Here is a 57,671-nt window from a genome sequence, read left to right on the forward strand (position 1 = left end):
GTCTGTTTACACCAAACATGATAACAGATTTGCCGTTTACGAAAAATTCACCATCTTCAATTTTAGTTTCCCTAAAACCAACCTTTGTACTTCTCGATTCCAGTACTTGTCCTTCTTCATTTTTTAAATTAAATACTAAGGTGTATAAGTTTGGTTGCTCTGCACTCCATTTTTTAGGGTTTTCAACTAAGGCTTGCATAAGTGCAAAGTTGGGCTTGCCGCGTTGTTGAAATTTCTCATTATAAATTTTATCTACAGGAATGGTTAGCGGCTGTTTCAATACTTCAGCGTTGTTTTCGTCAAATAGTTTGGCTTCTAAAGTATAATTGCTGAAATCGGAATCTTCAAAAACTTTAATTCTAGGACGGATTTTTAAAGTGGCATTTTCATAATGATCGTCTAAATCTGTTTGTACAAAAAAGTCATACAACTGAACTTTAGGAGCCGATGTTAAATACACATCTCTATGTATACCACTTAAGCGCCAGTGGTCTTGGTCTTCAAGGTAAACGCCGTCGCTCCAGCGAAACGCTTTAACCGCTAAAGTATTTGTGCCAGATTGTAAATACGGGGTAACATCGAAGTGGGTTGGGAGCATGCTATCTTCACTATAGCCTAGTAGTTTGCCATTTACCCAAACGTAATAGGCAGAACTTACGCCACCAAACGTTAGGGTGATTTGTGTGCCTTTCCAATTATCCGGAACTTCTAAAGTAGTTCGATAGCATCCCGTAGGATTATCGTCGTTTGGTACTAAAGGTGGGTTTACAGGTACAAAAGGGTATATGGTGTTTGTATAGATGGCTGTTCCGTAGCCGTGAAGTTCCCAATTGGCTGGAACTGGAATGGTATTCCATGAGGAGTCATCAAATGTTGGTTCCTGAAAATTGTTTGGAACGCCTTCTGGCACAGGAGCCCAATAAAATTTCCAATCACCATTTAACAATTTATAGCGACCAGAACTGTTTTTATCATTTTTTAAGGCTAACGATTCGTTTGGGTACGAGTATGAAGTCGCTTTACTTGGCAATCTGTTAATTCCTGAAACTTGAGGGTCTTGCCATGGATAAACTTCATTAGAACCTTTTTTGAGTACTTGAGAAAAAGAATGAATTGAAATAAATAACAAAGTAAAATACAAACTTGAATACTTCATGTTTTTGTGTTTAATTTTTCTTCGAAATTACAAATCGTATTATTTTTTAGTGGATGAAGTTGTCGCTAATATGGGGTTAAAATGTTGTATCAGATAAAATTTAGTTTTTTCTAGTTTTTTAATCTGTGTCAATTGTTATTATGTTACCTGCATTGGCGTGTTTTTTTATGTATTCTGTTGGGCTCATGCCATATTGTTTGGCAAAACATTTTCCAAAATATTTTTGGTTGTTAAATCCTGTCATATAAGCAATTTCAGATAGGTATAGGTCGTTATTTTTTAATAATTGAGCTGCACGTTTTAACCTAATGGTTTTAATGAAATTTACTGGGGTGTCATTTAAGATGGCTTGTACTTTTCGGTATAAATTTGCTCTACTCATGCCGACCTCTGAAGCCAAATATTCAACACTTAACAGATTGTCATCCATTGAGTCTTCAATAATTTTAACCAGTTTTTTGATGAACTTTTCATCGTTGGAATCAACATGGATCTCTGATGGTTCAGCGGTTATTACTTTGCTGTATTTCTCTTTGAGTTCTTTTCTTGTTAACAAGGTGTTTTTTACTTTCCATTTTACAAATTCTAAACTAAATGGTTTTTCAATATAATCGGCAGCACCTAAGCTTAAACATTCAATTTTAGTTTCTTGTGCACCTTTAGCGGTCAACATAAAAATAGGAATGTCGCTGGTTTCTGGGTTTGCCTTAACTCTTTTAAGCATAGAAACCCCATCTTCAATGGGCATTAAAATATCACTAATAATTAATTGTGGTTTTTCTTTTACTATAAGGTCGTAACCTTCTTCCCCATTAGATGCTTCAAGTACATAAAAGCTATTTGTTAGTTCTTCTTTTATCATAGTTCTTACTTCTACATTGTCTTCAACCAATAGAATTGATGGTTTAGAATTTTTATTCGTATCATTTATGGTATTAAGTGTTGATATTTCTTCAATAAAAGAGAATTCAGAGTTTTCAATGATGCTTTTTGTAGTTTTGTTGTCTTTTTCACTTATTTCTTTTTTCTTGTATTGAGATTTTTCAACTGGAATGAAAAATATAAATTCTGTGTATTTGTTTTCTTCACTCTCCACTGTAATTGTCCCATGGTGTCGTTCTACTAATTTTTGTACTAATTCCATTCCTATACCTGTACCAGGAACTTGATTGGTTGGAAGTTTGGTGGATTGATAATATCTATCAAAAATAAACTCTAAATCTTTTTGGGGAATTCCAATGCCGGAATCTCGAACAGAGCATTTAACATAAGTGCCGCTTTTTAGCTTTACTTTTTTTAATGCTATTTCGTCACTGGATACTTTGTCTACAGCAATTGTAATATGTCCTTTTTCGGGTGTAAATTTAAAAGCATTTGATAACAGGTTGAACAATATTTTTTCAATTATTTCAACATCGTACCAAGCTTCCAACGATTTTTCGCAAGAAACAAATTCATACCTTATTTGGTGCATTTTGGCAAAATCGTTAAAAGCATTTTTTATTTTCTTTATATCGGTAATGATATTATTTTTAGAAACTTGAATTTTAAATTCACCAACATCAAATTTCCTAATATCCATGATCTGATTAATCAATCGATTCATGCGTAAGGAATTATTGTAAATACGCTGTGCTGTTAGTGGGCTTAAAGTAAATTTACGGTCTTTTACAATTTTTTCAATGGTTCCTAATATTAGGGTTAATGGTGTTCTTAATTCATGAGAAATATCAGTAAAGAAAATCATTTTCATTTTGTTGTGTTCATTGTCTTTTTCTCTGCTAATAGTTTCTTTAACCAAGTTCTTTTTTAATCTGTACCATCTTCTAATTAAAAGAAAACTTGTGTAAATTATTATAAAAAACAAGACCCAATATCCTAAAATGGCCCATTTACTTTTCCAAATTGGGGGATTTATTTGAAATGAAAGCTTAGTTGGTGTTTCGTTCCATACACCATCACTGTTGGAGCTTTTTACCATAAATATATATGTGCCAGGAGGTAAATCGTTATAGTTGGCATTTCGGTTTGATGCATTGGTGTAAATCCAAAAGTCATTTAACCCTTCCAATTTATAAGCATATTGATTTTTGCTGGGTGATGTTAAATCTAGTGAGGAAAAACTAACCACAATATTATTTTGATTATACGGAAGTGCTATGGTAGTTTCAGAATTAACATTCAGGCTATTTATAGTATTCTCTTTATTGCTGGCATTACTATTTTTAGATGGCCCTAATGTGTAGAAATCTGTAATGACGGTTGAAGGGATTATTTTTTGTTGAGAAAACAAATTAGTTTTTATTGTATAAAAGCCGTTATTAGAACCAAAATACAAGTTTAAATTATTTTCAGTACTGGCACTGGAGTTGAATATGAATTTACTCGTTTCTATGCCATCCTCAACTCCAAAAAAGTTGAACTTTTCCGTTGTTGCCTCAAACCTTATCAATCCTTGTTCTGTACTCATCCAGAGATTGCCTTTTCTGTCTTCTTGTATGGCGGCAATCACTTTTTTAGCAATAAGTTTATTAGATTTTTCAAAATTCATAAAGCTATTTGTAGATTCAATATACTTGTTTAAGCCACCACCACGGGTTCCAATCCATATATTCTTATTACTATCTTCGTGAATGGACAATATGGCATTAGATGTTAATCCGCCCTCTTTCCTTGGCAAAAATTGTTCATAGCTCTCGTTGTTAAAATCTACCCTAAAAAGGCCCTCTCCTCGGGTACCAATCCATAGGATGTTTTTTGAAGACAGCTTTAATACGGAAGTATGACTTTCATCAAGTATTTCGATAAGCTTCTTTTTAAATGGTGATATATTATTTTCTGTGTTAATTATGTCTATTCCTTTTCCCCAAATACCAATGCAGATTTCATTTTTATTAATAACCTCAATATCATATACACTACGGTTGTAAGATTTAATTTCAGTTAATTTTAAATCTTGTTTGCCCAGTTCGAAATTTTCAGACTCATAAAAGATGGTGTCGCTTGCGATTAATAGTTTAGTTTTGTTGTAGTTAAAGGAAATTCTATCTACGTTATTAATGGGTAGCTCAATTTTGGAGGCAACATTTTTGTTTAAATTATATTTAAACAAGCCATTATCCATTCCCATTAAAAGAATATTGTCATTGTAGTTTAAAATGCTATTGGTTTCAGCATTTATAACATTTTTTTCAGAATTAACATTTACATAGTCAAAAATTGATGTTCTTCCCAAATGTTTGTATATACCTTTTAAAGACCCAATCCATAAATTGTTATAGGAGTCAAATACCAATGAATTAATCTTTTCATTTGATAGGTAGTCTTCATTTGAATTAAATCTATAGGATTTATTTGTTCTAGTACCTTTTATTAATCCATGTGTTGACCCAATCCAAAGGTCATTATTTTTGTCTATTGCAACGGCAGTAAAGGTGGTGTTTTCCGAGGTGTCTATAATTCCTGTATATTGTTCTAGGAATTCTAATTTATAATCGGCTTTATTGTAACCTAAAATATAAACGTGTTTGTTTGTTAAAGCTAAAAATTGATTGTTATTAAATGGCTTTATTGCTATAACAGGTTCGTTAAAATTGGTTTTTATATATTTTTTGTTGGCATCAAATACAAATATACCTTTAGGTGTGCCCAACCAATGTCGATTAAAATTATCTTGAAAAAACGAATTTATTTGTCTATCAAATTTTACAATATTGGAACTTAAATAGTTGAAATGGGAATCTAATTTAATTTTATCAATATCTTCATTTGGTTCAATTAGAATTAAACCTGTGTTTCTTGCATTGGACCAAATGTTATCATTTTTATCTTTCTGTAAAACTACTGATGTAACGTTTTTATAAAACCCCTTGAATTTATTTTCTTTTCTGTTAAAGAAAATTAGAAAGCTTTCACAGCCAATCCAAAGGTTATTGTATTTGTCTTCAACAATTGAGTTTATACTGTTGTTTGGTATTGAATTTGGATCAAAAACATCATATTGGTATTGCAACAAATTATTACCATCGTACCTAAAAAGCCCATTATTTGTGCCTATCCATAGATAGCCTATACTGTCTTCAAAAAGAACGTTTACGTTTTGATTAAAAGGCGTTCCATTAATATTTAACTTGTTAAACTTTTCAATACTAGTTTGACAAAAAACAAAGTGCAGCCCAAAACAAAGTATGAAAATTACTGAATGAATAATTTTTTTAATTAGTTTGTTGGATAAGGCTAACATCTTGCTTCTGTTGTTTTAAGTCTAGTTGTGTACACAATGTCACTTTTTTTTAGCACATATGCAAATTTATAAGAATCAATATGTTGCGCTTGTTGAGTATAAATGTTGCAAATTATTTTAAAAACGCTGCTTAATGTGTGTTGCAACATAATCCACCATTATTTGAGATTAATTATTGGACTACTAGGCTTAATTTAGCTCATGCACTTTTACTAACGGTGCGCTATAAAAAAATAATTAAATAATTAAACTTATGAAACGAAACCAACTTATTTTGTTGTTGTTGCTGTTAAGTATTTTTTCAGTAACTGCGCAAAATACAATCAGCGGAATTGTTACCGATGCATCTAACATCCCATTACCGGGTGTAAATGTAATTGTAAAAGGCACTACCCAAGGTGTGTCTACAGATTTTGACGGGAACTTTATTATTCAAGCATCTTCTAAGGATGTTTTAGAATTTTCTTATGTGGGGTTTATAACTCAAAGTGTTACAGTAGGAGCTAATGCTACAATAAATGTATCCTTGCAAGAAGATGTAGCCCAACTTAATGAGGTTGTGGTTATTGGTTATGGAACTTCCAATAAGAAAACATTGGTGTCGGCAGTATCTTCTATTAAATCTGATGTTTTAGAAAACCAGCCAGTTGCCAGGGTCGATCAAGCTTTACAAGGTAGAGCAGCGGGTGTTGAGGTAACTTCTAATAATGGAGCGCCAGGGAATGGTGCTACTATTAGAATTAGAGGGAACAGCTCTATTAATGGTAACAACAACCCACTTTTTGTTGTAGACGGATTTATTACAGGAACAGGTTTTAACCTAAATAACATCAATATTAATGATATTGAGTCTGTGGAAATTCTTAAGGATGCAACAGCATTGGCTATTTATGGAACAAGAGGTGCCTCTGGGGTAATTTTAATTACAACCAAAACAGGTAAGCGTTCAGTAGTAGGTAAACCTACTATTCGAGTTAATTCTAGTGTTACAACAGAAATGTTGGCTAATAAAATCAACATATTGGGTGGACAGGATTATGTGGATTATTTAAATGAAGCAGGACAATTTGTGCCTGGTCCAAATATAGATTTCAATGGAACTATGTTACCTGTTGGATTAACTGATACATCATTACCCTTACGCTACGACGATCCTGGTTCTGTGCCAACTACCGATTGGATTGATGAAGTTACTCAAATGGGAACCATTTATAATACAGACGTTTCCATTACTGGTAATACAGAGAATGCTAATTATTATTCATCCATAAGTTATTTTAACCAAGAAGGGATTGTAAAGGGTTCAGGGTTAGAAAGGGTAACTTTAAGAAATAACTTAGATGTAAAGGTGACCGACAGATTTAATATGGGGCTACGTTTAAATTTGAGTTCTTTTAGAAAAGAAAATAATAAAACAAGTTTTGGGCAAATTGTTAGCAGCGTTTTACCAATAAGAGCCATCTATGACGAAGAAGGTAACTTCACAGGAACAAACCCAATTAGTGGTACTTTACAGAGGAATCCCGTTGCCGATATTCAATTAAGGGAAGATCATGATTTAGTGACAAACATAATAAGTAATGCCTATTTTGAATATGAACTAATAGATGATTTAAAAATTAAAACAAATATCGGAGCCACTTTAAATTATTTTAAAGGCAATCAATATCAACCAGGATTATTACCCGAAAGAATCCTTAACAATAATGTTGGAGGATTTGGTAGAGTAAGAACAAATCAGTCGAAAGATATTTTAAGTGAAACAACCGTTAACTATAGTAAAGATTTTGGTAATCATGCCTTAAAAATATTGGGAGGCTTTTCAGCCCAAAAAATAACTTCAGAGGGTACAGATGCTTCTGCCGAAGGGTTTCCTAATGATGTTGTAAAATATAATAATTTATCGTTGGGTTCCGATCCAGAAACGTACCAGGTAGGAACGGGTTACAACCAACGTACTTTAACTTCATTGTTTGGGCGTTTAACATATTCATATGATGATAGATATGTTTTAACCTTGGTAGGTAGACGAGATGGGTCTTCTGTTTTTGAAGCTGGAAATAAGTATTCATTTTTCCCATCAGCGGGTGTAGCTTGGAATATAGATGAAGAGTCCTTTATGGAAAATGTTGATGCCATAAATAGATTTAAAATTAGAGCTAGTTATGGAGAAGTTGGAGAGCAAGGTGTGGCGGCGTACAATTCATTTGATTTATTTAATCCACAATTCAATTATTTTAATGAAACATTGGTGCCAGCGGTTATCCTTGCTGCTCCTGGATCAACCAACTTGCAATGGGAAACTACAGAACAATTGGATCTTGGTTTGGAAATAGGGTTATTTAACAATAGGGTTTCATTTGAGGCTGGGTATTACAAAAAGACCACAAAAGATTTGTTGCTTTTCAGGGATTTACCAAATACTGCAGGTAATAGAGTGTTGGAAAACGTGGGTAGTGTTGAGAACAAAGGGTTTGAATTTTTGTTAAATACAATAAATATTGATAAAAACGATTTTAAATGGAATACCACCTTAACCGTATCTACCAATAAAAGTAAAGTCTTGGACCTAGGTGATGAAGAATTTATAAATATTCAGTCTACTGGAAATCAAGGAGGACCTTCTGCAAGATTAATGGTAGGGCAACCGATGCCCGTATTTTTTGTTGCTGAATATCTTGGAACGTATAAAGACCCTCAAGAAATTATCGACGATCAAGCTATTGGCAGATCATTCTTAGGAAGTCCACGATATAGAGATGTGAATGAAGATGGTGTAATTAATCAAGACGATTATAGCGTAGCAGGAAGCCCTCAACCAGATTTTTATGGTGGTATTAGAAACACATTTACTTATAAAAACCTAAGTTTAGATATTTTCTTCCAAGGTTCTTATGGTGGCGAGATATTCAATACGGTTACCCAAAGGTCAATTTTTGGTCGTGGCGATGAAAATATAGACCCAAGAGTTCTTAATCGATGGATTGAAGGGGTAAACGAAACCTCAGATATACCAAGAGCGGGAACATCAGCAAGTTTGTTCAACCCAAATAGCACCTTAAATATTGAAGACGCTTCGTTTTTAAGATTAAAAACAGCAACATTAAATTACAGTATCCCAGTAAAACAAGCTGGTATTGATAATACATTTAAATCTTTAAATGTGTTTGTAACAGGTAGAAACCTATGGTTGTTGTCGGACTTTCAATTAGGTGACCCTGAAGTAAATAGTTTTACAGCAGGAAGTGGGTTTGGTTCGGTATCTCAAGGTTTTGCCGGTGGGGCCTATCCATATGCGACAAGTATTAGTTTAGGAGTAAAAATGGAATTTTAATTTAAAAAATATTAGCAATGAAAAATTTAATAACAAAAATAAGCTTATTGCTGTTTGGAGTTCTTTTACTTACGGGATGTGGCGATAAGTTTTTAGAAGAGGATTTACGGGATCAAATAGCTACCGATAATTTCTTTAACAACGACCAAGAGGCATTGCTTGCTGCAAATGGTTTGTATAGAATTTTGCACAGGGGTTCTCTTTATAGAACAAGGGGCTTGGACAATTATTATGTGAATGGTGCAGATGAAGTTGGACCAAGCAGAAATGTAAATAGGGAAATTACTAACTATTTGATAGCCGAAGGTGTAGCCGACGGGAATGCTCAATGGGCCAGTTTGTATGAAATAGTTAGAAACTCCTCTCTTTTTATATCAAATATTGATGGCAATGAAAACTTAAGTGAAGAAGTTAAAGACCAAACCTTAGGTGAATGTTTGTTCATCAGGGCATTGGCTTATTTTCATTTAACTAATTTATGGGGAGATGTACCCTATTTTAGAGAACTTTTACCGCTTGATGAATTGGGTTCTCTTGAAAGGTTTTCAAAAGATGTAATAAGAACCGATATGAAGAATGATTTGGCCAGGGCTAAAGAGCTTTTACCTTCTTCATATTCGGGTGGCGATTTAGGAAGAGCATCAAAATGGGCAGCAGCTGCATTAAAAGCAAAATTTCATTTATTTGACAAAGAATGGACGTTAGCAAAAAGTGAATGTGATGATATTATTGATAATTCGCCACATCGCCTATTGGATGATTTTGCTGCAGTTTTTGACCAAACAGATCCTGCAAACCAATACAATGATGAACAAATATTTGCTATTGACTTTACTACGGATGGCGTTTTTGGGGAGAGTAATACCAGTAGAACAGATGATTACAACCCTCGTTTAAGAGATGAGCCAAGTAATAGGAATAACAGACCAGGGGGAGCAGGAACACCAACAAGGTGGCAGTTATTGCAGGCAGATTTACAAGCTATTGATCAGGATATGAGTGGTTTTGGTTGGGCAATACCTTTGCCAGAATTAGCCAACCAGAATAATTGGGACCCAGACGATTTAAGATATGATGTTACAGTAGTAACAGAATATTTAGGGTATCAATTGAAATTCCCATATTTTAGAAAAAATTGGAATTTAAATAATACCTCTCCCAGAGGTAACCACAACGAAAACTATATTGTTTTTAGGCTTGCCGATATTTATCTAATGGCTGCTGAAGCGGAAAATGAATTAAATGGACCAGACAATGCTTATCCTTATGTAAACAAAGTTAGGGAACGTGCCTTTGAGCCAGACAAACCTTGGAGTGGTATGTCGCAAACCGAGTTTAGAGAGGCTATGTACGATGAGCGCAAATATGAACTTTGTACAGAAGGTTATCGTAGAATGGACTTAATTAGATGGGGAATTTTACTTGACGTTGTTTCTACGGTACAGCATAGGTCATTTAATAATCCAGCAGACAACATTAAACCGCATCATGTTTTATTACCTATTCCTCAGGATGAGATTTTGTTAAATCCAAACCTTTTAAATACAGATCCCACTAATAATGGGTATCGTTAGAATTTAGTTTTGTTTGAGTTGGTGGGTTTTAAGCAGGGTTTTAGACTCTAAAGCCCTGTTTAAATTAAAAATAAATGTAATGAATAAATTTCCTAATCTTATTGTACTATACTTTTTACTTGCTTTGTCTGTTGGATGCAAAAAGTCTTTAAATATAAATGGCGAGTTAAAAGAAAAAACAGAATTAAATTCTGAGAATATAAAGCCTAATATAATATACATCTTAGCAGACGATTTAGGTTATGGAGACTTAGGGGTTTATGGCCAAACCAAGTTTAAAACACCTAATATTGATAAATTGGCATCAGAGGGAATGTTGTTTACACAACATTATTCTGGAAGTACAGTTTGTGCGCCTTCCCGTTCTGCATTATTAACAGGAATGCATACAGGTCATACTGTTGTTAGGGGTAATAAAGAAGTTCAGCCAGAAGGTCAATTTCCTATACCAGACAATACGTATACATTAGCTGAGGCCATGAAGAAAGCTGGCTATGTAACTGGTGCTTTTGGTAAATGGGGTCTTGGTTTTCCAGGTTCAGAAGGCGATCCAGTTAACCAAGGGTTTGATATTTTTTATGGTTATAATTGCCAACGTTTGGGACACCATTATTATCCAGATCATCTTTGGTCTAATAGAGATTCTATCGTGATTCCTGAAAATATCGGTTTAGATAAAGGGGTATATGCTCCAAATTTGATTCACCAAAAAACAATCGAGTTTATTGAGAAAAATAAAAGCAAGCCGTTTTTTGCCTATGTGGCATCCATTATACCACATGCTGAATTGGTTGCTCCAGATTCCTTAATGCAGAAATACAGAAACAAATATTTGCCTGAAAAGGAATTTGATGGTGTAGAGTTTGGTGAAGCTTATGGCGATGGACACTATTTGTCTCAAAAAGAGTCACATGCAGCATTTGTGGCAATGATTGATTTGTTGGACCAACAGGTTGGAGAGATTATGGATAAAGTTGAAGAGTTAGGGATTTCAGACAATACAATCGTCATATTTACATCCGATAATGGCCCGCACCGAGAAGGTGGTGCCGATCCGGATTATTTTAATAGCTATGGTCCATTAAAAGGGACTAAAAGAGACTTATATGAAGGAGGTATTCGTGTGCCTATGATGGTTAAATGGCCAAATAAAATAGAGGCAGGGAGCAAATCGGATCATATTTCTGCTTTTTGGGATGTGTTTCCTACATTTTCTGATATTGCGGGCGTCAATACCCCAGATAATTTGGATGGTATTTCATTTTTGCCAACACTTAAGGGAGATACTAAAAATCAAAAACAGCATGAATACCTCTATTGGGAATTCCATGAAAAAGGCGGAAGACAAGCTGTTAGAAAAGGCAATTGGAAAGCAGTTAAATACAATGTACTTAAGAATCCTGATGCAACTGTAGAACTTTATGATCTATCCAACGATATTGGTGAAACCAATAATGTGGCAGATGCCCATCCAGAAATTGTTGAGCATATGGAGGCTATTTTACAGGAAGCCAGAACCCCTTCAGATGTATTTACATTTAGTCAGGAAACATTTCTCAATAGTAATTAATTAAATAAAGCAAGTATGAAGGGCATTAATAAATTAGGTTGTAAAAACATTGCAGTACTTGCTGCTTTATTTATCACTTTTAGTTTTAGAGGAATAGATAATTTAGTATTGCATTGCCCGCAAACAGACGTTAGTAAAGTTGGATTAAAATGCTATAGGGGGAATCTTAAAGATGTATTTGGAGATGTTAAACAGGCTCAAATTAGCAATAGTATAAGCACAACTGCCCATGTAGAAAATCTTTTAGAGGGTTTTAAAACTTTAGGCGTAAATGGTATTAGAATTACTATTTTTCCTGAGGGTGAAAATCCGAATGAAGAAATTTTCGACTACCTGTATACCCGTGCTAAATCTAAAGGCTTTAAGATTATGGCAAATCCAGCGCTGTGGGATGGTGCTGTTCGTATTGCAAATAAAGTACTGCATGGTACACGAATAGATTTTAACAATCAAAAAGACATTGGACCAAATTCTACTTTAGGGAATGATGAGGCAACTAATATCGTTATCAAAAGAATAAAGGCGTTTGCAAATAAATATAAGGTAGATTTAATAACACCATTTAATGAAGATGGTGCGCCTGGTTCAAAGTGGTCTGTGGAGCAGATGAATAAAATTTATAGAGAACTGCATAATAATATTAACGGGGCAGAACTAATGGGGCCATGTACTTGGGGTATCCCGGGAGGTACTAAAGTTTTAAGGGAAACAAATATTTTACAATACATTTCAATAGCTTCTACACATAATTTGGGATTTAACCATAAAGCTTGGAGTGATTTTCAAAATTTAGCTGGCGATTTGCCTGTATGGGATTCAGAAGTTAATTATACCGTTAAATTTTCAGGTAAGGACACCCGTATTGACGCCGCTTTAAAAGTTGGGGTAGATGGACTGGTGTTATATGATAGTTGGAAATATATTTCCCTAAAAGATGGTAGTATAAATAAGGCTGGCAATAATGTTAAGGCCAAAATATTGGCTCAATAGTTTTAACACATAATGCAGCAAATTTCCTTCCTGGATTGATGGGTAAATAGATGCGTTTTACATGAATCGAGAATACCATCAAACGTGCTTATAATCATTTCTCAATAACAATTAATTTAAAGAATATTGCTATGAACCAAAATTTTAAGTTACAATCAACATTATTAATGTCTTTATTTTTAATATTAGTTGCTTGTAGTGGAAGTACAATAGACGATTCTAATGTAGCAAATCCAGAACCAGAACCTGATAAAACGGCTCAAAGCATTATCACCTTTAATAATCCAGGGCAGGAAATAGATGTGTTTTTTTATGATGTTAAGCAAGGAAATAAAAATTTAGAGAATGCAGACGAAGCCAATGAGATATTTAATATTGACGACGCTAACGGTTTAAGAATTCCCATTCGGGGAGAAAATAAAATTCCAGCACATCCTAGTGCTGGGGTTGTTGCAGAAGATATGTACGATGATGTTTTGCAGTCAATAGCTTTAGCGAAGCAGGCAAGAGGAGGTAAAGAACTAAAAATATTTGCCAGTAAAAAGTTAGATGATCAAACATCTTTTCCAGACTGGGTTAAAGATGCTAATGGTATCATTCCTAAGCAATATGCTATCTTAATTGCAGATTTTATTGAGTTCATGAAATCTAAAGAGGTAACAATCGATTATCTGGGAATAGATAATGAATTTATTTATAACGAAGGTAATATAACCCCTCAAAAATATTCAGAAACAATAGCTGAACTAAGAACTCAGGCAATAAATAAAGGGTTTGCAATGCCTTTGTTGGTAGGTTATGAAGATTATGGGCCAAATAAGAGAAATTGGGTAAAAACCTTAATGGATAATGGTTGGGGTGATACAATGGATATTTATGGCACGCATTATTATCCGCAATGGCGACCTAAGACTAAATTAATAGCAGATTTAGCGTTGATTGGAAACCGTCCATTTTGGTCTACAGAACCACATTGGGACAGTAAAGCAGATAAAAACGATTTTGACGAAGCAGAAGCGGGCATGGTGGCCTTTTGGGAACAAATAGATGTTGGTATGACAGGTTTTATGTGGTGGAATTATTCCATAGGAAATAATGTAAGGGGCAAATTAATGCGAGCTACATCAGCACCTATGTTAGGCGCTAAGCCAATAAAAATTACCGATATTGATGGCGAAAGTATAGAAACATTAGGTAAGCTTCAAACCAGAGCGTTTATTGAAAGTAAAACCATTACTGTTTTTGCAGTTAATATGAACAACACAGAACATTTAGATTATACATTTAAAATGGATAATGGAGACATTACTGGAAAAGTAACTAGCTTACAATGGACAGAAACTTCTTCTATAGATGGAACAAAAAGAATGCTTGAAGTGGAAGGGGAAAACAATAATATATTTTCGTTAACACTTCCTAAAAGATCTATAACGCGGTTTACATTAATTATAAAATAATACTAAAAAAGTAGTATACTCATTAATAAAGTAAGGGTACAATTTTTCATCTTTCTAAGATGGTTGTTTTCTACCACATTCTTAAAATCTTTAGTGGTTCACAAAAATGGATAGAATCATAAAAGAGGTATTAGCTGTAGTAGCAACTTGGCAAGATGTGGCCAAAGAAATAGGTGTTCCCAATAAGACAACAATTGATGTCAAAAGCGTTTAATATCTAATCTAAACAATAGAAATTAGAAGATTTGTAACCTTTGTAGAAGAATAATTGCACATTTTCGTAAATAGAATTGGTATAGGAAATGAAGAAAAATCTAAATTTTTTTACTGTATTTTGTAAGCACCCCTTAAAGCCGAACTACTTAAAAGTAGAATAATAATTTTAAACTTGAACATTATTTTGATACCTCGATGGCTCTGGCTCGGGGTAGTTCATTTGTTTTTGTTTTAAGGTGTCACTAAGGATCCAAGATTTCTTAGAAAGAACTCATCTTGACTTTTTTAACCAATTGGAAAAAGTCAAGATGAGTTCAAAGTGAAATGTATTATTTTATCCTTAATTTTTATCTACTACTATACGTTCTTCTCTGTTAGCCAATTCCCAAGCGGTATAGAAAATTAAACGGGATCTGGTTTCTAAAAGGTCGTAATGTATTTTGTCTGGTGTGTCTGATGGTCTGTGATAATCATCGTGAGTACCATTAAAGTAGAAAATCACAGGAATATTGTTTTTAGCAAAATTATAATGATCAGATCGGTAATAAAAGCGGTTAGGATCGTTGTCTGAATTATAGGTATAGTCAAACGTCATGTTAATATACTTTTTATTAACTGCTTCCGAAATGTTGTGTAGTTCGGTACTTAACTTATCCGAACCTATAAGGTATAGGTAGTTTTCATTGTTTTCATGCTTTTTATCAACTCTTCCAATCATATCAATATTAAGATTTGCCACTGTATTGGCTAATGGAAATACAGGATCTACGTCTGTATAGTAACGTGATCCAAACAAACCAATTTCTTCACCGGTAACATGTAAAAACAAAATAGAGCGTTTAGGGCCATGACCCTTTTCGACTGCTTTTTGAAATGCTTCGGCTATCTCTAAAATAGCTACTGTGCCAGATCCGTCATCATCTGCACCATTATTAATGTCTCCATTTCCGGATATGCCAATATGATCCAGATGGGCAGAAATAACAATAATTTCATTGGGTTTCTCTGAACCTTTAATATAGGCCAGCACATTTTCTGAAGCTTTGGCTTTACCGTTAAAATAGGAGGCTGGTATTTCCTGGAAATAATCACCTTCGGCAATAGGTGATTGAATTCCTGTATTTACATAATGCTCTTTAATAAAATTGATTGCCTTTTTTTGACCGGGTTCACCAGTTTTTCTGCCTTCAAAATCATCAGAAGCATACGTGTACAACATTGTTTTTAGCTCGTCTGCTGTAATACTTTTAGCATAATCGGACGGGTCAACAGTGGCGGTTCCGTTGCTTTTACTTTGTGACGTTCCGCAAGCAATGATTATAAATGCTGCGCAAAAAAGAAATAATAGTTTTTTCATGTGCATGTATTATTTAAATAAGGTCAATACTTGTGAATATTGCATAATCTTACCAATTATGCCACAATATTATAACCTTTAGAGTGCGATATTACAAAAATGATTTTATTGTAAAGGTATGTTAAGCTTATTTTAACAGATCGTTGATTTCGTCGATAACCACCCTATGTTCTTGGTTTGCCAGTTGCCATGCGGTTGCAAAAATTAGTTTGGTACGCCTTTCTAATAAGGAATAATCAATTTTATCGGGTGTGTCTGTTACTTCGTGGTAGTCGTCGTGTTCGCCATTAAAATAAAAGATAACCGGTATGTTTTGTCTGGCAAAGTTGTAGTGGTCAGAACGTGAATAATAATGGTTTTTTTCATCAATAGCATTATACCTATAATCCAGGTTTATTTTAAAATAGCTATTATTAACTTTTTCAGAAATATAATGAAGTTCTTTACTTAGTCTGTCGGCACCTATTAAATAGATATAATCTTTATTATCTTGATGCAGGTCGTCCACCCTTCCAATCATATCAATATTAAGATTGGTTACCGTATTTTCTAGTGGGAAAACGGGATGTTGCGTATAATAGGCAGATCCTCTTTTTCCAATTTCTTCGGCAGTTAGGTGAAGAAATAAAATGCTTCGTTTTGGACCATGGCCATCTTTTTTAGCTTGTTTAAACGCTTGGGCCATTTCCATTAGTGCTACCGTTCCAGAACCGTCATCATCAGCACCGTTATTTACTTGTCCACTATCAGATACACCAAGATGGTCTAAATGGGCCGATAAAATAATAACCTCTTCTGGTTTTTCTGTACCTTCAATAAAAGCCAGGACATTTTCGGAGGCATTAATATCATGGGAAAAGAAGCTTTTAGGGATAATTTGATAATAGTCAGAAACTCCTGGAGGTGATTTTATATGTTCGCTTTTGTAATAGGAGCGTATAAAATTAGCTGCCAGTTTTTGCCCTTTTTCACCTACTTCACGTCCTTCAAATTCATCAGAAGAAAAGGTATAAAGGTGTTCTTTTAATTCTTCGGAAGTAATGGTGTTAGCATATCTTATAACCTGTGTCGAATCGACTAATTGAATACTGTTCTTAAGGTTATTAATTTTTGTGGTGTATCTAGTTGTGGCACATGTGCCAATTAACGCAAATGCCGAGAGGATGCAAAAGGTTTTCATGTGTGTTAAATTTAATTCATGTCACATGAAACGTACAATCAATCATTCTCTGGGGCAGGAAAACTCAATGTGTCTGTTTCATCAAAATAGCAGGTCAAAGATATGTAAAAAAAATAACACAATAGTAAGAACAAGTAGTAAAGTTATTCGCCTATTTCAAGTTCATCCATGTCTATTTCTTCTAAGTCCTTAAGTGCCTCTTCTTTAGATTGGCTTTCTTTTGCTTCTAGAGCTTTGGTTTCGGCTACTTCTATTGTAGTAAACATTGCCTTATATATTGAAATGGAGATAGCAATGATGGTTAAAAGAAATGTGAATTGAATAATTTTTTTAACATGACCACTTTTTTTAGATAAATAGAAGGCTACTAGTCCAAATGCTAGTGCAGCAATAGCAGGGAAAATTGCCAAGTTAGAAACGGGCAATACGGATAGAATAATGGCCAGAAAGGACGCAATGATAGCCAAAATAGTCGTTATTTTTTTCACACGTTTAAATTTTAGTAATTAATTGATTTTATTGTAATTATAAAATTAAGAACGTGTGCAACCACTCCTTACACTCGTTCTCTCATTAAAAATTTTAAACATTTCCTTTTGTGAAGTAATTTTTAAAATTTCTTAATGCTCGTTTCATCTGTTAATATTTATTGTTTTTTAGTGGTCAGATGCGATGCCTAATTATCATATACTCACGTGTTCTTATTTTGAAAATAGGAGTTCGTGAATCTTCGATTTCGGTTGGGTTTATAACTTTATGTTAATGGGCATTTCATACGTTTAAATTATTATATGTTTTTAGTTTAATAGACCTGTTGCCGATTTAATCTTTAATTCGCCATTGCCTACTGGAATTTTGAACTTACCGTAAACAGGGATTTTATTACCATCGGCAGTAAGCCATAAAAAATTATTGTTTTTACCTTGTAAAACGTCAGTTTGATCAGATCCTATAGCTAATTTATAGCATTCTTTTTCTCCAATAGCAGTATCAATAACCTCGTTACCTAGATAGGTGATTTGGCCTTTCATCTCTTTTCTGTCAAAGATGATGGTGAATGTTTTACGTTCGCCTATGTCCATACCGTCATAATCTAAAAGTCTAATGTTATAAAGTGTAGATACAATATCTTTTGTACCTGTATTTATTGAAACCGTTTTATTTTCATCTACTTTATTTTTTTTGGTTTGAACAGATTTAACGGTGTTGGTCTTATGGCTAAAAGTGTATTTCATTGCCTTGTAATAACTTCCTTCATTAATATCTCTTTTATACAGGTATGGTGTAAGTGTATTAGGGTTTACATAACTTTCGTAAAGATCCCTTATTTTAAAAAAGTTATCCCATTTACTATACGTTACAGCAGTACATTTAAGTCGTAATAAAGTTGCTTTCGATGTTTTTAGTTCGCTGGTCTCCATGGTAACTTCTGCTAAATTTGTAAGTATTCCAGACATATTGTAGGCAGCTGTATAGATGAGTTTTTCTCCGGGTGCTATGGCATCGTTTTGCGCCTTTAAAGACAAAGAAAAACAAGCAACTACAAGTAAGAAAATGTATTTCATAAAAGATTTGTTTTAAGCTATAATGCGTATAGATATCATTTTTTGTGCCGAAAATACAATGCTTAATACTATTATGCTAATTTTTTTTTACAACATAAAATACATAAGTGCTACTGACATTTATCATAGTTTTGAAAGTGACACCGTGCTATATTTACTGGTAAATCTATTTTATAAAGAGATGAAAACGATATTGTTACCTACAGATTTTTCTAAGAATTCATTAAATGCCATTTATTACGCCATGGAGCTGTTTGAAAATGAAGTGTGTAATTTTTATGTTCTTAATGTTCAAAAGGCGTCTTCGTTTATAACGGACGATATGTTGGTAGTCTCATCGTCGGCGACTATTTATAATACGATAGTAGATGCAGCAAAGAAATCTATAGCCAATATTATCTCAAAAGTAAAAAAGCGTTATAATAATAAGAAGCACAGTTTCCATTCTATTGTAGACTACGATAATTTTATAGATTCAATTAATCAAATTTCGGATAAATATGATATTGATTTAATTGTTATGGGAACCAAAGGTGCTTCTGGGTTGGAAAAAGTAATTTTTGGGAGCAATACCGTTAGGGTAATACAACGGTGTAAAGTACCTGTTTTAGCAATTCCCAATGGTTGTAAGTTTAATGGTTTTGAACGCATTGCTTTTATTGCAGATGCGCCTATGAAGTATAGAGTCAAAGATTTTACACCGTTGAGTAACTTTATGTTACGCCATCAATCTACGTTAGACGTGCTACAGGTAATTAATGATAAGAACACCAATAGCGATAGGCAGCAATGTACTAACTTTTTTGAAGAACATTTTAGCAATGTAACTTATAGTGAACTGACTATTGGAGAGCGGGATATGTATAATATTATCCATGATTTTATGGTCACTAATGCAGTAAGTTTACTAGCCATGGTAGATAAAAAACATTCCTTTTTAGAACGCCTGTTTACCACTCATACCGTTGAAGCCTTTGCTTTTAAAGTGGATATTCCGTTTTTGGTGATGAAACATTCTACACATTAAATAATGAAGAAATGTAATAATAGGGTAAGTAGAGCAGGTGTTTTTATAAGCACTATGTTATTCTCTTAACCCTTTACTTTGCAGACCTTTATTTCCAATTTGAGCCATATGGTTTTCTAGAGCTTTGTTGTAATCCGTTCTTTGTAGATGTGCAGGTCGAATCCGGGAGTGGGAACGACCTTGAGGTTGAACAAATCTTTCAGACCATAGCGCGCAATGTATTCAATATTATTTTCAGGATTTAATCTTACTACAATGGATGCGGCTGTTTCTTGACAAAATAAGTGCCTGCCCAACAATCTTTTAGTTTTATAATTCTAACGGTCTTTAGAATATCGATCATCCACACATCCTCTTCAATAGTTTTAATTAATTTGTTTTCTAAGTTTTGGTTCATTCAGGGGGAGATAGATTTTAAGGTTTTAATGCTTTTTAGGTGTTAATTCATGGTTTTGCTAATAGGAAGCGTTTTTTCCTCGAACTTCGTTCAATTTCATTGTCATCGAAATAGCTTTGCTATCTAACCATTCATTATATTCTTCAATGGCTTTTAACCTTAAATCGTTATTTAAATAACCTTCTTCCACCATTTGAGTTGAACTTGCAACTTTAGACCAAATACCAACTTTCGATTTAAAATCGATTCTATGTTTTTCATAATGTTCGTCTGCATTTAATTTTTCGATTTCATTTAATCCAATTTCTTTCATAAGATATGGTAAATCTTCTGTTATGTTATTATTCATTCCAGCATCATTTCTCCATTTTAAAAATATTTTGTAAAACTCTCTCATACTTTTCGGAGGTATTGGATTCCACTCCAAATTATGATGATTGTAATCAAGTATGGAAATTTTTCCGTTGGGTTTTAGTAAAGATTTCATTTTTAATAAAGCTTCTTTTGGATTGCTTAACCATTGGAAAGTCCTCGCAGAGACAATCAAATCAAATTTTTCGTCGGTTTCAAAATTAAACAGGTCGGAGTGTATAAGTTTTAAATTTTCTATTTTATTAAATGTTTTTGTTCCTATTTTAATAAAAGTTTCCGTATTATCTATTCCAACAACTTTCCCAGAAATGCCAATAAAATTTGCTATATCTTTTGAAATCGAGCCGGTCCCACATCCCACATCTAACACTATCATGTCTTTTTTAAGTAAAGGTTCAAGAGTTCTATAATCTACTTTTAAGCTTCTGTTGTCAAATAGTTTTGCGGTTGTTTTCCCATCTCTTTCGATGTGTTTGTTTTTTTTCATATTGCTACTTTCTTTATTGCCATAAAGGTTAATCGTTACGTTAAAGAGATTAAAAAATATTGGGTGTAATGTGCTAAAATACGGGGTTATATTATAACCATTCAATACGGCTAATCTTGTACCTTCTATCTATGCAATTGTCATTTACGTTAAAAAATTCAATATCACGATTAAAGAACTTGTCTAAAATTTTGACAGATTTTCCATTGTTCGTATTAACATTGGCCGTAATAATTTCTAAATTGAGAGTGCCGAATCCGTAATCGATCAAACCCTTTGCTATTTCGGTTCCGAATCCATTACCCCAAAATTGTTCCCTTAACCTATATCCAATTTCATCTTCATTTTTATCATTTTTTAGATACGCAGCGATACCCAGAAAAGGAATTCCGTCTTTGGAGTCTACAGCCCAAACCTTTGTTTCTGAATTACCTTCTGATTTTAAATATTTTTGAAAATGAGCATTACAAGTTTTTCTATCCATCGTATCTCTTGGAATCGGATTCATAACATTTGGATTGCTCATCATGTCGTAAAATGCCTCCTTATCATCTAATTTCAATGGACGAATAAAGAGTCTTTTCGTTTCAAATATTATTGGGATATGATTATTGATCATGACTGCTCAAGGAATATGCTTTATTGTATTAAATTTACTTTCAAAGATACTTCTTTATGTAAAATATTTCTGAGTTTTTTAAGGCTTTATAAGGTGTTGCACCAATAATCGAGGATAGAGGTTTTTTGTTCTACAAAGCTTAAACATTCTTATAAATTAGGTCATATCAGGGTTTTGAAAGCGAATAATTTTTAAACTTAAGCTTTAACTGTTAACTTTATAACATTATAGTTCCAACCAAACCTTAAATAAACGTGAAATACAGGCTTTGTATATTGTTTTTAATGTATTTTAGTTTTCCTTTCCTGTATGGACAAACTCCAACGATTGATAGTTTACAGCAAGCATTACGAAAAGCAGATTCTGATTCCTTAAGGATACGGATCCTAAAAAATATTTCTTGGGAGTACTTAAACAATAGGTCCAATGTTTCTATGGCCGAGATTTATATTGATAGCATTTACAATCTAAGCCGTCAGGCAAATATTGAATGGGGAGAGCTACTGGCAAGGTACCAATATGGTGTTTTAGAGCGACAAAAAGGTAATTATGAAGAGGCATTAGAGCATTTTGATGCTTATATGAAGTTTTCGGATGCTCATAACGATCCGATTCAGGTAGCTAATGGAGCGTACCAAAAAGCAATTATTTATGACTACCGAGGCCAGTACGAAAAAAGTTTAGAGATTTATTATCGTATCCTTAAAGTCTATGAGGATGCCAATGACGAATACAGTGCAGCAAACATCTTAAACAGTCTGGGTGAGATCCTTAAAAAGTCCAATCGAATTGAGGAAGCACTGGAAAATTACAATCAAGCTTTAAAGATATTTATCAAATTAGATGCTAAAGCCGATATGGCTAATTGTTATTTTAATATTGGTGCAACCTATCGTTTACAGGAACGATATGATGAAGCATTGGACTATTTAAATAAGGCTCTTGAACTGGATACAGATGTTAACAGTATATGGGGCATGGCTTACGATTATGAGGCTATTGGTGAAGTTTATAATTTACAGGGCGATTACCAAGATGCTTTAGAGGTACACCTAAAGGCGCTTGAATTAAGGGAGGGGCTACAGCAAAAGAGAGAGTTATCTGCTATTTATACACAGGTTGGTATTGATTATTTAAAGCTTAAAAATTATGAAGCAGCAAAGAATAATCTAACCAAGGCATTGGAACTTGCAGAAAATGTGGGATCAGTAGAAGAGTTGCAAAGAACTTACGATGGTTTGTCAAAATTGTATGCTGAAACCGGGAATTATAAAGAAGCTTATAATTTCAATCAGAAGCTAACTGTCGTTAAGGACAGCATATTCAATAAAACCAAGTCCAGACAAATTGAAGAACTTCAGGAAAAATTTAATTCAGAAAAAAAGGAAGCAGCTATCGTTGCGCTTGAAAAGGATGCCGAAATCAAGGATTTAAAATTAAAAAGACAAACCCTTTTTAGGAATATATTTATTGCCATAACCATAGTTGTTTTAGTATTATCCTTTTTATTGTTTAATAGGTATAAATACAAGCAACGTATAAAGATAGAGCTTATGGAGAAAAAGAGGTTGGTAGAAGAGGCAGAGCAAAAGACTGCATTTGAAAAACAACGGGTAGCTAAGCTTGAAAAAATAGATCAGCTTAAAGACCAGTTTCTAGCCAATACCTCGCACGAATTACGAACACCGCTTAATGGCATTATAGGTTTGTCGGAATCTCTCAAGGATGGTGCTGCCGGTAAATTAACGCCAAAAGCTATTGACAATCTAAATATGATTATTCATAGCGGTAAGCGCTTGTCTAATTTGGTAAACGATATCCTAGATTTTTCGAAGCTAAAGAATAAAGACTTAGTACTGTCCTTAAAGCCCGTTGATATCCATTTAATAGCAAATTTGGTTTTAAAAGTTTCAGAAACCTTGGCAAAAGGGAAGGACTTGCGTTTAATTAATGCCATTCCTAAAGATGCTCCTTTAGTAGAAGGAGATGAAGATAGACTTCAGCAAATTTTGTATAATCTTATCGGGAATGCTATAAAGTTTACAGAAACGGGTGAAATTAAAGTAAGAGCTAAAGAAAAAGATGGTATGATGGTTATTGCAGTCTCAGATACTGGTATAGGCATTCCTAAAAGTAAATTCAAAACTATTTTTAAATCCTTTGAGCAAGTAGACAGTTCGACTGTTCGAACTTATGGGGGGACTGGTTTAGGACTATCCGTTTCTAAGCAACTGGTAGAATTACATGGAGGAACCATTGAAGTTGCTTCTGAGGTAGGGAAGGGAGCTGTATTTACATTTACCTTGCCAATTAGCCCTAAAGCAAGACAAGATGTGGTTGTTTCTGAGGATGGTAGGCCTTATATAAATATTCAAAATATAGAAGACGATTCTAGTGAAAAGCAGTTAGAACATAATACAAATGATAAAGCCAAAATAAGAGTTTTAATAGTTGATGATGAACCTATTAACAGGCGTGTGTTAGAGAACCATTTAACGTTGGCTGGTTATGGTGTCGTAGAAGCACGTAGTGGAAAAGAGGCTTTGGAGTTATTGGAGCAGGAAGATTTTAATTTAATCCTTTTGGATATTATGATGCCCAATATGTCTGGGTACGAAGTGTGTGAACATATTAGAAAAAAGTATTTAACTAGCGAGCTGCCCATTGTTTTGCTAACAGCAAAAAACAGGGTAAGTGATTTGGTTACAGGGTTTAATGTAGGAGCTAATGATTACCTAACCAAGCCTTTCGCAAAGAATGAGCTGTTAAGCCGAATCAAAACACATTTAAACTTAAATGGTATTCATAAGGCAACCAGCAAGTTTGTTCCATCAGAGTTTTTGAAATCTGTAGGGAGAGAGGCCATTACCGATGTGGTTTTAGGCGATCATATCGAAAAAGAGGTAACTGTTTTGTTTTCAGATGTACGTGATTATACCGCTCTTTCGGAGTCTATGACACCAGAGCAAAATTTTAAGTTTGTGAATGCTTACGTGGGACGTATGGGGCCTTTAATACAAGAAAATAAAGGTTTTGTAAATCAGTATTTGGGAGATGGTATTATGGCTTTGTTCCCAAACGAGGCACATCATGCACTGGACGCCGCTATTGCTATGCAAAAAACGATTATAGTCTATAACAAGAGGCGCATTAAAGAAGGATTTAAGCCTATTTCTGTGGGTGTAGGAATGCATACCGGAGCTTTGGTAATGGGAATAATTGGGGATGTACATAGAAATGATACGGCTATTATTGCCGATACGGTTAATACGGCTTCGCGTATGGAAGGTGTTACTAAATATTATGGTGCCAATATTATTATAAGTGAAGCCTGTTTAAATACCATTAAAGAGAGGGATATTTATCATTTTAGGTATTTAGGTAAGGTGAAAGTAAAAGGTAAGCATAAAGTTGTAGGTATTTATGAGTGTTTTGATGGTGACGATGATCTTACTATTGCTTTAAAAATAAAAACCTTAAAGGATTTTGATAAGGGGATGAAGCATTTCCTGAACAAAGAGTTTCCCAAGGCATCGGCGGCATTCGATAAGGTACTTACCAAAAATCCCAAAGATGCTGTTGCTAAATATTTTGTAACCAAATCGGCCGAATATACTATTGCCGGAACACCAGACGATTGGGATATGGTAAACACCATGAGAAGTAAATAAGCGGGAGACTCCCTTAGTGGTTGCTGTAATTAAAAAGAGACATGGCTACTTACTCAAACTAGTTGCACAAGATTTGTGTTGTTTTAAGATTTTAGATGTCTTCATTACTCAATAAAGTCTGATCATTTTTAAATAGATCCAACACCATTCCTGAAGGTGGTTTTACAGGGCCATTATATCCGCAAGTATCCAAAATGGTTTTCATATTTTGGATTTCTCTATTTTTTACAAAGGCAAGCTTTGTATAACCGATGGCACATACCTTATTGTTTTGTCTGAAAACCTGACAGTGGTAAGCCCACTTGTCATCCCAACCCTCTAGGTATAATGTAATACTGAATTTAGTCCATCTTTTTAAGGGTTTTTTATAAATAACCTTTTGAGATCCCAATACGCCAAACATGCCTTTGCTAAACGTGTTGGCGTACAATTTTGTTCTAAAAAGTAATTCGTATCGAATAAAGTCCATGTAATAGCAATATCTGGAATTGGACATATACCGGAAGCCTTCACAATCTAAGATGCTTACTCTACGATGTCTGGTGATCTCAGAATCAACATCTACTTTGCTTAGAAATAGTTTGGAGCTTATATAGATGTAAATAACGTGAATCCAGTAATAAAACATGTTGGTCTAAATTATAGTCAGGGTTCGGTGCAATTCCTAAGCATGAAATTTCATAGAAAATCTTCCGAATTAAGTGTTGTAACATGTTAAAGTTAGTGAAATCATTTTGATTGCTATTGTAATGGGGACTTCCTTTATTTTCCTTGCCCAATTCAGTTTTCTGTACTCTTGAGGTGTCATGTCAGTTTTGGAATTACTACATTAGACTAGGCATAAAGTTGAGAGAAGATGTTTGCTAGTTGTTAACTTAATATACTATATTTTCTTTAAATCAGTTAAACCGCGATTGCTAAAAAAGTAAATGACATTGAACATCCATTCATGAACGCACTTTTTACAACTTCATCTTCTGTTACAATTCCTATAAAAATATCTTTATTACCCGATTTTGGACAATTCAAGTTTATCAAACAGCTATTTTATGAGTAAATTCTCTTATGTTCATGAATTAAGCTTGTCGGCTTGCCCCGAGGCAATTTACGTATCGTTTAATCCTTTTCCTTTAAATATTTTTGGGGCGTATTTCTCAATCCGCGAGGTGCGGGTTTTGGATTGCTTGGCCTGCGAGAAGTATAGTAAATAGCCCCGCTGACGACCGGGTGTTAAAGATTGGAAGGCAGTTTCGAAATTCGAATCGGCATTAAATTTTATTTGTAGCTCTTCTGGTATATCAAATTCGGAGGTGTCTTTCATCTTGACTTCCAAACCGGCTTTTTCTACTTCAATGGCTTCAAAAATATAGGCTTTGATGGTGTTTTCGAGTTCGGCTATTTCCTGTTTATTGGTAAATCTGAGTTGTCGTGCCGATTGGACGTTTTCGGTTTGTTGTACCAGTAGGTCACGGGTATCGGCTAACAACGCTCCCTTATAAAACAGTAATGCACAATAGGCTTTGAAACCGTGAATAAGCACAATGTTCTTACCCTGAAAGGTGTAACAGGGGTGTTTCCATTTAAAGTCTTCGGTGAGTCCGCAATCCAAACAAAGCTTTCGGAGTAATGTCATTTCTTCTTGCCACTTTTTGGTCTTTGCTAAAAAGGTATCTACTTTTTCCATTTTAAATGTTTTGGGCTGTTATCGGGTATTTGATCTAAAGTGTCAGAGTACAACAATTAAAATGCACAACTTCATTGAAGGCATTAACAATTTATTAGTTCAAACTTATAATTTTTTAATTTTATTCCACTATTAAATTTCTGTTCTTAGGGTATTTTATTGAATAATTATTCCATTTGGTTGTTAAACAGCTTCATGGCAACGATTATCTTCTTATTACCTTCATAATCGGAGTTTATGACATTTTTTCAAATTTCTTTTTGCTTATTCCTCAATTTAGAAGTGTAAAAACTTAGTATTAATAATTTAAAAAGAAAACTATGCCAGAACATAATTTAAATCGCGGACAAGAGGTACAGGTGCCAGGTAACATTACTCAAGTTATCGTTCAGTTTACAGCGTACCATAATAATCGTGCTCAGTATACACTAACTACAAATGGAGGAAACCCTACTGGAGGAGGAGCTATCCTTAATGATGGTGATAACCATGTAGTGCAATTAAATGGTTTTAATGGGGTTAGAAATGTTACTCCTAATGGGATTGGAGGGCAAAATCCAATAATTCAAGTGCGTTGGTAAAAGTAAAGTGTTGTTGTTATTAGCACTAGAAATAGTTTTTTAATCTCCCCACGGTTAACTCCAGATTATGCATTAATTTAATTAAAATGAATTCCTCGACACTCTGCGTCGGGGTTTCCGTTGAATTCTTTAATTAATGGTTTATATGGTATTGTTTTGTTTTCAAGTGTCGGATGATGGTTTGTGTATGGTTTGTTATGTTGGTTTCGTTCCTGATTTTGCTAATATAAGCTCAATAGAAAATCCATTAGGGTTTTTGTAAGTAAGCTGGTGGCAGTAATATATTCTATATGCTAGCCACAGAGGGCTTTTCGATATTATTGTATTCAATCCAGGATTTTAGTCTTTCTAGATAAAACATTTTAAGGTAATTTTCTGATAAAAAGATATTCGACCAATCAAACCTTTGAGCTTGAACACCAAGATAAAAAACAAAAACGGCTAAGCCTGCTTTAGGAATTAATTTTAATTCACTATTGGACAATGCTCTAATACTTTGATAACCGTCTAAAAAATATTTTATTTTTAATTCGTATTCTTTCTTGTCACTTTCAATATGAAATAGTTGTTTGCAAAAATATCCAAGGTCTAAAATTTGTGCTCCATTCCCGCAAAAATCAAAGTCGAAAATTGTAATTTCTTTATCATGTGTTATTGCCATATTATCATACCAAATATCCATATGAACTACTCCATTTGGAATAGTTTCAAAATCAGTGTTTTGGAAGAGCTCCCTAATTTCTTTGATAAATTCCATTTCAGGCAGTTTTTCTGAAAAGAATTGTTTTAAATGCTCATAGGGTAATTCTAAAAGTGATTCTTTGTTATAGGCAATTCGGTCAATAGTTTTATTTAAAGTTAGATTATGAATTTTCGCCATTAAAGAACCAATTGCAAAGCAAGTCTCTTTATCCATAAATCTAATTTTCTCTCCTTGTGCAAAGGAAAAAAGTATTGCGTATCTAATGCCTTCAGGCGCATTTATTTCTTGAATGAATCCACCCGTTTTATCTTGAATAGGAAAGGAGACACTTAGGTTATTTTCCTTTAGAAGGTTTAAAAGTTTTATCTCTTCAAGGATTTCAGGTTTTGTTCGCCAATTATGACTGTAAATCCTTAAAACATATTTTGTTTCATTATCCGAAAGAAAATAAGTGTGATTCATTCCAGTTCTAAATAAATTACAAATGAAATTTTCATTCAACTGATATCTGTCTTTTGCAAATTCACCTAATTCTTTTGCTGAAAGTGTAGACCTTGAAACTGGTAGTTCCATCATTTTTTATCTATTAAATTGAGTGTTTGGTTTTTAAAGTTGTTTCTGCCTAAAACATAGGAGCCTATTATATTTTAAACTCCAAATGTAATGCGTTATATAGCTTGTTTTGGTACTTTTTTTACTGTTTTTTTATTCTTAACCGTTATTTCTGAACCTTTAGCAATAATATAATTTTTGGACAAGCCTTGTTTACAATCTAAGATTCCTGTTAACCGAATTATGAGCTTATTTGGTGATTTCCAGGTACAAGTTTAAAAGATTATTATCAATTTTGTTTACATAATTTAGTTGTGAAGGCCTTTTAAAACAATAATGCCTATTCTGGGCAAAATAAAGGTAAAACTACCAAAAAGTGTTGTTAAGAGCGTTACTTTTAGTCCGTCTGCTATTCTAGCTGAACCAATATCCTTCATGGCCGAAATAGCATCAAAAGCTTCAATCAAGCCAAAAATGGAGCCTAAAAGGCCAAAGACCAAACCTAAAATACTAACGTCGGATGCTAAGCCCATCATTTTCCTGGACTTTTCCGGATGCTTTCTTAAATTAAAAAAGCCAAAAAACAAGAAGGTTAGAGCCAGTAAAAGACATATTAAAATAAGGGACATAAAAAAAGGGCCGCCTTCGTTAAATCGTTTTGATAATTCGGAAAAAAGACTTGGGTTTTGTAAAAGTGCTATTGTTGTCATAATGTTTAAATTTAGTGTTTTTTAGTTAATGTATGTGACTTACCTGCCTGTGTAAAGATTAAAGTCTGCTTTTCTAAATCAAATTTTAGGTGGATTCCGAATTCGTTATGTACGAATTCATTATTTTTTACTGCTTCTAAGGGGAAAAGCATGTTGGCATTAGGTCCTCCTTTTAATACCTTGCCCTCTGCAACAAAATTAAAAGTATAGGGTGTTTTTTCCTTGCCCATATGTCCTTCATAAACCCCAGCATAGGGTGCTATTTTCGCTGCTGTTAATGCAATAGTTTTTACTGCAGTTTTCACTGGCAATAAGTTTTGATTCTGACTGGCTAAAAATGCGTTTTCAACAATATCGCTTATTGAATAATTTAAAGCATTTGTAAGGATTACAATGGTTATTTTCTGTTCTGGTTTATAAGTAGCCTCAGAGATAAAACCATCAATGCCCCCACCGTGTCCATAAGCATCTTCCCCATTAAATAACCCACTTGCATAAGGGATATGCTTAACTTTAAGCATGGTTTCAAGGCTTTTTTTAGATATTAGTTTCCCCGTAAATAAGGCTTCGTAAAATGTGACCAGATCATAGGGTGTAGCCACAATACCACCAGCTCCACCAGGTACACTCCTATGGGTTTCTTCAGATTCTATTAGCTTACCATCTTTATAATAAAAGGAAGCACATTCGTTATTTTCTGCATTTTTTTTGCCTCCATAGTAGGTGTTCTTTAAGTTTAATGCATTTACAATCCTTTTTTTAAGTGCTTCAGCATAAGGGATCTTATCTATTTCTTCAATAATATAGCCTAAGAGTAGGAAATTACTATTGGAGTATGCGCTCTTTTCGCCAGGTTTAAATATTCCAGGGTATTTTTGTATTCTTTCTAACATTTCCTCTCGGGTAGTGCCTTTTATACGCCAGGTGTTAAAGTCTTTGGCTTTGGTAATTTCAAATAAACCACTACTGTGATTTAGCATATTGGCTATCGTGATGTTATCTGCATTAGGTATCTGGGGAAAAAAGTTGGAGAGTCTATCTGTTAGCTTTAATTTGCCCTCATCAACCAATTGGTATACCATGGTTGCTGTATAGGTTTTTGTAATGGAGGCAATTCTAAATTTAGATTCTTTAGTGATGGGGTATTTCTTGTTATCTACCATATTGGCATAACCAACATGTTTGTCATAGATAACCTGTCCATTTTTAGAGATCACCAAGGTTCCCATCATTTTATTGTTATCAGATACGTTTTTGAAAAATGAATCTAAGGCCTTGAATTTTTCTTGTTGGGAAAAGCATAAGGAAGTTGTTAAAAGAAAGAGAATGACTAATTGCTTCATTTGTTTATAGTTTTAATTAAACGCACTACAAACATAAATGGCATTTCGATCCTAAAATTTAAAATGCGACGAATGACCCTTTTAGTTCCCTTTTTTACCAAATGCTAAAACGCTTGTTAAATTGGTCATTCGTCTACAAAACCCACATTACCATAAAAAATATAGTATTATTGTAAGGTGGTATTTTAGCATGCTAAAAAAAATTATTTTAAATAAGGTTGGGCAATTGGTTCTTCACGCGCTTTTTTGGTGTGCGGTGCTCTTTTTTTACACGTATTTTTTTGGCTTTAACAGTCACGATTTTAATTATGTGCTCTCTTTTTCTTTGTTCTTAATGCCCATTACCATTGCCACGACCTACGTATCTATCTATAAGCTTATTCCGGATTATCTTATTAAAAAACGCTATTTCCTTTTTGGTTTGTACAGCTTTTATACGCTAGTTATTTCGGCTTATCTAATTGTTGTTTCCGTTTTTTTCGGACTTATTTACCTTTCTAATTTTGAATATGCTAATATGGCGCCCATTAGCCGTAGTTTGATATTTGTAGCGGTTGCTGTTTATTTAGTGGTTATTATAGTAAGCGCATTTAAGCTGTTAAAACTTAATTTAAAGCACGCTGAAAAGACCAAGTTACTGGAAACAAAAATCTTGGAAACACAATTAAAGCTAAAGGAACAGGAATTGAACTATTTAAAAATGCAAATTCATCCGCACTTTCTGTTTAACACATTAAATACCCTGTATGGATTTGCCTTAAAGAAAGCCGATGAAACGCCTGAAATGATTTTGAAACTTTCCAATTTGTTAGACTATTTACTGTACCAAATTGATAAGCCTTTTGTATTGTTAAGTGAAGAAATAGAACATATTAATGATTATATCGAACTAGAAAAAATGCGCTTTCATGACACTTTAAATATTTCTTTTACAACGCATAGCAGCTCTAAAGATTTAAAAATTGCCCCGATGCTTTTATTGCCATTTGTAGAGAATAGTTTCAAGCATGGCAGTATAAAACAAGGTGAACTAAGGATTAAGATTGATTTAAAATGTGAAAATCAAATCGTTTGGTTTAGTATAGAGAACACAGCGTCAATAACAGAAACCTCACAAAAGGGGATTGGTTTGGATAACATAGAAAAACGTCTGGATTTATTATATGATAACAATTACACTCTAGATGTCGAGGATAAAAAAGGTATATTTAAAGTAACTTTAAAACTAAAACTAAAGTAATACTTGCAGCAAGAAAAGAACATATCGTGTATTATTATCGATGACGAAGCTATTGCTAGGGAAGTGATAGAGACCCATGTGTCCAAAATTCCGAGTATCACTATTGTAGGGAGTTACGGTAACGCCATTGATGCTTTTAATTGTTTACGGAAACATACTATAGATTTAGTATTTCTCGATATTAACATGCCTGAGATATCGGGTATTTCCTTTGCTAAATCCATTAATAAGAACATAAAAATAATCTTTACAACGGCTTACAGGGATTATGCGGTTGAAGGGTTCGAGCTAAAGGCCGTAGATTATTTATTAAAGCCTGTTGCTTTTGATCGCTTGCTAAAAGCTGTAAACACCTATTTTGAAACGGTGCAATTTTTTGAAAAAAAGACACTTATCGGTGCTGAGGTAAACGATTTTATTTTTGTGCGTTCTGATAGAAAAATGATTAAAATAGACTTTGATGCCATAAGATACATTGAAAGCTTTAGTGATTACTTAAAAATCCATTTGGATACTAAAACGGTTGTAACGCGTGAAACCATTAGTGCTATTGAAGCAAAACTGCCAAAGCGTAAATTTATGCGTATTCATAGGTCTTATATAATAGTCGTTGCACATATAAACTCTTTTATAAATGAGCATATTACCATTTTAGAGACGCCCCTACCTATTAGTAGAAGCTATAAAAATGAGGTGTTAATGGCCTTAGAAAAGTACTAAGTACCGCTTTACTCCATAATCGAGCTTTAAAAGCTCCGAGCCTTACCTCGAAATCAAAAAATAATTTCCTATAACTGCCTCGTGTGTTTGTACCGAGGTAGTTTACAATGTTAGCTCCCATATTTATAAGGTTTCAAATAAATAATCCAAAGGTTTCCTAACCTTAGCTAAGTATTGCGTATGGTCTTCTTTATCTCTATATCCAATAGCGGTAACGACCGAAGCATTAAGGCCTTTTTTGTTTAAACCGAGTATCTCGTTGTACTTGTCAGCTTCAAAACCTTCCATGGGGCAGGTATCTATCTTTAGTTCCGCGCATATGGACAATAAATTGGCCAGCGCGATATAGGTTTGGTTTTTCATCCAATTAAATAGTTCATCGGCAGACTTCTCCTTAATTTTCGTTTTCATAAAATCGCCATAGCCACTAAGTGCATCTAACTGAAGGTTCCGTGTTTTTGCTGTTAAATCAATGTACTGGTCTACTTGTTTGGGATTCACATTGGTATAGTTACAGAAAACAAACAAATGCGAGGCCTCCGTTATTTGCTTTTGGTGCCACGAAGCGGGCAGGAGTTGCTCCCGTATTTTCTTATCCTCGATTATGAGCACTTTATACAATTGTAATCCATATGAGGAAACAGACAATTGTACAGCGGTTTTTATAGTTGCTATGTTTTCGGGAGAAACCTTTTTGCTGGGTTCAAATTTCTTGGTGGCATAACGCCAGTTGTGATGCTTAATAAATTCCATTATTTCTGTGTGTAATTTTCCATTAAAAAATCAATTGTAAATCCCATCTTTTCGTACATCCCTTTTGCCATTTCGGAAGCTTGGAGAGTTGCTATAGACACCTTTTGGTCTATCGCCATGTTTAAAACCTGATGCATGATTTCATTTGCATACCCCTTTTTTCGATGCTTGGGGCGTATTCCCAGACTGTGTATGCCAATTACATGATTGGTAGTGAACAATAAAACCGTTCCAATTATGGCTTTTTTGTGGTATACCAAAACATATTGGATATCGTTCTTAGTTTTTATAATTGTTTCTGTACTAATGTTATAGTTAAAGGCTTCGTAAAATGTTTTATGCCATTTCTGTGCACTGCTTTTGTTTGTTACTCGTTTAAATTCAAGGGGTATTTGTGTCATAAATTTACCCTTAAGTGTTAAGCTCATACCATATTGTACGGATTTAAGGGAAAAACACTTGTAATCTACCAAGGGACTTTTGGTTTTTTTATCATTGAAGTATGAAAAAGTCAATGTGGCATTCCCGTCCATTTTTGATTGTATGCTGTGTACGATGTCTTCCGAAATGGAGGCATCGGTCCAAATACGATTGGGCCATTCCGAATTGGTTATATAAATATAGTAAATGGAGGCCTCTTTAAAATAACTTTTAAAGGATTGTCCCGCTACTTGCCATAGTTGGGTTAAGTTGTTAATATTTAATTGGGTATTGTTCATTTTGAATTGATTAATATGATGCCGGTTATCATTGCAAATGTACCGATGATTTGTTTTGTGCTTATGGGGTTAACCGGAAGGTTTAACCAACCAAATTTTCCGGCCACAAGTGAGAAAAGGAGTTGACCGCAAAGCCCTAGGGCTATCATTTTTGAAATCCCCAATTTTGGGATGGTATAAAAATAGAGGGAGATCCCTATCATACTAAAGAGTCCACCGATAAACCATAAATACCAAGGTACTTGCTGTATGGTGCTTAAATGTACTCCTTCCTTGTTAAAAAATAGGATAAAGAGTCCGCCAAAAATGGTACTTGCGATCGAGGTTGAAACAACGGCTATAACTGGGTGTTTTACCAAGGTTCCCAGTTGGGTGTTAAAACCGGCTTGCATAGCTAGAAACACCCCTCCCGTAAATGCCAATGTATAAATTCCGATTGATTTCATGTTGCAAAGGTGCAATGCAAATTGAACTTTTGCCTTTACATATGTTGATTTGGTAGTTTTTTTGAACATCCGTAGTGTGACATAATGCAAAGAACAGTGTTTTTCCATTCTGATATTTTGACGAGCTCAACACAGGCTTTGGAGGAATCGCTATGATAATCAGAATATTTCTCTCTACCATTTCGATTTCGTTCAATGTCCGTTTTGAAAGACAGGGGGGTGAATGAGTGGGATCCTTCGCTTCACTGCGTTGCGCTTTGGGTAATAGGGGTTTTGGGTATTAGGTTTTAGGTAAAGGGAGATGTCATCCAGAAGGAGGTCTTTAGCCGACTGAAGCATCTATTGCTTGGGAGGTTGAATTTGGAATTTTGAAAACTGAGAGGTTATTGCTAGTGTTGTGATTTGCTTGGGATCCTTCGCTTCGCTGTGCTGCGCTCTGGATGATAGTTCTTTACTTTTTCCCATCGCCGGAAAAAGTAACAAAAAGGTCTAGGCTTACACTAAAAGCCTACAAAATGCTACGCAGTTCGCCGCCACGGATGAAAATACCTCCCCCTCATTGCTTCGGGGTCAAACAAGATTTTCATCCCAAGCCCTTCGCTGCCTGCTTGATTTTTAAGGCTTTTGGTGGTAGGCCACTTACTTGAGATCCTTCGCTCCACTGCGTTGTGCTTTGGGTGATATGGGTTTTGGGTGTTAGGTTTTAGGTAAAGGGAACTGTCATCCAGAAGGAGGTCTTTAGCCGACTCAAGCATCTATTGCTTGGGAGGTTGAATTTGGAATTTTGAAAACTGAGAGGTTATTGCTGGTGTTGTGATTTGCTTGGGATCCTTCGCTCCACTGTGTTGCACTCTGGATGATAGTTCTTTACTTTTTCCCATCGCCGGAAAAAGTAACAAAAAGGTCTAGGCTTACACTAAAAGCCTACAAACTGCTACGCAGTTCGCCGCCACGGATGAAAATACCTCCCCCTCATTGCTTCGGGGTCAAACAAGATTTTCATCCCAAGCCCTTCGCTGCCTGCTTGATTTTTAAGGCTTTTGGTGGTAGGCCGTTTATTTAATATGCTTCGCTTCACTGCGTTGCGCTTTGGGTGATAGGGGTTTTGGGTATTAGGTTTTAGGTAAAGGGAGCTGTCATCCAGAAGGAGGTCTTTAGCCGACTGAAGAATCTATTGCTTGGGAGGTTGAATTTGGAATTTTAAAACTGAGAGGTTATTGTTGGTGTTGTGATTTGCTTGGGAGCCTTCGCTTCGCTGTGCTGCGCTCTGGATGATAGTTCTTTACTTTTTCCCATCGCCGGAAAAAGTAACAAAAAGGTCTAGGCTTACACTAAAAGCCTACAAAATGCTACGCAGTTCGCCGCCACGGATGAAAATACCTCCCCCTCATTGCTTCGGGGTCAAACAAGATTTTCATCCCAAGCCCTTCGCTGCCTGCTTGATTTTTAAGGCTTTTGGTGGTAGGCCGTTTATTTGATATGCTTCGTTTCACTGCGTTGTGCTTTGGGTGATATGGGTTTTGGTTCTTAGGTAAAGGGTGCTGTCATCAGAAGGAGGTCTTTAGCCGACTGAAGCATCTATTGCTTGGGAGGTTGAATTTGGAATTTTGAAAACTGAGAGGTTATTGCTAGTGTTGTGATTTGCTTGGGATCCTTCGCTTCACTGGGTTGTGCATAGGATGACAGAGCGCAAATGATTACTAATATTCATTTAGTTTTTTACGAATCCTGCTTAATTGGGTGGGCGTGATCCCCAAATGTGAGGCTATATAATGCAATGGAATGCGGTTTTCAATATTGGGATGGGTGTTTATAAAGTCAAGGTACCGCTCTTTGGCTTCTTTTAAAACAATCTCTATTTCCCTTTTTTCTTTATCGATCACCCAATTTTTTTCAAGATAGGAAATATAGAAGTTTTTTAAGTCTGTATGTTGTTCTATTAGTTGTCGGTACTTGCCATAGTTAAAACTGATTAGGATTGATTTCTCGATTATTTCAAGTGCGAAAAGTGAAGGCTTGTTTGTTAAGGCCGATACTGTAGAGCCAACAATATCGCCTTTTAAAAAAATATTTTTATGGTATGCATTGCCATCGTCGGAAATGTAATAGGAGACTACAGCACCCTCACAGAGGATGTGGATGTCCTTGGATGTTTTTCCAATGGGGAGTAGTTGTTCGCCTTTTTCTAAAATTTTAATCTTTGCGATGTCTAATAGCAAGGTAATACTCCTATCGTTAACGGGGTAGTACCTGTTAAAAACACTTTGTATAAACGTTCTGTATGCTTCCGTATCACTCATGGATGCTGTATCTGATGTTTGGGATGCTGCATGGGGCATTTGCAAGGTTTAATGCAGTAAAGATATTGAACAATAATTAAACTAAGGAGGCTGTATTATAGATTATGGGCATTTGTCCTTTCCATTGATGCCACAGTTCGTTGTTGTTAATTAAGTTGGACATGAAATGGGCGACGTTAATGCGACTGGTTTTGCCTGCGTTAAAAATAGCACTTCTTATTGGGGAGGGGTATAGTTTGTAATCGGAGATCTCTGCTTCGTGTGTTAAATTGTCCGGTCTAACGGCAACCCATTCGATATTTGGATCGTTTTGGCCAATCTTTATCCTAAGATAATCGGCTGCTTTTTCATTGTCTACGTGTGGGGGCAACAATAAGCGAAGCAATGCGATAACGCATTTTTGGGCGAAAGAAATGGGTTCGGTTATATCCCTGTTTCTATTGCCGCTTGTATTCATTAAAATAAACTTTACGGGGTGTTCGGGATTGCTTGTTTTAATGGCATGGCATAGCCTTCTGGTCGCGTCGGTAACAAGTTTTCTTGGGTGTCCGTAAACGCCTTTCCATGTTAAATTATGACCGAGGCAGGATACTACAGCCTGACAGCCGTTAACGTGTTGGCGCATTTCACTGTCACTAAGTTCCAGTACAGAGGCATGGATTGTATGTAATTGCTTGTTGTTTTTCCAGGATTCTGGTAATTTTTCGAGGGATCTAACAATTATCTTAACCTTTTGTCCGCTGCTTAAAAGTTGTTCAACTACTTGTCTTCCCGTTGCGCCACTAGCGCCCACTACTAAAACTGCCATTTAATTTTTTTAAGATTAGTTGTATATGTAACGTTTTATTTTGACTCGATAATCGAGATTTAAATGCTTCGAGCCTTACCTCGAAATCAAAAAATAATTTTCTATAAACGCCTCGTGTACTTGTACCGAGGTAGTTTACGCTTTTATGACGACTTTATGGGAAAGTTGTTACATCAAGACATACTGTTTATATAACCTAGAGTAACCTTTAATATGAAGTAAAGGTGAAGGAAATATGGAGGAAAGGTGAAGGAGTAGCTTTTTTGACCCGTCCTGAGAGTCCTAATATCTCTTCGAAATTCTGGAAGAATTTAATACTCCGACTTCGCTCAGTAGAGGTATCGAGAAGTACTTTTGGTGGGGAATTTATTTGTTTTCGATACACCAAATCACAGATTTGGTACTCAAACTGACATATATTCTTTATCCATTATTCACGCTAAATTACTTTAGTTGAAGATTGAACCTTTTTTATGTTATTATCTTTTTTCTTTAAAGAGGTCAAAACGATTAGAGAACATGAGAATAAGATTGTAATCACCAACTTTATGGTTGAAAACGAATAATAACCCGTAACAAGCTGTAAACAATAAGTTAGGACAGGTATAGTAGTTATTACAATTGACGTGTATAATGGGTTTAAAGTTTTTAAGGCTTTTTGTAAAAGAAAAAGTGGTAATGCCATTGAAATTAAAGCCAAAGCTAAAAATTCAGCAAGTACGGTTGGTTGAACCAACAGTTGGGTTGGTTCTGAAATTATAAGTAAAAGAGAAATTACCAGTAAGCCATAAAACCTTAGAGAAACAACTAAAGAGGCAGAAAGATTTTTGGTTGCTAATTCTTTAGAAATTTTCATAATAAATGCTGCGATCATTCCTCCAATGACGGTTACAATACTACCATATTTTAGTATTTGGATGGAATTGGATTCACTCATCTCCTGTGCGACTAATGATAACATCAAAACAAACATTATTAATAAAAGCAAGGCAGTGATTAAATTATTTTTGTTACTGACTTTTGACTTTCTTAAATCAAGAATAAATAGATTAATAGGAATAGCCCCAAGAAATAAACAGGAAAATACAGCAGGACTTAATACCTTTAAACTGAAAAAAATAACAAACCAAATTACTGCATTAAGTAAGTTTAACCATAGAATAGATTTTCTATTTTCTTTTATTAGAGCAATATTTTTAGTTAGCTCGCCAAAATTTAAAATTGAAAAAAATACAATTGTAAATATCGAAGTATAAAATAATAAAACAATTGGCTCTATTGATCTTGTTGTATGATTTATAAAAACATTAGAAATAGCACATGTAATTACGTATACAAATATGTAAGTTCCTCCTTTTGAAATAAATGTTTTATGTGGCATTTGGGGTCTTATTTTAAAATAGGTTTACAATTGTCTTATTATAATTCTATTGATGGTAGTTAGGTTGTATTTGGGCATTCTAATGTTAGCTTGTCTCAAAGCTACGGGTTTATTTATGAATTTTTTGTTTTCTAAGGTTATATCTGGTTATCAGTCCCATAGCAATGCCAAAAAAGAATGTATTGAATAAAAACTGATATATGTTGAATTCTTGTCCACCCAAATAGTCATTTCCAGTCATTAGGCAAGAAAAAGCCAATCCAGAAATCAGACCTGATTTTATCGATTTTTTAATTGTGTTGTTCATTGAATATTTTTATAGTTCTTTTTCTTAGGCTTGATCAAATTATGATTGTCTATCCTTTTTTCTTAATATCTCTAATTGCAGCTAACATTGCTAAAATTATAAGTAAGTTTGATACAATTCCAGAAATTGGCCCCTTGTGAGGATGATTGAAATCAAGTTCAATAATATTATAAATTATAAGCACTGTACTTCCAAAGATTATAATATATATAAAGTGAATTGTTTTCATTTTTAGGGAAGACTACAGCCCAAAACGCCATGTGTTTATTTTACATGTAACAAAAGTGTTGAATTTGCTTATATTTTTTGAAATCATTTTGTGTAGTTTTAAGATTGCATCAATATTGGTTTCTGCTGAGTTTTACCACCAGTTAGAAACTGGCGGCAGCGGGGGTTCATGCTCGGCCGTACCAACCACACGAACACTCTTAGTTATTGTAGCACGTATTTTTAGTAAAGTAACAATAGACTTTTTGTTGGTGAGTTAGTCTTGTTAATCGGTTTAATTTTTAAATGGTCAAATTGTATTGGATAATATCGGGTGAAATTGATAAGTTGAATGGTTTCAAAATTGCCATTAGCACCTGAATATATTAAAACCACAAATGGTGCATTGTTATCAAAGTTGTTTTTTTTGATTCTCTTTTTAAACTATTTAATAATTGAGTTGACTTTGGTCTATTGTTCTCATCAAAAAATGGCTCAAATAAATATGTGCCGATTTCTTTATTGTCATCCATTTTAGCATTCACTTTGGTAACATTGTTCGCAATGTATTTAAAAGTTCCAGGTTCAGAATCATTTGAGTTTTCTTGTGATGTGATGAAAGTTGAGAAATAATCCGATAATTTTCTTGTACATTCTTTTATTATTTCTAAATTTTCATTTGTATTCTCCCAATTTCCTAATTTGATAACATTCCGATTTAAGACAGAACTAATTTTATTTTCTTGAAACCAGTAGCTAATAAAATTGCTTCCTAATGTTGGGCTACTTATTACAATTGAAATTTCATTATCATCTGTAATTTGGATTTCAAACTTTAAGTTTTCAAGAGGAAGCTCATATAACCATTGATAAAAATGCAACTTACCATCGTTTGATTTTCTGATATCTTGTATGTATATTCTTCGATACAGTGAGTCCACACTTATATTGTATTTCGTAACAGTGTTGAATTCAGGAGCTCTTATCTCTTTTGTTTCAGGTAATTCATTGAGAGATCTTAAATCTCTTTGTCCATAAATATTAATACTGAAAAGAGTTAAAAAAAAGAATAATAAAATCTTATTGACCATAATTTAAATAGTTTTTCATATGAGCTACAAATTTTAATAAACGTCATACTCCATTTATCCCTCCAATACAGTTGAATAAACGCAGCCAAATATAAAATAATGCCTACATTAATGAAATCTTTTTCGTTAAAAGTAATAAACAGTAAATTGTTGAAAAGGATCTAAACCATCATGGCGTTATTTTGACAGTAGTTTATAAACAACAAAAAAACCGCAAGACGCGGTTTTTTGTTTTGAAATGTTGAAAAATAAAGCGATTATTTTCCTTCTTTTATATAGCCCCAGCCTTCTTTTTGCTTGTTAACGATTTCCAGGATGCCATCGGGAACGCTCCTAACGCCTTCAATAAGTTGTGAGGCATCCGTTTTATGGCGTTTCATGGTGCCTTCGCATATCACAAAATCGATGTTGTCCTTTTTGGCGAGCATGGCCAGATCTTCGGCTACTACCGATTTGTCCTTAAGTACCATGTCCATGGCACCACTATACATAACGACTTCGAATTTCGAGTCGGGGTAGGCATTGGACATGGCTTTTACATGCCTAATAGTCGATTTATGCACTGTATTGTCACTACTGGTAACATCGAATACAATCTTTACTGGGGTGTCTTGTCCGTAAACTGCCAGTGCCATAAAGCAGGACAGTATTAGATTTAAAAATGTTTTCATTTTTTTTTTGATTTAAAGTTCAATTACTCTCCAGCGAAAATATAGCCACAGCCACGTTCCTGTGCTCTTCCCAAAGCCCATACACCAGAGGGTACAAGCTGTATGCCCGGTAGTACACCGTTAACCCACTCTTCGTAAACGGCTTTGGGGTCTAGGTTCATTTTTGCAGCAACAGCATTGCTGTATACTTTGGTTGCCAAGTCGCAAACGCAGAACATGGCACCGCGTTCCTGCATGCGTTTAACGCCTTCTATTTGGGGTAGCGGGAAATCGCCTTCTTGGGGTTCGTAATAGGGGTTGCGCTTATACGGTTCGCCCGAAGCTTGCTTGATATTAAATACTTCTCCCAACGGATATTTTTTCCAAAGTTCATCTTTAAAAGCAATGGGAATGGCTTCATGTCTTAAGACCGTTACCGCTGTCATCTGTTCATCGGGCGTGCCGGTTTCGTTGTTGGATAAGTAAAAGGCCCAGTTCCAAATAACGGGAAATCCTTTGTGCGGTGTCGATCCGTCGTAAACAATGCGGTGCTTGCCTTTAATGTTTTTAAACCAGTTTTCGGCATCTGCCATTTTATTGGAATCAGCAATAGGTACATCTGCATACATGGGGTTTGTAAGTACTGAGATCGTGCTGGCAGTAGCGCCAAGTGCTAAAGCACCTAGAAACTGCCGTCTTGAATTTGTGTTCGTTGTTCTCATAATTATTTGGTTTTAGTAATGTTAAATGAATCTTTGTAGAACTTTATAATGGGTTGAAAAGGCCCTTTTTTGTGCTGCTCAACAGGGAAGGGGTCGGCATAAGGAGGGTAAGGTGTTGAAACGGGTTTCTTTTTAATGTCGGGGAAATCCTTTTCCAGATTCAGCTTTTCGGGGCGCTGTTGCATATTGATGTAACCCGCTACATCGTAGGCTTCTTCGTCTGTCAAAACAGGCGCGTCATAGGTCGTTCCAAAAGGCATATTAGCTTTAATGAATTGGGCAGCTGTGATTACGCGGTTCATCCCGGCACCGTTGTTAAATGAGTTGGGACCCCAAAGAGGTGGGTACTCATAGGAAAAACCATTGGAAGCCATAACGCCTTGACCGTCTTTTCCGTGACAAACAATACAGTGCGTTCTAAATAACTGTTGCCCTTTTTCGATGTCTATTGCACGATTGGGAATGTTAATTTTTACAAAGCCCTTGCCTTTTATATTGCCATCTTTGGGAGCGTAACGACTCAACCAATCCAAAAACGTAACAAGAGCTTGCATTTCCTTACCTGTAACGGGTAATATATGACCGTTCATACTGCGTTCCATACAACCATTAATACGTTCTTCGATGGTCCCCATTTTATTTTCCCTGCCTCGAAACTGTGGAAACCTTTGGATGATGCCTATTAGTGGTGCGGAATATGGTTTTGTGCCGTTGTTAAGATGACAGTTCTTACAGGCCAATTTGTTGCCAGAATAAGCCATGTTGGGATTGCCGTTTTCCGGACCAATATATTTAGGGGTGTTGGTAAACAATTCATAGCCATATTTTATAACATTATTGGCTTCGGAATCGTCCAGTGCCGAAACGTCATAGTTCATATAATATATATCGGGTATATTACTGGAACGTGTCATGAGGTCTTTTGGAAAGGCATCAAAAAATAACAACGTAACAAGTGTGGCTAGTATAAAAATACATCCGAAACAGGTTAACAAAACATTTGTTAATTTATGGAATGGGTATGCCCTTTTTTTTGTCATTATCTATAATACAATCAAGCAGTAGTAAAAACAATGGAAAATAAGGGGTGCCGAAACTTAGCAGATTGTACCTTGTAATAGTAGATAGGAGGTAAGGAAAGCGTTATATCTAAATATAATTAATAAGAGCTATCTAATTTACAAAAAAAGTAGTTTAATTCTTAAAGTTATTGGTATGAAATTATATTATTATTGGTATTGCTGATATTGTTTTTTATTTAAGTTGGTAATACCGTCATATGGGTTTATGTGCTGTGAGTATTAATGAGGTCATGTGGCCTAAGTGTTTGTCATGCTTGCTGATGGTTTTAAGGTGTCTCATAAGGTTGCTTTTAAAAGCGTTGCTTTTTTCAATCGAAAAGGCCTTTAATTGCGGCCCGATAGGTGTAGCGTAGGCGAGTTCTATGGCTTGGGGTACGCCATTAGGAACGATAAGGTCCTTTTGCTGTTCGGTAACGTTAACCATGTTAAAGCCTGCTTCGGTAAATGGTTGTTTTAATGCAGAGGCGGACATAAAATCAAAAGGAAGGCGCATTAAGTTGGAGATGTCATGTTCATTCATTGTTTCAAGGCTGTGGCATATAGCACCAAAGAACTGGCACTCTTCTACAGGTTTCCAAGTACTTATTACGGCTTTGCCTCCTGGTTTTAAAACATTTTTAATCTTCTTTGCAGCGTTAAGCTTATTAGGGAAAAACTGAAATCCTTGCTGGCAAATCACAATATCGGCTGAATTATCGGGAATGTCCATGGATTCAACATCGGATTCGATAAAGGTTATTTTTGCTTTAGCATTGGCACAGTGCTTTTTTGCAATGTTAAGCATTTGTCCGTTCATGTCTACGGCATAAATAGTCAGGTTCTTATTTTGTTCTTCTAGCATATTGGTTATTATGCCAGTACCCGCTGCTAAGTCTATAACAGTCTGTTTGTGCCACGGTTCTAGGTCTTTTATTAGTTGTTGCGCCCAACTTTTAAAAAGAATGGGGACAAGAACGGTATCGTAGGCCTGGGCAATAGTGTTTGTGTCGAATTTAAAGTTTTGCGTTTTCACAGTTTAAAATTTTAGTTAGTGTTCGGTTTACTTCCTAATGGTTAATTGTTTTAAAATACGTTCATTTTGCAGCAGTTTTGAACTGGTATAATGGGGTAGGGATGCTAATTTTAAATACGTGTTATACTTTTTGTCGATACTGTTTTGATATTCTGTTATTAAGTTAGGAAATATGTTTTGGTTATTTTTTAAAAGTTTAAAAAATCGTTGTTCCATTTTAAGATAGTTCTCGAGTTTTATACTAGGTCTTTTTGAATCAAGTTGCAATGCCCTTCGTTTTCGGGGGTCGTTTCTGTACAGTAACCATTGTCCTGAGTTTACGGCAGCTTGATGGTATTGGCTTGGGAATTTCATATCGATACCATGCGACGTGCTATGGCAATATGCTATTATGATGGAAGGCCCTTCGTAACTCTCGGCTTCGTTAAACGCTTTTAAGGTTTGTTCTCTATCGGCTCCAATGGCTACCGATGCCACATACACGTTTTTGTATTGCATTGCCAGTAGGCCTAAATCTTTTTTCTGCTTTTGTTTGCCATTGTAAGCAAAAGCCGCCTGGGCACCATAGGGGGTTGCTTTTGATGCTTGTCCGCCAGTGTTGTCGTAAACTTCGTTGTCTAAAACCAGGATGTTTACGTTTTTTTGGGAAGCGAGTACATGGTCTAAGCCTCCAAAGCCAATATCGTAGGCCCAGCCATCACCACCAACAATCCAAACACTTTTCTTGACCAAGGCATCGGCTATACTTTTTAATTGCTCTGATTCTGATGATAGTATGTTCTTTAATGCTTGTTTTAAAAGATTGATCCTTGAGCGTTGTTCGTTAATTTCCTGTTCTGTATCCTGTTTTGCATTTAGGATCTTATAAACCAGTTCAAAGTCCAGGTAGGGGATAAGTGTTTCCAAAAGCTGTCTTGCTTGTTTTTCCTTTTGGTCTAAGGTTAGTCGGTAGCCTAAACCAAATTCGGCATTGTCTTCAAATAGGGAGTTAGACCAGGCAGGCCCCCGACCGTCTTTATTTTTTGCCCACGGGGTGGTTGGTAATGCGCCTCCAAAAATGGAGCTAGCGCCTGTTGCATTGGCAATTAGTAAGCGATCTCCAAAGAGTTGCGACATTAATTTTAGGTAAGGCGCTTCGCCACAGCCAACAACTCCTGTTGCGTATTTAAATAAGGGCTCCTGTAATTGTTGCTGACTTAATTTTGAGCTGTCAATTATGTTTCTATCAAGTTCAGGAATGTGCTCAAAGTGATTCCAGTGTTCCTGCGCTGTTGGGGCTGTGTGGTCTTTCTTTATAAGTTTTAATGCTTTTACAGGGCACGCATCGACGCAATGGTTACAGCTGTTACATTGTTCGGGGTTAATATGGATACTGTAATTGGGAAGATCGGATTGCCATTCGGATTCCAGGGTTTGTACGGTCTTAAAACCTGAAGGAGCATTATCCAGATAAACATCTTCAAATACTTTTATTCTTAGACTGCCTTGTGGACAGGCCATACTACAAGCGCCACATTGTGTACAGGCATCTGGCTCCCATTCTGGTATATAATTTTCTTGCCTAATGGGATTGTGTTTTGATGTATTTGTAGGGTATGTTCCATCTGGAGGTAATAAACTTACGGGAATAGTATTGCCGTTATCGTTTAGTAACCTACCAAGTAGAGTGTTGGAGAATTCAGAATCGTAAGCTACTTCTTTGGTGGTTGCTTTATTGCTGTATAGTGGGGTAACTGGCATTATGTGCTTATGTAGCATATTAAGTTCTGGGGTGTGTCCCAAATCTTTGTTTATAGCAAAAAAGCAGGCGAATAATCTGGCAATATTCGTGTCATTGATTAAAAAACTGGGAGCTAGTTTTTCAAAGTTTACAACGTAAATTGTAATGTCTTTTTCTAAAAGGAGTTGTTGTTTGTGTTGGGGAATGGTCTCCCAGAATACTTTAGGGCTAAGGCTTGTGTTTATTAAAAGAATACCTTTGTTTTTTAATAATTTAAGTGTGTTGTCCTTTAAGACCAATTGTTTGTTTTCACAGGCAATAACATCTGCTTGATCGATTAGGTAGGGTGCTTTTATGGGGGTATCACTAATCCGAAGGTGGGATATTTGCTCGGTATTCGATTTTTTATAGTTGCATTCTGTATAGCCTTGAACGAATTTGTTTTCCCCTATTAGTTTTAGTGCTGTTTCAAATTGTTGGGTTGCGGATTTGTTTTTGTTTTGAATAAAGATGGCTTGGTAATGGTTTTGGGTTAGGGTAAAGTTTTTAGGATAGTCTAGACTTAAATTGGTAACATCGTCTTGGATGCCGATTGTAAAGTTGTTTTTTGGTTGTTCTTGTTTCAGGTTTTTAAAGATGGCATAAACCATGGCAGGGGTAAATGCTTTGGATGATAAACCATAACGACCACCTATAATTTTAGGGTATTGCTTTAGTTTTTTATTTTGAAAAGCACTGGAAGTGGCTTGTAGTACATCTAAGTACAGTGGTTCACCAGTAGAACCGGGCTCTTTGGTACTATCTAGTACGGCAATACTTTTACAGGTTTTTGGCAGCGCGTTAAGCAGGTGTTTTGCGCTAAAGGGTCTGAACAACCGAACTTTGATTAGTCCTAGTTTTTCTCCTGTTTTATTAAGATGTTTTATGGTTGTTTCAATGGTTTCTGTAGATGATCCCATGGAAATGATAATATGTTCGGCATTTGGGGATCCAATATATTCAAAGATGTGGTATTGCCTTCCAGTTAATGTTGCGAAGGTGTCCATATTCTTTTGGACGATATCAGGACAGGCATTATAAAAAGAATTTGAAGCTTCTCTACTTTGAAAAAACACATCGGATGCTTGTGAGCTACCTTTCAGTATAGGAGCTTCTGGTGTTAAAGCGCGATTTTGATGAAGTTTGATTGCTTTATGGTCTAACATAAAAGCAATTGTGGCATCCGTAATGGTTTCAATTTTGGTCAACTCGTGGGAGGTCCTAAAACCGTCAAAGAAATGTACGAATGGTATTTTTGATTGTAAGCTTGCTGCTTGTGCTATTAAAGCTAAGTCTTGTGCTTCCTGAACCGAGGCACTACCAAGTATGGCGTAACCAGATTGGCGTATTGCCATAACGTCACTGTGATCGCCAAAAATAGAAAGTGCATGTGTGGCAATACTGCGTGTTGCAACATGTATAACATTTGGTGTGAGCTCTCCTGCAATTTTAAACATATTTGGTAACATTAATAATAAGCCTTGTGAAGCTGTAAAGGTGTTGGATAAAGCGCCAGTTTGTAAAGCACCGTGCATGGCACCAGCTACACCTACTTCGCTTTGCATTTGAAATACAGAGGGCGTGTGTCCAAAGCTGTTTGTTTTGTTTTTAGCAGCCCATTGTTCAACCAACTCAGCCATTTCGGATGCAGGGGTAATGGGGTATATAGGGAATACCTCGTTGGTTTTGTAGGCTATGTGCGCTACAACTTGGTTGGCATTAAGGATGTTGTATGTTGGCGTTTTCATTTTCTTTGATACTAGGAGGCTATAAGAGGGTAGATAAGAAGGGGATGTCTAAAAAAGGTTCTTTGGGCATCCCCTTTAGGGTTGGGTTACTTTACAATTTCAATGGAAACTGGTGTTGGATTAGAGATCATGTCGAATACAGGTGAAAACTTGGCTAAATTTTCAAGCTGTTCTACAGTGGCATCCGATTTTACTTTTAATTTAAATGTGATACCGTTGAAGCCTTTTCGAATTTCAGGATCTAGGCCTAAGAAACCTTGTAGGTCTATGCCGCCCTCTAAGGTAGACTCAGCGCCTTCTATATCGATACCGTGAGCTGCAGCATGGTATGTCATGGCTGCTGTTAAACAGGAGCCTAAAGCGTGTAATACTACTTCGGGTGGTGTAGGTGCTTTGTCGTTACCTAACAGTACGTTAGGGTGGTCGCACTCCATAGTAAAAGTTTCTTGTCGTGTTGTGTCTTCTTGTCCAACACCATAAAAACTTTTAATGCTGGATACACAATGACCGCCATCTATCCAATTGTTTTTGGAGCGGAATTCAAATTTTGCAAGTTCTGGGTTTTGTTGTACGGTTTCAATAGTTTCTACTAATTGGTCTACGTTTACGCCGTTTTTTACATTTGTTGCTGTGATCATGTTTTCTAAAATTTAAATTATTAAATGATTTTGATTTTGTTTGGTATATGAAATGCATTTGACGTGCCAAACAATACAATCTATTGTAAATCAATTAGTTGTAGTTTGATTGCTGTTCGTTTGTAATAACGAGTATTCATATATTAACGAGATATCGTTATAATAATAACGGTATTTCGTTAACTTGTGTAACTTAAATGTTTAGAGTGTAATTAAGTATTAAAGAATTTCTTGAAACGAATAATTTCCGAGGCAGTACCTTGAATGGTTCTTTTTCGATTAAATAGGGCGTTCAATCCCATGTGCTTTTATTTTGGAAGCAAGTGTAGTAGGCGGGATTTGTAATAAAGTAGCGGCACCGTTTTTGCCAGATATCCTCCATTTGGTAAGTTTAAGTGCTTTTAGTATGTTTTCTTTTTCTAAAGCAGTTAACTCTTTAACTGTAAGTATCTTTTCGGTATTTTTTGCGGTTTCTTTTGGAAGATTGTTGTTAGTTGGGACAATGGCTTGCCAATTGGAAGAACCGTTTTGGGATATGATAACGGCACGCTCTATTAAGTTTTGGAGTTCGCGTACGTTTCCGGGCCATGTATATGTTGTTAGTAATGTTTTATCGGCTTCTGATAGTTTAACAATGGGTTTGTTCAATTTTTTAGAAAACTGAGAGAGCATTTCTTTCGCTATGATATAAATGTCGTTGCCACGATCTCGAAGTGGTGGAACCTCAATGGGAAAAACATTTAAGCGGTAATACAGGTCTTCCCTGAATTTTCCCGCCTTAGAAAATTCCAGGAGATTTCGATGGGTTGCTGCTATAATGCGGACGTCTACTTTAATGGTTTCTGAGCTGCCAACCGGATCGAACTCGCCTTCTTGGATAATGCGTAGGAGCTTGGGTTGTAATGCAATAGGCAATTCACCTATTTCATCTAAAAAGATAGTGCCTTTATCGGCGAGTAAAAAACGCCCTTTTCTGCTTGTTGTAGCTCCTGTAAAAGCGCCTTTTTCGTGTCCGAAAAGCTCACTCTCTATAAGATTGGCAGGAATAGCACCGCAGTTAATCCGAATCAAAGGTTTGTCGTTACGATTGCTTTCTTTGTGAATGGCCCTGGCCACAAGTTCTTTTCCGGTACCGGTTTCGCCATATACCAATACGGTAGCGTCTGTCTTTGCAACTTGATGGATTTGGTTCAGCACTTGCTTCATGCTCATGTCTTCGGCTATAATGCCATAGCTACTGGTAAGCTCTTGAATTTCTTCTTCTAAATATTGGGTTTGTTTGGTTAATAAGTTTATTGTATCCTCGGCAATTAACCGTTCTTCAATATTTCTTAGGATGAGTGTGTAAAAAGCACCTTCATCGGTACTGTATTTACTAATGGTACCTTCGTTTAGGGTTTCGGTAGTGTTAGAACCAATAACCTTAATAATGTTTGGTAAGTATTTGTTAAAGGATTTTGAGTTGTCGTTTAAATTAAGCTTTACCAATGATTCTATTAGTTCGGCACCTTTATCATCAAAAAAGAATAGGACATTCCGCTGTAGGGGATCATCGTTTTCTAATAATGTGTTGGCAGAGGTATTGGTAAGTAAAATTCTAAAGTTACTGTCAAACATAATAATGGCATCCATAGCACCATTAATTAGGCCGCTCATTTTACTATTTGCAATTTCTATCGCTTTATTGGACGTAGCTAAGTGCTCCTGGATGTTATCTAGTTCCCTGTGTCTTTTTATCATTACAGCTAAAATACCTTGTGCAAAACCGCTATCTGTTTTCATTAAATCCAGAAAGTTTTGACGGTCTATTTTTAATACCTCTGTCTTTTTAGCTGCGGTAACGGAAGCTGATCGGGCTTGGTTATCTATTAAAGCATATTCCCCAAAGCAATCACCCGTTTTTAAATGGCCATAAATATGTTGGTTTTCATGTACTTTCACTTCACCGCTTAAGATAACATACATAGCATGTCCAACGTCATCTTTTCTAAAAACCGTTTCGTTCTTTAAAAAGGTTTCGGTGTGTAAAACATTGCATAAGTGCTCCAAGGAAGCATTAGAAATTTCAGAGAAAAAAGGAATACTGCTGAGGAACTTTAAAATGCTATTTTTATTACTGTTTGGCATGGGGTTGATTTAACCGAAAGTTGTTTGATGTATAAATATAAAGAATTATTATGTAGTTGATTGGTAGTCAAGTAATCATAAAATGGTTGACATTTTTGATTTAATTGTTTTAAATTAGTGTAAATTACATTTTATCCTAACTTAAAATGGCACGAAACAGACAGCTTGTTGCGATAATGTTTACCGATATTGAAGGGTATACAGCTTTAATGCAAAAGGATGAATTGCAAGCTTTGTCAATACGCAAAAAGCATCGTGATATATTTAATACTGTTACAGATAAATGCAGGGGCGAACTTATACAGTATTATGGCGATGGCACGCTTAGTATCTTTAAAAGTTCCATAGATGCTATTGCTTGTGCTATTGAAATGCAACGTGCTTTTCAAGAGGAACCTTCAATCCCGGTTAGGATCGGTGTGCATCTTGGAGATATTATTAGGACAGAAACGGATATTATTGGTGATGCGGTTAATATTGCATCTCGAATCGAATCGTTGGCTGTGGCTGGAAGTATTTTAATATCCAATAAGGTTAATGATGATTTAAGGAACCAGAATGATATTGAAACGAAATATCTGGATGTTTTTGAATTTAAAAATGTAAACCAGTCCATGCCCGTGTTTGCTATTGCCAATGAGGGGATAGTGGTGCCCGGATTGTCTGAGATTAATGGAAAAACCAAAGAACGTATAGGGAAGTCCTTTAAAAACTTTAAAAGAAAGACAGCTGTTGTATTGCTAATTCTCCTGGGATTTATAGTAACCTTACTTATAAATAGAAATGATGATGGAGGCAATGGAACATTAAAAGATTTGTCTATAGCCGTTTTGCCTTTTGACAATATGAATTATGATGATGACTCCGATGTGTTTACCGATGGTATTACTGAAGACATCATTACACACCTTTCAAAAATCCAACACTTACAGGTTATTTCCAGGGCTTCGGCAATGCACTATAAAAACACCGAAAAGACAATTCGGCAAATTGCCAAAGAATTGGATGTTAATTATATTTTGGAGGGAAGTGTTCGGGTTAACAATAATCAGGTGCGTATTAATGCGAATTTGGTTGATGCTTCTAATGACAAGAATCTTTGGGCTGATAACTACGATAATAATTTGGTGCAAATATTTAAAATACAGAGTGATGTTTCCAGGGATATTGCCAATGCGTTACAAATAACTTTAAGTGATACTGAGGAATCGCGTTTAAGCAATGAACCTACAAATAACCCTGAAGCTTATACTGTTTTTAAAGAGGCACAAATGTTTTTGCACCGGGGAGGCGGTAAGGTGGAAGAGCTAAAGAAAGCAGAAGATTTATTTAAAAGGGCTATAGAATTAGATCCTAATTTTTGTAGGGCCTATGTGGGTGTTGCCGAAACGTATCTCGAATATATTTTTTGGGGACGGGAATCGCCAAAGAAGATGTTGGAGTTGGCGTCCAAACCCGCTTTAAAAGCCTTGGCAATTAATTCGAATGATGGGGGGACTTTTGGAGCCTTGGGTGCGATTAGTTATTATAAGTATGATAAAGAAACGGCAATTCTCTATTTAAAGAAGGCTATTGAAATCAATCCCAGTTATGTAGGTGCCTACAATAAGCTTGCTTGGATTTATACCTTTGAGGGTAATTTGGAGTTAATGGAGGAAAACTTTAATAAAGTATTGAAACTCGATCCGCTTTCTCCCAAATATATTGGAGATATGGGACAAGCCTATTATTATTTAAGGGAATTCCAAAAGGCTATTGATAAGATAGATGAAGCTTTAAAGGTGTTTCCCAAAGACAATATGTTGCTCTGGATGAAAGCTTCCAATCTGTCAGGTCTAGGGAAATACCATGAAGCGATAGACCTTTATACATCACGTAGTGTAGCTTCTAATACCAATTGGATGTTAGGGTATTGCTATGGCATGGTTGGCGACCATGAAAAGGCAAATGAGATATTGGAATATCAGCTCAATAAAAGCAAGCTAGTATATGTGCCACCTTATATGATTGCTACTATTTATATGGGCTTGGGTGATGTAGAAAATGCCTTGACTTGGCTGGAAAAAGATTATGAGGTTGGGGGGCAGGGACTTTTCTTTTGGGGGCTAAAGCAGGATATTAAATTTGAAGCATTAAAAATCGAACCTAGGTTTCAAGCCTTATTGAATAAGACTCCTTAACTTTTTTCCGGAATTGTTGTAACATTTATGATTTGATTGCGTCAAACAGATGTCAATCAAAAAAAACAATCTTACACAATGAAAGAAGATAAACAACTTATAGTTGTTACACATTTAAGTCAGCTAGTCACTTTAGTACTGGGTTTTGGAAGCTTGCTATTACCTTTAATTTTGTGGCTTACCAACAAGGAAAAAGTATATCAAATGGATATACATGGTAAGCGCATTGTTAATTTTCAATTAAGCCTTATAGTGTATTGTCTTATATGTATTCCCCTAACACTTTTATGTGGTTTGGGCTTGATTGGCTTCATTGTATTAGGTGTAATTTCTATTGCACTTCCAGTTATTAATGCTGTTAAGGCTAGTAATGGAGAGGTGCCAACATATCCTTTTTCTCTTAATTTTATTAGTTAGTTTACATAAAGAGAAAAGTAAAACGTTCACCAACTGGTGGGCGTTTTTTTTATATAGAAGATGCACGTTATTTAGTTGAATGTTATTGGTTATTGGTTGATGGTTAATGGTTGTTGGTTAATGGGAGGCTAATTGAAAAATAAACGTTGAATATTAATGGTTTCAAGTTTTGGGTTAGAAGTTAGAGGTTGGAAGTTTTAACAATTAATATCAAAGCTAGTCCTGGGCGTTCTGGCGGGCAAAGTCATGCGTATTAGAACTTATCAATTTTAATTCTATAGCAGTTCAGTTTTTTGGTAATTTTAGGGTAAGCTTTGAAGCTAAATTAATATTAACCTCATTTAGGTTGTGGTATTTGGTGTTGTTGGTTCCTAAAATTAGCGTATTATAAGGTTGGTCTATAGTTTTACAGAGCTGGTACCCAATGCATCCATAAACAGGAACCGTTCCAAGGAGAATGGGTTTATTGAATGTATTATCGCCTTTGTTTTCTATATAGGTTGCTTTAACTTCTTTTAAATTGACCGTTAGTTGGACTTTATCAATAAAAGAATCGTTGTTAAAATCGGTGTTAATGGTTATGATGGAATCTTTTTGAGTTGGTTGAATCGATTTTTGAGCCATTACTTGAAAACTTGTAAAAAAGCAAATAGTTACTACAAAAATGAGTGTTTGGTAGCATTTAATTCCGGTATTTGATCTCTTACTGGTCAACTGTTTGGTCGCATTGGAGTTAATAGCACATTAATGAATAAACTTAGTAATTTAACGTGAATAATAGATAAGGAATTTATGTCAGTTTGAGTGCCAAATCTGTGATTTGGTGTATCGAAAACAAATAAATTTCCCACTAAAAGTACTTTTCGATAGCTCTACTGAGCGAAGTCGAAATACTAAATTCTTCCAGAATTTCGAAGAGACATTTGGGACTCTTAAACATTATTCACATCAATTTATATTTCTAATGTCTTCTGGTTTGGGAAGCTAAAATAAAAAAGAGGGTGTCTAAAAAGTAAGTTCGATGTCATATTGATCTTATCAAAATACTTTTAACTTATTGATAATCAATGTCGGTTTCGACAGGCTCAACCTGACAAATCAAATTATAAAGACTTTTTAGACATCCTCTTCTATATCTTGTTTTAAAAAATTAAAAAGCTTAGTTGTTTAACATAACAGGCATAACGAGCATGGTGATTTGTTCGCCTTCGTCTAGTCCATCAACAGGTGTTAAAATTCCAGCTCTGTTAGGTAAGCTCATTTCCAGTTGTACATCATCAGCGCTAAGGTTATTAAGCATTTCGGTTAAGAAGCGTGAGTTAAAACCTATTTGCATATCGTCTCCTTGATAGTCACAAGTTAAACGCTCTTCTGCTTTGTTACTGTAATCGATATCCTCGGCAGAAATGTTAAGTTCTGCGCCTGCAATTTTTAAACGTATCTGGTGGGTTGTTTTGTTGGAAAATATGCTAACACGGCGAACAGAGTTTAAAAATTGTGTTCTGTCAATAACCAACTTGTTAGGATTTTCTTTTGGGATTACGGCTTCGTAATTAGGATATTTCCCATCAATCAATCTACAAATCAACTCCGAGTTTTCGAAGGTGAATTTGGCATTTGACTCATTATATTCGATGGTTACATCTTCTTCACTGGCAGCCAAGATGCCCTTCAATAGATTTAAAGGCTTTTTTGGCATAATAAATTCTGCCACTTGACTGGCTGTAACATCGGCCCGCGAATACTTTACAAGTTTATGGGCATCAGTAGCAACAAAGGTTAAGCCTTCGGTTGAAAATTGAAAGAATACACCGCTCATTACTGGGCGTAAATCGTCATTCCCGGCAGCGAAAATCGTCTTACTGATGGCAGTTGCTAAAATGTCGCCCGTAACAATAGTTTTACTTGGGTCTTCCAGAACAACTGCTTTAGGGAACTCTTCACCACTAGCATACGCCAAGGCATATTTACCATGATTGGAACTAATCTCGATGGTGTTGTTGTCTTCAACAACAAAGGTTAATGGTTGCTCGGGAAATGTTTTTAAAGTGTCTAACAACAGACGTGCGGGAATTGCTACACTACCACTGCTGTCACTTTCTACGTCCAGAGTCGAGGCCATTGTTGTTTCCAAATCGCTGGCAGAAACAATTAATTTGGTATGGTCTAGTTCAAATAAGAAATTATCTAAAATAGGTAAGGTGTTCGAGCTATTAATAACACCACCTAAAACTTGTAATTGTTTTAATAAATAGGTACTCGATACTATAAATTTCATGTGATAATTTTATTGTTTTTATATCTCACAAGTAACTTGCTTATAACTATTTCTTTTCAACAAGACGTTTTTTAAGCTAGGTATATATAAGTTAATGCGTTTTAATTTTGAAAATTACTACCTACAAATATATTGGATACATACTAATATTGGAAACAAACTTATTAACATTTAGCCTGCATATTTTTTCTTTCTTATGTAATTAAATACAAAGCCAAACAGCGCGAGAAAACCCAGTGGTAATGCAATGTTTAGGAGTTGCCATCTGGTTTTTTGAGTTGCTGTTTTTTGATGGTTTAAGAATGCAACGGCAATTTCTTTGGATCGAATGTTTATAAGTCCGTCGTCATCCAATAAGTAATTAATCGCATTTAGCAAAAATTCCTTGTTTCCAACTGGTTTGTTACTGGAGCGATCGAACCCTAAATCGAGTGGGGTATTTTTGTCTACATCATTTTTTATAACATCGCCATCTGCTATAACAATCATTTTGGTGAGCGGACTTTTATCTTTTATTTCTGAAAGATTAATAGGTTTTATTCGGTTTTGGTATACAGATGAAAATGTACCTTCCAATAATACTGCAAGTGATTGGTTTCCTTTGTTAAAAAGTGAAGGGTCTGGTTCTTGTTGAACCATGTCAAGACTTATTTCTCTTGGCACTCCTTCTAGTTTGGTGAGTGGAGCACTTTCAAGGAGAATGGTTTTTTTAACCGAATTTTTAAGTGTGTCAATTTGATTGGCAAAATCAAATTTAACGAGGTTTAGGTTATTAACAATGGGATGGTTGTTACTTGATGATGCTAAGGGGGAGTAAGGCCATTGGAGTCTCATAAACTGGGTGTTGTTGCCTTCGCCCATAGCTAGCATTATAGGAGCGGAATAGAGCGAACTAACCAGGACTGGGTTGATGCGTACACCGTACTTAAAAAAGAAATCGGTAAGGTTTAAGTCTCGTGAAACCGCAAAATTTTTACCCGCGTCGTTGTATAAGCTATCTTTTTCCATTGCCACTGCATCTACCAGCCATAGGCTTTTTCCGCCATGCATGGTATACTGGTCTAAAACCAATTTTTCTTCCTCGCTAAAAGCTTCGGTGGGTTTTGCCGCTATTATTAAATCGAAAGCATTTAAGTCTTTAAGTGTTTTTTGCGCATTTTTAGCAACACTGTCGAGTGTAAAGGGGGCTATTAAATAGTATTCTCCAAGTTTTTTTAGAAAGTTGGCAAGGTATATGTCTTTTAATTCCCCGTTGCCCTTTAAAATAGCTATTTTTTTATGTTTGGGTTTTGTTAGCTTGCTAAGGCCATCGGCAAAGGCATATTCTAGGTGTTGCACCGAATTTGTAACTAACTCTTGTTGCGTAGCGCCAATTTTATTTTTAATTAAAGGAATGGTCACTGTTAGGTTGTTGTAACTTGCTAAGGCCCATGGGAAGATGACGGCTTGTGAGGATTTGCCACTTTCTTGTACGGTTAGTTGCATAGGTGTTAAGCCACGCTGACTTAACTGTTGTATGTTGTGTTCCCGATTGGTATCATCTTCCAATGGATTGATAAAATTAAAAACAATATGCTTGTTTTTGGCTGCAAATTCTTCAAGTAGTTGTTGTGTTTCTCTTTGTAAACGTCTAAACTCTGAAGGGAAGTCGTCTCCCTTTAGAAATACATCTATAACTAACGGGGATTCAATAGTTTTAATGATATTAATGGCGGCATCATTTAGGGTATAGCGCTTATCGGTTGTTAAGTCAAAACGCTTGTAAAACGAACTTGAAATGCTATTTAATACAAGCAAGCCTATTAACAACGCGAGTAATCGTAAGGTGTCCTTTCTTTTTAAGGGAGAAGTGCTAATCCCCTTAATGGTAAGTATAATAAAGAACAAAGAAACCGATATAAAGTATAGGATGTCTCTTGTATCTAATACGCCACGGCTCATACTTTTATAATGGGAACTCATGCCTAATTGTTCAATAAAAGTACTGGAAGCAAAATCGGCAATGCCTTCAATGCCTATATAAAAGAAGAAACAAAAAAAGACGGAGGTTATAAATGCTACAATTTGATTGTTTGATAACGTAGAGCTAAAGATGCCGATAGCGGTATAAGAGGCAATTAAAAAAAGAAGGCCAAAGTAGGAACCCAAAGTACTACCAACATCCAAGTTACCGATGGGGTTACCTAATTGATAAACGGTATAAACATAAAGTAATGTTGGTAAGAGGGCTATTAAAATTAAAACAAAAGCTCCTAAAAACTTACCTAGAACAATGTTAGTATGCGTAATGGGTTTGGT

Annotated in this window: 45 protein-coding genes (2 of these 45 only partly in view); 12 read left to right on the forward strand and 33 right to left on the reverse strand. The window is 35.3% G+C overall.

The genetic code is table 11. The features are described from left to right. Together JF259_RS02800 and JF259_RS02805 are read right to left on the reverse strand one after the other, a co-directional pair. Positions 1 to 1,156, reverse strand: partial view of a glycoside hydrolase family 2 TIM barrel-domain containing protein gene (locus JF259_RS02800; protein ID WP_199113086.1) — the start only. 2,054 nt of this gene lie to the left of the window's left edge; only the first 1,156 of its 3,210 coding nucleotides appear in the window; its start codon is at positions 1,154 to 1,156; its stop codon lies off the left edge, out of view. A gap of 118 nt (positions 1,157 to 1,274) precedes the next feature. Beyond that, positions 1,275 to 5,399: a hybrid sensor histidine kinase/response regulator transcription factor gene (locus JF259_RS02805; protein WP_199113088.1), complete on the reverse strand. Its 4,125-nt coding sequence runs from the start codon at positions 5,397 to 5,399 to the stop codon at positions 1,275 to 1,277. 253 nt (positions 5,400 to 5,652) lie between these two features. On the opposite strand from JF259_RS02805, the gene JF259_RS02810 reads away from it, so the two are divergent. From JF259_RS02810 to JF259_RS02830, 5 genes are all read left to right on the forward strand, one after another. Continuing rightward, positions 5,653 to 8,733 (forward strand): SusC/RagA family TonB-linked outer membrane protein, encoded by a 3,081-nt coding sequence (locus tag JF259_RS02810; protein ID WP_199113090.1) that lies wholly within the window; start codon positions 5,653 to 5,655, stop codon positions 8,731 to 8,733. Positions 8,734 to 8,750: 17 nt separating this feature from the next. Further along, entirely contained in the window at positions 8,751 to 10,307 is a 1,557-nt protein-coding gene (locus tag JF259_RS02815) for a RagB/SusD family nutrient uptake outer membrane protein (RefSeq protein WP_199113092.1), read from the forward strand. A gap of 79 nt (positions 10,308 to 10,386) precedes the next feature. Next, a complete protein-coding gene (locus JF259_RS02820; protein WP_199113094.1) occupies positions 10,387 to 11,877 on the forward strand; it encodes an arylsulfatase in 1,491 nt (496 codons plus the stop codon). A gap of 15 nt (positions 11,878 to 11,892) precedes the next feature. Next, positions 11,893 to 12,867, forward strand: coding sequence for a hypothetical protein (locus JF259_RS02825; RefSeq protein WP_199113096.1), 975 nt, complete (start codon positions 11,893 to 11,895; stop codon positions 12,865 to 12,867). 167 nt (positions 12,868 to 13,034) lie between these two features. Next, positions 13,035 to 14,324 (forward strand): hypothetical protein, encoded by a 1,290-nt coding sequence (locus JF259_RS02830; protein ID WP_199113098.1) that lies wholly within the window; start codon positions 13,035 to 13,037, stop codon positions 14,322 to 14,324. Positions 14,325 to 14,880: 556 nt separating this feature from the next. On the opposite strand, the gene JF259_RS02835 is transcribed toward JF259_RS02830, so the two are convergent. The 4 genes from JF259_RS02835 to JF259_RS02850 all read right to left on the reverse strand — a co-directional run bounded on the left by JF259_RS02835 (position 14,881) and on the right by JF259_RS02850 (position 18,642). Continuing rightward, a complete protein-coding gene (locus JF259_RS02835) occupies positions 14,881 to 15,897 on the reverse strand; it encodes a M28 family metallopeptidase (RefSeq protein ID WP_199113100.1) in 1,017 nt (338 codons plus the stop codon). Between the two features lie 127 nt (positions 15,898 to 16,024). Further along, the gene (locus tag JF259_RS02840; RefSeq protein WP_199113102.1) at positions 16,025 to 17,077 is read right to left on the reverse strand and encodes a M28 family metallopeptidase; all 1,053 of its coding nucleotides are present in this window, start codon (positions 17,075 to 17,077) and stop codon (positions 16,025 to 16,027) included. 143 nt (positions 17,078 to 17,220) lie between these two features. Continuing rightward, on the reverse strand, positions 17,221 to 17,565 hold the full coding sequence (locus JF259_RS02845) for an FUSC family protein (protein ID WP_199113104.1): 345 nt from the start codon (positions 17,563 to 17,565) through the stop codon (positions 17,221 to 17,223). A gap of 309 nt (positions 17,566 to 17,874) precedes the next feature. After that, complete coding sequence (locus JF259_RS02850; protein WP_199113106.1) at positions 17,875 to 18,642, reverse strand: DUF3108 domain-containing protein; 768 nt, start codon at positions 18,640 to 18,642, stop codon at positions 17,875 to 17,877. 181 nt (positions 18,643 to 18,823) lie between these two features. Between JF259_RS02850 and JF259_RS02855 the strand changes: the two genes are divergently transcribed. Next, on the forward strand, positions 18,824 to 19,669 hold the full coding sequence (locus tag JF259_RS02855; protein WP_199113108.1) for a universal stress protein: 846 nt from the start codon (positions 18,824 to 18,826) through the stop codon (positions 19,667 to 19,669). A gap of 116 nt (positions 19,670 to 19,785) precedes the next feature. On the opposite strand, the gene JF259_RS17785 is transcribed toward JF259_RS02855, so the two are convergent. From JF259_RS17785 to JF259_RS02875, 4 genes are all read right to left on the reverse strand, one after another. Then, positions 19,786 to 19,968, reverse strand: coding sequence for a nucleotidyltransferase family protein (locus tag JF259_RS17785; RefSeq protein WP_394370573.1), 183 nt, complete (start codon positions 19,966 to 19,968; stop codon positions 19,786 to 19,788). Beyond that, positions 19,920 to 20,066 (reverse strand): hypothetical protein, encoded by a 147-nt coding sequence (locus JF259_RS02865; protein WP_199113440.1) that lies wholly within the window; start codon positions 20,064 to 20,066, stop codon positions 19,920 to 19,922. The genes JF259_RS17785 and JF259_RS02865 overlap by 49 nt, the downstream gene beginning before the upstream one ends. Before the next feature lie 58 nt (positions 20,067 to 20,124). Next, positions 20,125 to 20,925 carry a class I SAM-dependent methyltransferase gene (locus JF259_RS02870; protein WP_199113112.1) on the reverse strand — a complete coding sequence of 267 codons (801 nt, stop codon included), beginning with the start codon at positions 20,923 to 20,925 and terminating at the stop codon, positions 20,125 to 20,127. A gap of 91 nt (positions 20,926 to 21,016) precedes the next feature. After that, positions 21,017 to 21,544, reverse strand: a complete 528-nt coding sequence (locus JF259_RS02875; protein ID WP_262894861.1) for a GNAT family N-acetyltransferase — start codon at positions 21,542 to 21,544, stop codon at positions 21,017 to 21,019. 254 nt (positions 21,545 to 21,798) lie between these two features. Here JF259_RS02875 and JF259_RS02880 point away from each other — a divergent pair, with 254 nt between their 5' ends. Further along, on the forward strand, positions 21,799 to 25,215 hold the full coding sequence (locus tag JF259_RS02880) for a tetratricopeptide repeat protein (RefSeq protein WP_199113116.1): 3,417 nt from the start codon (positions 21,799 to 21,801) through the stop codon (positions 25,213 to 25,215). Positions 25,216 to 25,306: 91 nt separating this feature from the next. Here the strand turns inward: JF259_RS02880 and JF259_RS02885 are convergent, their stop codons facing one another. Then, positions 25,307 to 25,843 carry an acyl-CoA thioesterase gene (locus JF259_RS02885; RefSeq protein WP_199113118.1) on the reverse strand — a complete coding sequence of 179 codons (537 nt, stop codon included), beginning with the start codon at positions 25,841 to 25,843 and terminating at the stop codon, positions 25,307 to 25,309. A 477-nt stretch (positions 25,844 to 26,320) separates the two neighbouring features. Further along, positions 26,321 to 26,899, reverse strand: a complete 579-nt coding sequence (locus JF259_RS02890) for a YdeI/OmpD-associated family protein (protein ID WP_199113120.1) — start codon at positions 26,897 to 26,899, stop codon at positions 26,321 to 26,323. Positions 26,900 to 27,219: 320 nt separating this feature from the next. Here JF259_RS02890 and JF259_RS02895 point away from each other — a divergent pair, with 320 nt between their 5' ends. Continuing rightward, complete coding sequence (locus JF259_RS02895; RefSeq protein WP_199113122.1) at positions 27,220 to 27,480, forward strand: hypothetical protein; 261 nt, start codon at positions 27,220 to 27,222, stop codon at positions 27,478 to 27,480. 286 nt (positions 27,481 to 27,766) lie between these two features. Here JF259_RS02895 and JF259_RS02900 read toward each other — a convergent pair whose 3' ends face one another. From JF259_RS02900 to JF259_RS02910, 3 genes are all read right to left on the reverse strand, one after another. Next, on the reverse strand, positions 27,767 to 28,759 hold the full coding sequence (locus JF259_RS02900; protein ID WP_199113129.1) for a phosphotransferase: 993 nt from the start codon (positions 28,757 to 28,759) through the stop codon (positions 27,767 to 27,769). A gap of 284 nt (positions 28,760 to 29,043) precedes the next feature. Then, on the reverse strand, positions 29,044 to 29,445 hold the full coding sequence (locus JF259_RS02905) for a MotA/TolQ/ExbB proton channel family protein (protein ID WP_199113138.1): 402 nt from the start codon (positions 29,443 to 29,445) through the stop codon (positions 29,044 to 29,046). 11 nt (positions 29,446 to 29,456) lie between these two features. Next, a complete protein-coding gene (locus JF259_RS02910) occupies positions 29,457 to 30,788 on the reverse strand; it encodes a serine hydrolase domain-containing protein (protein WP_199113140.1) in 1,332 nt (443 codons plus the stop codon). 334 nt (positions 30,789 to 31,122) lie between these two features. Between JF259_RS02910 and JF259_RS02915 the strand changes: the two genes are divergently transcribed. Together JF259_RS02915 and JF259_RS02920 are read left to right on the forward strand one after the other, a co-directional pair. After that, complete coding sequence (locus JF259_RS02915) at positions 31,123 to 32,028, forward strand: sensor histidine kinase (RefSeq protein WP_233164067.1); 906 nt, start codon at positions 31,123 to 31,125, stop codon at positions 32,026 to 32,028. Between the two features lie 3 nt (positions 32,029 to 32,031). After that, the gene (locus tag JF259_RS02920) at positions 32,032 to 32,748 is read left to right on the forward strand and encodes a LytR/AlgR family response regulator transcription factor (protein ID WP_199113144.1); all 717 of its coding nucleotides are present in this window, start codon (positions 32,032 to 32,034) and stop codon (positions 32,746 to 32,748) included. Positions 32,749 to 32,871: 123 nt separating this feature from the next. Here the strand turns inward: JF259_RS02920 and JF259_RS02925 are convergent, their stop codons facing one another. From JF259_RS02925 to JF259_RS02995, 15 genes are all read right to left on the reverse strand, one after another. Continuing rightward, positions 32,872 to 33,501, reverse strand: a complete 630-nt coding sequence (locus JF259_RS02925; RefSeq protein WP_199113146.1) for an NAD(P)H-dependent oxidoreductase — start codon at positions 33,499 to 33,501, stop codon at positions 32,872 to 32,874. Continuing rightward, on the reverse strand, positions 33,501 to 34,220 hold the full coding sequence (locus tag JF259_RS02930) for a GNAT family N-acetyltransferase (protein ID WP_199113148.1): 720 nt from the start codon (positions 34,218 to 34,220) through the stop codon (positions 33,501 to 33,503). The genes JF259_RS02925 and JF259_RS02930 overlap by 1 nt, the downstream gene beginning before the upstream one ends. Next, positions 34,217 to 34,666: a DMT family transporter gene (locus tag JF259_RS02935; RefSeq protein WP_199113150.1), complete on the reverse strand. Its 450-nt coding sequence runs from the start codon at positions 34,664 to 34,666 to the stop codon at positions 34,217 to 34,219. Before JF259_RS02935 ends, JF259_RS02930 begins: the two co-directional genes overlap by 4 nt. Positions 34,667 to 36,366: 1,700 nt before the next feature. Beyond that, positions 36,367 to 37,005 carry a Crp/Fnr family transcriptional regulator gene (locus JF259_RS02940; protein ID WP_233164068.1) on the reverse strand — a complete coding sequence of 213 codons (639 nt, stop codon included), beginning with the start codon at positions 37,003 to 37,005 and terminating at the stop codon, positions 36,367 to 36,369. A gap of 37 nt (positions 37,006 to 37,042) precedes the next feature. After that, positions 37,043 to 37,774, reverse strand: a complete 732-nt coding sequence (locus tag JF259_RS02945) for an NAD(P)-dependent oxidoreductase (RefSeq protein ID WP_199113152.1) — start codon at positions 37,772 to 37,774, stop codon at positions 37,043 to 37,045. Positions 37,775 to 38,213: 439 nt separating this feature from the next. After that, positions 38,214 to 39,155: a hypothetical protein gene (locus JF259_RS02950; protein ID WP_199113154.1), complete on the reverse strand. Its 942-nt coding sequence runs from the start codon at positions 39,153 to 39,155 to the stop codon at positions 38,214 to 38,216. Positions 39,156 to 39,264: 109 nt separating this feature from the next. Further along, on the reverse strand, positions 39,265 to 39,462 hold the full coding sequence (locus tag JF259_RS02955) for a hypothetical protein (protein ID WP_199113156.1): 198 nt from the start codon (positions 39,460 to 39,462) through the stop codon (positions 39,265 to 39,267). A 593-nt stretch (positions 39,463 to 40,055) separates the two neighbouring features. After that, a complete protein-coding gene (locus JF259_RS02960) occupies positions 40,056 to 40,760 on the reverse strand; it encodes a hypothetical protein (protein ID WP_199113158.1) in 705 nt (234 codons plus the stop codon). 257 nt (positions 40,761 to 41,017) lie between these two features. After that, positions 41,018 to 41,431 (reverse strand): DsrE family protein, encoded by a 414-nt coding sequence (locus JF259_RS02965; RefSeq protein WP_199113160.1) that lies wholly within the window; start codon positions 41,429 to 41,431, stop codon positions 41,018 to 41,020. A gap of 23 nt (positions 41,432 to 41,454) precedes the next feature. Next, positions 41,455 to 42,132, reverse strand: a complete 678-nt coding sequence (locus JF259_RS02970; RefSeq protein ID WP_199113162.1) for a twin-arginine translocation signal domain-containing protein — start codon at positions 42,130 to 42,132, stop codon at positions 41,455 to 41,457. Positions 42,133 to 42,134: 2 nt separating this feature from the next. Then, on the reverse strand, positions 42,135 to 43,172 hold the full coding sequence (locus JF259_RS02975; protein WP_199113164.1) for a c-type cytochrome: 1,038 nt from the start codon (positions 43,170 to 43,172) through the stop codon (positions 42,135 to 42,137). Between the two features lie 235 nt (positions 43,173 to 43,407). Further along, positions 43,408 to 44,226, reverse strand: a complete 819-nt coding sequence (locus tag JF259_RS02980; RefSeq protein WP_199113166.1) for a class I SAM-dependent methyltransferase — start codon at positions 44,224 to 44,226, stop codon at positions 43,408 to 43,410. Positions 44,227 to 44,253: 27 nt separating this feature from the next. Then, positions 44,254 to 47,733, reverse strand: a complete 3,480-nt coding sequence (locus tag JF259_RS02985) for a 4Fe-4S binding protein (RefSeq protein WP_199113174.1) — start codon at positions 47,731 to 47,733, stop codon at positions 44,254 to 44,256. 86 nt (positions 47,734 to 47,819) lie between these two features. After that, the gene (locus JF259_RS02990) at positions 47,820 to 48,371 is read right to left on the reverse strand and encodes an OsmC family protein (RefSeq protein WP_199113176.1); all 552 of its coding nucleotides are present in this window, start codon (positions 48,369 to 48,371) and stop codon (positions 47,820 to 47,822) included. A gap of 279 nt (positions 48,372 to 48,650) precedes the next feature. Next, a complete protein-coding gene (locus tag JF259_RS02995; RefSeq protein ID WP_199113184.1) occupies positions 48,651 to 50,498 on the reverse strand; it encodes a sigma 54-interacting transcriptional regulator in 1,848 nt (615 codons plus the stop codon). A gap of 146 nt (positions 50,499 to 50,644) precedes the next feature. On the opposite strand from JF259_RS02995, the gene JF259_RS03000 reads away from it, so the two are divergent. Next, positions 50,645 to 52,678, forward strand: coding sequence for an adenylate/guanylate cyclase domain-containing protein (locus JF259_RS03000; protein ID WP_199113186.1), 2,034 nt, complete (start codon positions 50,645 to 50,647; stop codon positions 52,676 to 52,678). 78 nt (positions 52,679 to 52,756) lie between these two features. Then, positions 52,757 to 53,095 carry a DUF4870 domain-containing protein gene (locus tag JF259_RS03005; RefSeq protein WP_199113188.1) on the forward strand — a complete coding sequence of 113 codons (339 nt, stop codon included), beginning with the start codon at positions 52,757 to 52,759 and terminating at the stop codon, positions 53,093 to 53,095. 285 nt (positions 53,096 to 53,380) lie between these two features. Here JF259_RS03005 and JF259_RS03010 read toward each other — a convergent pair whose 3' ends face one another. From JF259_RS03010 to gldG, 3 genes are all read right to left on the reverse strand, one after another. Beyond that, entirely contained in the window at positions 53,381 to 53,809 is a 429-nt protein-coding gene (locus JF259_RS03010) for a hypothetical protein (RefSeq protein WP_199113190.1), read from the reverse strand. A 445-nt stretch (positions 53,810 to 54,254) separates the two neighbouring features. After that, positions 54,255 to 55,373, reverse strand: a complete 1,119-nt coding sequence (gene dnaN / locus JF259_RS03015) for a DNA polymerase III subunit beta (RefSeq protein WP_199113192.1) — start codon at positions 55,371 to 55,373, stop codon at positions 54,255 to 54,257. A 171-nt stretch (positions 55,374 to 55,544) separates the two neighbouring features. Then, positions 55,545 to 57,671 carry the 3' portion of a gliding motility-associated ABC transporter substrate-binding protein GldG gene (gene gldG / locus JF259_RS03020; RefSeq protein ID WP_199113194.1) on the reverse strand. 258 nt of this gene lie beyond the right edge of the window, so the window shows 2,127 of its 2,385 coding nt (coding positions 259-2,385); the start codon falls outside the window, past its right edge — the gene reads right to left on this strand; it ends in the stop codon at positions 55,545 to 55,547.

The organism is Snuella sedimenti (assembly GCF_016428595.1).
Lineage (GTDB): Bacteria > Bacteroidota > Bacteroidia > Flavobacteriales > Flavobacteriaceae > Snuella > Snuella sedimenti.

Bases quoted from the DNA above. Each gene is read 5' to 3' on its own strand.
- JF259_RS02985 (WP_199113174.1), bottom strand. From the start codon at position 47,733: ATGAAAACGCCAACATACAACATCCTTAATGCCAACCAAGTTGTAGCG.
- JF259_RS02865 (WP_199113440.1), bottom strand. From the start codon at position 20,066: ATGAACCAAAACTTAGAAAACAAATTAATTAAAACTATTGAAGAGGAT.
- JF259_RS02935 (WP_199113150.1), bottom strand. From the start codon at position 34,666: ATGAAATCAATCGGAATTTATACATTGGCATTTACGGGAGGGGTGTTT.
- JF259_RS02900 (WP_199113129.1), bottom strand. From the start codon at position 28,759: ATGATGGAACTACCAGTTTCAAGGTCTACACTTTCAGCAAAAGAATTA.
- JF259_RS02955 (WP_199113156.1), bottom strand. From the start codon at position 39,462: ATGAACAACACAATTAAAAAATCGATAAAATCAGGTCTGATTTCTGGA.
- JF259_RS02820 (WP_199113094.1), top strand. From the start codon at position 10,387: ATGAATAAATTTCCTAATCTTATTGTACTATACTTTTTACTTGCTTTG.
- JF259_RS02855 (WP_199113108.1), top strand. From the start codon at position 18,824: ATGAAAACGATATTGTTACCTACAGATTTTTCTAAGAATTCATTAAAT.
- JF259_RS02805 (WP_199113088.1), bottom strand. From the start codon at position 5,399: ATGTTAGCCTTATCCAACAAACTAATTAAAAAAATTATTCATTCAGTA.
- JF259_RS02940 (WP_233164068.1), bottom strand. From the start codon at position 37,005: ATGCCCCATGCAGCATCCCAAACATCAGATACAGCATCCATGAGTGAT.
- dnaN (WP_199113192.1), bottom strand. From the start codon at position 55,373: ATGAAATTTATAGTATCGAGTACCTATTTATTAAAACAATTACAAGTT.
- JF259_RS02930 (WP_199113148.1), bottom strand. From the start codon at position 34,220: ATGAACAATACCCAATTAAATATTAACAACTTAACCCAACTATGGCAA.
- JF259_RS02915 (WP_233164067.1), top strand. From the start codon at position 31,123: ATGCCCATTACCATTGCCACGACCTACGTATCTATCTATAAGCTTATT.
- JF259_RS02870 (WP_199113112.1), bottom strand. From the start codon at position 20,925: ATGAAAAAAAACAAACACATCGAAAGAGATGGGAAAACAACCGCAAAA.
- JF259_RS03000 (WP_199113186.1), top strand. From the start codon at position 50,645: ATGGCACGAAACAGACAGCTTGTTGCGATAATGTTTACCGATATTGAA.
- JF259_RS02975 (WP_199113164.1), bottom strand. From the start codon at position 43,172: ATGACAAAAAAAAGGGCATACCCATTCCATAAATTAACAAATGTTTTG.
- JF259_RS02905 (WP_199113138.1), bottom strand. From the start codon at position 29,445: ATGACAACAATAGCACTTTTACAAAACCCAAGTCTTTTTTCCGAATTA.
- JF259_RS02925 (WP_199113146.1), bottom strand. From the start codon at position 33,501: ATGGAATTTATTAAGCATCACAACTGGCGTTATGCCACCAAGAAATTT.
- JF259_RS02960 (WP_199113158.1), bottom strand. From the start codon at position 40,760: ATGGTCAATAAGATTTTATTATTCTTTTTTTTAACTCTTTTCAGTATT.
- JF259_RS02990 (WP_199113176.1), bottom strand. From the start codon at position 48,371: ATGATCACAGCAACAAATGTAAAAAACGGCGTAAACGTAGACCAATTA.
- JF259_RS02890 (WP_199113120.1), bottom strand. From the start codon at position 26,899: ATGGAAAAAGTAGATACCTTTTTAGCAAAGACCAAAAAGTGGCAAGAA.
- JF259_RS02945 (WP_199113152.1), bottom strand. From the start codon at position 37,774: ATGGCAGTTTTAGTAGTGGGCGCTAGTGGCGCAACGGGAAGACAAGTA.
- JF259_RS02970 (WP_199113162.1), bottom strand. From the start codon at position 42,132: ATGAGAACAACGAACACAAATTCAAGACGGCAGTTTCTAGGTGCTTTA.
- JF259_RS02825 (WP_199113096.1), top strand. From the start codon at position 11,893: ATGAAGGGCATTAATAAATTAGGTTGTAAAAACATTGCAGTACTTGCT.
- JF259_RS02850 (WP_199113106.1), bottom strand. From the start codon at position 18,642: ATGAAATACATTTTCTTACTTGTAGTTGCTTGTTTTTCTTTGTCTTTA.
- JF259_RS02835 (WP_199113100.1), bottom strand. From the start codon at position 15,897: ATGAAAAAACTATTATTTCTTTTTTGCGCAGCATTTATAATCATTGCT.
- JF259_RS02965 (WP_199113160.1), bottom strand. From the start codon at position 41,431: ATGAAAACATTTTTAAATCTAATACTGTCCTGCTTTATGGCACTGGCA.
- JF259_RS02815 (WP_199113092.1), top strand. From the start codon at position 8,751: ATGAAAAATTTAATAACAAAAATAAGCTTATTGCTGTTTGGAGTTCTT.
- JF259_RS02910 (WP_199113140.1), bottom strand. From the start codon at position 30,788: ATGAAGCAATTAGTCATTCTCTTTCTTTTAACAACTTCCTTATGCTTT.
- JF259_RS02830 (WP_199113098.1), top strand. From the start codon at position 13,035: ATGTCTTTATTTTTAATATTAGTTGCTTGTAGTGGAAGTACAATAGAC.
- JF259_RS02950 (WP_199113154.1), bottom strand. From the start codon at position 39,155: ATGCCACATAAAACATTTATTTCAAAAGGAGGAACTTACATATTTGTA.
- JF259_RS03005 (WP_199113188.1), top strand. From the start codon at position 52,757: ATGAAAGAAGATAAACAACTTATAGTTGTTACACATTTAAGTCAGCTA.
- JF259_RS02810 (WP_199113090.1), top strand. From the start codon at position 5,653: ATGAAACGAAACCAACTTATTTTGTTGTTGTTGCTGTTAAGTATTTTT.
- JF259_RS02995 (WP_199113184.1), bottom strand. From the start codon at position 50,498: ATGCCAAACAGTAATAAAAATAGCATTTTAAAGTTCCTCAGCAGTATT.
- JF259_RS02875 (WP_262894861.1), bottom strand. From the start codon at position 21,544: ATGATCAATAATCATATCCCAATAATATTTGAAACGAAAAGACTCTTT.
- JF259_RS02840 (WP_199113102.1), bottom strand. From the start codon at position 17,077: ATGAAAACCTTTTGCATCCTCTCGGCATTTGCGTTAATTGGCACATGT.
- JF259_RS02895 (WP_199113122.1), top strand. From the start codon at position 27,220: ATGCCAGAACATAATTTAAATCGCGGACAAGAGGTACAGGTGCCAGGT.
- JF259_RS02885 (WP_199113118.1), bottom strand. From the start codon at position 25,843: ATGTTTTATTACTGGATTCACGTTATTTACATCTATATAAGCTCCAAA.